Origin of the sequence: Nocardia sp. 852002-20019_SCH5090214 (assembly GCF_001665865.1) — a bacterium.
GTDB lineage: Bacteria > Actinomycetota > Actinomycetes > Mycobacteriales > Mycobacteriaceae > Nocardia > Nocardia nova.
Genome location: NZ_LZMK01000037.1, coordinates 57,672 through 110,024 on the forward strand (window position 1 = coordinate 57,672; position 52,353 = coordinate 110,024).

Consider the following 52,353-nt stretch of genomic DNA (forward strand, 5'->3'; position numbering starts at 1 on the left):
GGCCTGCGGGTATCGCGGATGGGGCTGGCCACCCACACCTGGGGCCGGGAAACCGATGCCGAGGACGCGGCGGCGCAGCTGGTGGCCTTCGTGGAGGCCGGCGGAACGCTGGTCGACACCTCGCCGGTGTATCAGGGCGGCGCCGCGCAACGCATGCTCGGCGAGCTCGTGGGTGAGCTGGTGCCGCGCGACGATCTGGTGATCAGCGGGTGTGCGGGCCTGGTGCCGGTGCCCGGGGTCACCGATCCCGACGGCGGACCCGCGGCCGGCATCCACTGGAGTGTGGACGCGTCGCGGCGCACCCTGATGCGTCAACTCGACCGCACCCTCGCCGAACTGGGCACCGACTATCTCGACATCTGGAGTGTGGCGGCCTGGGACCGGCACACCCCGCTCGACGAGATCGCGGCCACCCTCGACCACGCCGTGCGCTCGGGCAAGGTGCGCTACGCGGGGGCGCGCGGCCTGAGCGCCTGGCAGCTGGCCACCCTGGCCTCGGCGGCCCCGATCGTGGCCGCGCAGTCGCCCTATTCGCTGTTGGCACGCGGTGCCGAAGCCGAACTGCTACCGGCGGCCGGGCACCACGGGGTCGGGTTGATCGCGGCCTCACCGCTGGCCGGTGGCATCCTCACCGGCAAATATCGCGACGGTGTGCCCGCCGACTCGCGTGGCGCCGACGAGGCGACCGCAGCCGAAATCCGCGAACGTCTCGACGAACACGCCACCCGGGTGGTGGACGCGGTGGTCACCGCGGCCGACGGGCTGGGCACCTCGCCCCTGGCAGTGGCGGCGGCCTGGCTGCGCGACCGGCCGGGCGTCGCGTCGATGATCGTCGGCGCCCGCGATATCGGTCAGCTCACCGGCGTTCTCGCCGCGGAAACGCTGGAACTTCCGCGGGCGATCGCGGCCGCTCTCGACGACGTCAGCGGTATCTGAGCGGCCGGGCCGGCGGGACGTGCGCGCACAGGGCGGTGACAACCGGTCCGCGCGACCACTTAGGCTTGCCTACATGAGGTGTCTCGACGTCCGATCGGCCCGCATCGCCTCCGCCGCACCGGCGGGGCCCACCGAGCCGGGCGCGCCGGCGCTGAGGTTCGCGACGACCGCACGGAACCGTTCGGCATCGACCGAGCCGGGTGGACGGCAGCGGCCGGCCCGGGGCGGCACCCGGTGGCTGCTCACGGTGCTCGCGGTCGTGCTGCTCGCCGGAGTCACCACCGCGTGCGGGGGCAGCGGCGCCTCGGGCGAGCAGCAGGGCGCGACCACCGCGACGCTGGCGAATCCGGATCCGACGCCGATCGGCCCCGAGCCGGTACCCGCGCTACCGGTCACCGTGCGCTCGTTCGACGGCGCCGAGGTCACCGTCACCTCCGCGGACCGGATCGTGGCCGTGGACCGCTACGGCACCCTGGCCCAGACCGTGTGGGCGCTGGGCCTGGGCTCCAAACTGGTGGGCCGCTCGACCTCGGCGGCCTTCCCCGCGGTGCGCGACGTGCCCAACGTGGCGGGCGGCAACGGCAGCATCAACATCGAAGCCGTTGCCGCGCAACGGCCCACGGTGTTTCTCACCGACACCACCAGCGCCACCCCCACCATGCGTGATCAGCTGCGCGCGCTCGGCATCACGGTCGTGTACTTCGACCCGCAGCGCACCATCGACGGTGTCGGCCCGCAGATCCGGTCGGTCGCCGACGCCTTGGGCGTCCACGATCAAGGAGTGAAGCTGGCCGAGCGCACGCACGCCGAGATCGCCGCGGCCACCGCCGCGATGCCGAAACGCCAGCCGCCGTTGAAGATCGGATTCGTCTACCTGCGCAGCACCGCGATCACCATGCTCGCCGGGCCCGGCTCGGGCGCCGATTCGCTGGTGACGGCACTGGGCGGCGTCGACGCCGGAACCGCGGCGGGACTGACCGAGCCGTTCACCACCATCACCAGCGAGGCGATGATCAGCGCCGCACCGGACGTGCTGCTGGTGATGTCGGACGGGCTGAAATCGGTCGGCGGCGTCGACGGCCTGGAGAAGGTGCCCGGGGTCGCCCAGACGCCGGCCGGGCGCGATCACCGCGTCGTCGACATGTCCGATGCGGTGCTGCTCAGCTTCGGACCCGAAACCGGGCATGTGCTCGAAGCGCTGTCGAAGGCCGTCTACGGCACCCAGCCCGCATGAGTCCCGGCGATTCGCCCGGTGAGGACTCGGCCGCCGATCCCGGTCTGCGACCGTCCGGACCGAATGTGGCACCTTCTGCTGGATCCGTTGCTGCGCAACATATCTCGGACCTGTCGGGTGCCGAGTCGAGCGCGAACGGCGCATCCGAGCCGGAGAACGGTGCGGGCGCAGGCACTTCCGGGCCCGATGCGCTCAGCGGCCGGAGCGCCGAACGGTCGACGGTCGCACCTTCGGCCGGGACCGGTGGCGGTGCGGCTTCCGGCACGCAGCGGGCAGAACCGCATCCGAGGTCCAACTCGGACCCTTCCGCTCCGGGCGACGCCGTCGTCGGTCCGCGCACACCGCGCCGCTGGTCCCGCATCACCGTCGTCTTCGCGATGTCGATCGCACTGCTGGTGATCCTGGCGCTGATCTCGGCCGCTGTGGGGCAGGTCCCCACGACCCCGCTCGAGGTGGCCGGCAGTGTGCTGCACCGGATCGGGCTCGACTGGGGGCCGATGCCGCACCACCCCGCCGGTGAGGTCACGCTGTGGGAGGTCCGGTTCCCGCGGGTGGTGCTGGCGATGCTGGTCGGGGCTGCGCTGGCGACCGCCGGAGCGCTGCTGCAGGGTGTGTTCGCCAATCCTCTGGCCGAACCCGGCGTGATCGGTGTGTCCGCGGGCGCGGCCGTCGGGGCGGGTGTGGTGATCGTGGTCGGTGGCGCGTTCGTGGCGGCCTGGTCGGTCGCCGGAGGCGCGTTCGTCGCCGGACTGGGGACCACACTCGCGGTGTATCTGCTGTCGCGTTCGGGCGGGCGCACCGAAACCGTCACGCTGGTGCTGACCGGTGTCGCGGTCAACGCCTTCGCCGGCGGTCTGATGTCGTTTCTGCTGTTCACCGCCTCCCCCGCGGCGCGCGATCAGATCGTCTTCTGGCAGATGGGCAGCCTGAACGGCGCCACCTGGCAGGCGGTGGCCGTGGTGGCGCCGCTGGCCGCGCTGGGTGTGGCGGCGGCGGTCGTGATGGCGCCGCGCCTGGATCTGCTCGCCCTCGGCGAATCGGCGGCGCGGCACCTCGGTGTCGACGTGGAACGCTTGCGGCGCAACGTGATCGTCGTCGTCGCGATCCTCGCCACCGCCGGGGTGGCCTTCACCGGCATCATCCTGTTCGTCGGATTGATCGTCCCGCACGTGGTGCGCATGCTCGTCGGTCCCGCGCACCGGGTGCTGATCCCGCTGTCGGCGATCCTCGGCGCGGTGGTGCTACTGGCCGCCGACATCGGGGCCCGGACCCTGGTCCACAACGCCGATCTCCCCCTGGGCATGCTGACCTCGCTGGTCGGCGGGCCGTTCTTCTTCTGGCTGCTGCGGCGCACTCGCGCCCGATCGGGAGGCTGGGCATGAGCGGCGCCGGAACGGCACGCGTGCGCGCACTGATCCGCACACTTCGCCCTGCCCACGGTCTTCCGCAACCGACACCGCGCGGTGCGGTTACCCTGCGAGCGCGCGGCATCGATATCGCGCGCGGCGGGCGGCCGGTGCTCGAATCGGTCGACATCGACGTCGTCGCCGGGCAGATCCTGGCACTGGTGGGTCCCAACGGCGCGGGCAAGTCGACGCTGCTGGCCGCGCTGTCGGGCGAACTCGAACCGGCAAGCGGCACAGTCGAACTCGACGGCCGACCGGTCACCGATTGGACTCCCACCGATATGGCGCGCCGCCGCGCGGTGCTGCCGCAGAACCACACCGTCGGATTCCCGTTCACGGTGCGCGAGGTCGTCGCCATGGGCCGCTCTCCCTGGGCGCGAACCCCGCGCCAGGAATTCGACGACCGGGTAATCGCCGCCGCGCTGGCCGCCACCGATATGGAACATCTCGCCGCACGGCCGTTCCCGGCGCTTTCCGGTGGTGAGCGTGCCCGCGCGGCACTCGCCCGGGTGCTGGCTCAGGACACCGAGACGTTGCTGCTCGACGAGCCCACCGCCGCATTGGATCTCGGCCATCAGGAACAGGTGCTGCGTCTGGCCGCGGCCCGCGCCGGCGAGGGCGCGGCGGTCGTGGTCGTACTGCACGATCTGGGCCTGGCCGCCGCCTACGCCGACCGCGTCGCCGTGCTCGACGCGGGCCGCCTCGCCGCTGTCGGCCACCCGCGCGAGATCCTCACCACCGACCTGCTGACCCGCGTCTACCGTCACCCCGTCGAGGTCATCGACCACCCCGTCACCGGCGCCCAGCTGGTCCTGCCCGTGCGACGCTGAACCCCCGTTCAGTCCGCGAGCACGTCCGGGTGGCCGAACAGTGCGACCAGCGCCGGATCGTGGAACTTCACCACCCGCGATACTCCGCTGGGGGTCGCCGCCAGCACCACGATCCCGTCCGCACGCAGCAGGCCGTCCGCGGCCCGGTGATAGACGACGGCGGCGGGCTGTCCGTTGGCGGTGGTGGCGACCATCCGCCACTGGCCGGGCACACCCAGCACGTAGGTGTCGAGCATGCGGAGGCAGTGCGCCCGCCCGGCCTGCCAGTCGCGGAACGGGGTCGCCGCCAGCGTGGCATCGGTGCGCAGCACCTGTTCCAGCAGCGCGGCGTCGGACCGTTCGAAGGCCGCGATGTAGCCGTCGAGCAGCGCCCGTGCGCGCCGGTCGGTGGGTTCCAGTAGTTTCTCGGGTGCCGGGTCCAGTTCGTCGAGGCGGGCGCGGGCGCGTTGCAGTCCGCTTTTCACCGCCGCCGTCGTGGTTCCGAGAATCTCCGCGGTCTCGGCCGCGGAAAAAGCCAGCACCTCGCGCAGCAGGAGGATGGCACGCTGGCGTGCGGGCAGGTGCTGCAGACTCGCGACCAGCGCCAGCCGCAGCGATTCGCGCGCGACCACCACCGCTTCCGGATCGTCGGCCGTCGCGATCCAGCCGTCCGGAAGCGGTTCCAGCCATGAAACCTCGCCTGCCGCAACATATCTCGGTGGGCTGCCCGACTCGTTGTCCGGACCGCCGAGTCCCGAGGGCAGTACCCGCGTGTGATGCGAGGTCCTCGCGGTGAGGCAGACATTGGTAGCGATCGTGTACAGCCACGACCGCATTGACGCCCGGCCCTCGAACCCGGCGTAGGAACGCCAGGCCCGAAGGTAGGTCTCCTGCACCAGATCCTCGGCATCCTGTGCCGAACCGGCCATGCGATAGCAGTGCGCCAGCAACTCCCGGCGGTAGCGCCCGGAGTCGGCGGCGAACCGGTCCCGGTCGGCCGTGCGCGCATGCGCGGTCATATCGCCGAGTGTAGGAGCCGTGATCACGGCCGCAGCGCCAGTTTGCCGACGGTTGCGCGAGCCTCCAGTTCGGCCAGCACCTTCGGGCCCTCGGCCAAGTCGTAGACCGTGGGCCGGGCCGGTTCGACCACGCCGGCGGCGACGAGGGCGAACAACTCCGCCATGACCGCGCCGAAGATTTCGGGCGCCGCATGGATCAGCACGCCGATGTTGAGGCCGATGAGCTGAATCTGGTGTTCGTAGATCAGCTGCCGATTGCTGATCGTGGCATCGCCACCGGCCGCGCCGAAGACGACCACCCGGCCGGTGACTCGTCTGGTCGCGGCGAGGGTGTCCGCGAAACCCGAACCGCCCGCGGATTCGAGCACCAGATCGGCGCCGGCGCCGCCGGTCAGCTCCCGCACCTCGGCGGCCAGGCTCTCGCCGCGCGAGTCCAGAACGTGGTCGGCGCCCAGCTCGCGCACGAGGTCGTGTTTGCCGGGCGCTGCGGCGGCGATGACCGTCGCCCCGAAGTGTTCGGCGAGAGTCACCGCGGCCTGTCCGGTCGCGCCCGCCGCGGCCTGGATCAGCACGGTTTCACCGGCCACGAGGCGGCCCAGCGGTTTCAGCGCGGCGAGCGCGGTAGGGAGGTTGACGGTCAGGCCGAGGGCTTGTTCGGCGGTCCAGCCCTCCGGCACCGGCACGGCCGCCGCGGCCGGGAGGACCAGGTATTCGGCGAACGCGCCTTCCCCCACGCCGGCCACGCGCGCTCCCGGCCGCGGTTCGGATACGCCCTCGCCCGTTGCCACGACCTCGCCGGCGGCTTCGAAACCGGCCGGGTACGGCGGTTGCGGGCCGCCGAGGAACGTCCCCCGGCTTCTCGAGATGTCGGCGAAGTTGACCCCGGCCGCGGTCACCCGGATCAGGATCTCGCCGCGGCCCGGGTGCGGCACCGGCGCGTCGGTGATCAGGCACGTGTCCTGCGGGCCCCGCAGGGACGTCTGGTGCAGGGCTCGCATGGTCGCGGGAACGCTCACGGCACTCAACTCTCTTTCTCGGCTCGTCGCGGCCCACCGGTTCGGCGCCGCCGACCATGTAGACCTCGGGTGCCGCGAAAAGGAATCGGTGGGCCGGCGCGAGTTCGCGGAGCGAACGACCTTGACGAGCCCGGCCGGTCTCTGGTTCTCGCCCCGGTGACCCGCCGCTACCGGGTCAGCGCCGCCCGCGGAAGGTGCGGCGCAGGTCGTCGATCCACAGATCCGGGATCTCCCACGGGATGAAGTGGCCACCGCGGTCGTGGACGGTGAGCTCGACGTGGTTGTACCACTGGGCGCGGTCGCCGGTGCGGAAGTTCTCGACGCGGCCCTCGGTGTCGACACCGGGCGGGTTCTCGTAGCCGACGAAGGTGATGCCGGTGGGTGCCTGAACGACCGGAAGGCGGTCGTGTGAAGGCGTCCAGGGATAGCGATTGTTGTTGGCGTAGAGGCGGATCGAGGTGCCGATGGTGTTGGTGGCCCAATAGATCGTGGCGTGGGTGAGCAGATCGTCTCTGCTGAACACGGTTTCGACGTCACCGCCGTTGTCGCTCCACTTGCTCCACCGCTCCAGAATCCACGCCAGCATGCCCGCCGGAGAATCCGACAGGGCGTGGGCGAGGGTGCTGGGGGCGAGCAGGTGCGCGGCCAGGTGGACGGCGAAACGTCTGTCCAGCTCCACGAATCGTGCGTGCACCGCCGCGGGCAGGTCGTCGGGAATCGGCCGTCCACCGCTGAAGTCCCAGGCTCGATCGCCGTTGAACAGGGTCAGTTTCAGCCCGGATCCGATGTGGATGGCATACAACTCCTCGGCGTACTTGTGGCCGAGCTGCGCGGTGACCAGCGCGCCGACGTCGCAACCCGCGGCGGCGTATTTCTCGTACCCCAGCACCTCGGTCATCAGTGTGTGCCAGAGGTCGGCGACCTTCCAGAAGTTCAGATCGGGGCGGTCGAGCAGCGGACTGGAGAATCCGAAGCCCGGAAACGACGGCACGATCACGTCGAACGCCTCGGCCGGGTCGCCGCCGTGCGCACCCGGATCGGCCAAGGGGCCGGCGACCTTGGACCAGTGCCAGAACGTCCAGGGCCAGCCGTGCGTCAGGATCAGCGGTGTCGGATTCGGGCCGACTCCGGGTTTGCGCATGATATGGATCGGCACTCCGTCGATGTCGACCTTGTAATGCTGAAAGGTGTTGATCTCGGCTTCGGCTGCGCGCCAGTCGTATCCGCTGCGCCAGTAGTCGACGAGCTCCCGCAGATAACCGGCGGGCACGCCGTAATACCCGTCGTCGTTGCCCACGTCGTCGGGCAGGCGGGTCCGCTCCAGGCGCTGCCGCAGGTCGGCGAGCACACCGTCGGGGACGTGAATCGTCGTGGGAGTCAAGGGGAACGGTCGGGCATCGTCGGTGGTGTCGTTCATATGGCCTCCTGCGCCGTGTGATCGCCACAATTACATAAGCAACTTATTTAAGCAACTTGTATAAGTTCCGGATATAGTTGCTCGTGTGGACGACATCGATGATTTCGACGTGGACGGGTTCGCCGCGGTGATCGAGGACTTCAACCGCGTCTACATCCGCATACCGGTCCGGGAGAAGCTGCCGTTCACCACGCTGTCGGTGCTCGACACCCTGGCGCAGCGGGGCCCGATGCGACTGACGGAGCTGACCGATACCGAACAGATGACCCAGCCGGGCATCACGCAACTCGTCGCGCGCCTGGAGCGCGACGGCCTGGTGCTGCGTCGCCGCGACCCCGGTGACGGGCGGGCCGTGCTCGTGCACCTCACCGAGGCCGGCCGGCAGATCCGGCGCAGCCGCCACGACGACCGGGTGCGCTATCTGGTTCCGCTGATCGGCGAACTGAGCCTCGCGCAGCGCCGGGCCTTGGCGGCCGCCCTACCCGCGCTCACCCGGCTGGCGCAGTTGGAACGGGAGCGCTGACACCGCGCATCCGTCCCGGCCCGCTGTTGCCTGCGGAAGGCTCACCGCCACACCAATTTCAGCACCGCGGGGGTCAGCAGCATGCGGATCACCGTGGCATCCAGGATCAGGGCCGCGATCATGCCGTAGGCGATGTATTTCATCAGCACCAGATCGGAGAAGCCGAACGCACCGGTCACCACGATCAGAATCGCCGCCGCCGAGGTGATCACCCCGCCGGTGTGGGCGATGCCGTAGCGGATCGCCTCCGCCGGCGGCGCCCCGCCCGCCCGTGCCTCGGCCATGCGCGATTGCAGGAACACTTCATAGTCGGTGGACAATCCGAACAGCACCGTCACGATCAGCACCAGCACCGCGAACATCAGCGGCCCCGGGGTGAAGCCGAGCAGGCCCGCGCCGTGCCCTTCGACGAACAACCACGTCAGAATGCCCAGTGCGGCACCGAGACTCAGCGCGCTCATCAGCACGGCCTTCAACGCCAGCACGATCGAGCGGAAGGCGATGTACATCAGCACCAGGGCCGCGGTCGCCAGAATCGTTGCCAGCAAGGGTAATCCGTCGATGAGGCCGTGAATGGCGTCGCGTTCCAGGGCCGGCACCCCGGCCACCATCACCTGCACCCCGGACGGATGCGGAATCGCACGCAGCGCCGCGATGGCGGCGTCGGCGTCGGTCTTGTGCACCAGACCGGTGGACAGCACATTGATCCCGTTGGTCGTCGGCGCCGCCGCCTCGAACGGTCCCGTCAGCCCCGGTGCGAAATTGGCTTGGAACCGGATATCGGACAACTGCTGCGGATCCGCCCCCACGACCACCAATTTCAGTGGCTCCGTGCGGAATTCGGGAAACAGCGCGTCGAATTTCTCCTGTGCCACGCGGGCCGGGTTGTCGGCGGCCAGGTATCGCTCCGACAGGCCGCCGAATTCGATGTTGCGGAACGGGATCAGCAGGAAGAGCAGTCCGGCCACCACCGGCACGATCACCCGCGCGGGATGACGCATCGCGAACAGGGCCAGCTTGGAGAAGAACCCGTTGTCGATCTCCTGGGCGCTGCGGATCCCGGCGAACCGGTGCCAGCCCCACAGATCGATGCGCCGCCCGACGATACTCAGCGCCGCCGGCAGCGCGGTCACCGACAGCAGCGCCGCCAGCAGTACCGAACTGATGCCGCCGTAGGGCACCGAGCGCAGCACCCCGTTCGGGTAGATGAACAGCGCCGCCAGGCTCACCGCGATGATCGCGGCGGAGAACAGCACCGTGCGCCCGGCCGTGGCGACCGTGCGCGCGGTCGCCTCCTCCACACTGCGCCCGGCCGCCAGCTCCTCCCGGAACCGCGTCACCGCGAACAGGCCGTAGTCGATCGCCAGCCCCAGGCTCACCAGGGTGACCACGGCGCTGGCGAAGACGTTGACGTCGATGTGGTCGGTGAGCAGGCGCATCATGCCCTGACTGCCCAGGATCGTCATCCCGCCGATGAGTACCGGCAGCAGCGCGCCGACCACGCCGCCGAACACGAAATACAGCAGCACGGCCACCACCGGCAGCGCGATCAGCTCGGCGCGGTGGATATCGTCCTGCATCCCGATGTTTATGCCCTCGACCACCGGTTGCAGACCCGCCAGCTGTACCGTCGTGCCGCCCGGTCCGCGCCCGGAACCGCCTGCGCCCAAATCCTTTTGGATGGCGAGGTAGTTGTCGACGGTGGCGGTGTCGGAGCCGTGCAGGCCGATGCTGGCGAAGGCGTGGGTGCGGGAGGCGTCGGCGAACTGCCCCATCATCGAGCCGTCGAAGTAGCTGTCGATCTTCTTGATCCGGTCCGGATACCGGTCGTGCAGATCCTTCAGGGCCGAGGCGATCGCCGTGCGGATCGGCGGATCGTCGACGGTGTGGCCGGGTGGTGCGGTGTAGAGCACGATCACGTCGGCATCGGTGTCGCGGCCGAAGGTCTGGTCGGCGAGTTTGGAGGCGACCACCGATTCGCTGTGTTCGTCGAACCACCCGCCCTGGGTCAGCCGGGAGCCCAGATCACGGCCGTAGAACCCCGAGACGGCCACGATCAGCACGAAGATCGCGAACACCAGGTAGCGATGGCGATGAACGAATCGACCCCAGCGCAGCAGAAACCCCTCGAGCATGCCGGGGGTCAGCCGCAGGCCGCGGTGCGGTAGTCGGCCGAACGCAGGATCCCGCACAGATCGTTGCGCGAGATCTTCCACTTCCCGTCGATATCGACGAAATGCACGATGGTGGTGCGCACGTTCTCGCCGCTGCCGTCCTTGTCCAGCCGCATCGTGGCGGTGAGGGTGCCGTCGTGGTTGTCGAATACCGGATCGACCACGCCGTAGACGGCGCGCGGATTGTCGTGCAGCGCCTTGTACATGTCGGGAATGGCGTCCTTGAACGCGGCGCCGTCCTCGATCAGGTCGGTGCGTTCACTGTCGGGCAGCGAGGGATCCAGTGCGCGTTTGATCTGTGAATCCAGCTGTGCGGCGGTCGGCAACGGCGGCCGGTTGGCGCTGCTGACGGCGGCCGCCTCCGAGGAGGAGGTGAGCGCGGCGTAGGCCGACGAGCGCGCCGCCGCCACCGAAGCCTCGTCGGGACCGCTGTCGCAGGCGGCGATCACCAGCGCGAGCATCGTGATTCCGAATGCGCCGTGGACCGTGCGTCGCAATGCCATTACGTCCTCGAATGTGTCGAAAGTAACCGGTGGTTCCTACAGTCTGGCACGTGTGATCAGCGGCCCTCGATGACCGCGCTCAACCGGTTCAGCAACGCGCGCACCGTCGTGGTCGCCCCGCGCTGCGCCGGGACCGGCACGGCGGTCGGCACCAGATCACGCACCAGGGCGCGCACGCTGCGGGCGTCGTCGAGGTCGATATCGGTGACGGCGGCCTCGACCACGGCCACCACATCCTCGGGGCCGGGCACGTCGGTGGGGGTGTCGGCGCGGTAGATCTCGAGGGTGAGGGTGGAACGCACCGTGCGGAAGGCGAACGGCTGCCCCTCGGCCGTTCGGCCGAACCCGTGGGCGAACGGACCAACGGTTAAATCTTCAAGTGTGAATTCAGACGTGCGGTCTGTTTCCAACCGAGACTCCCCTGGTTCGACGTCCGATATGAGGTATCCACGGTAACGGGTGAGGCGCGTGCCACGCCGGAACCACCCCGGTGACCGGGCCGCGTGTCCGATCATGGTCAGATGAAACAGTACGCATGAGTCACACGAAGGAGTTCGGAGCATGCGGGGTTATCGGTCGGCACTGGGTGCCGTCCTCGCGGCCGCCGGCGCCGTCGTGCTCGTCGCGGGCTGTTCCTCCCACAGCGACGACACCACTGCCCCCGCGGCCGGTGCTCCCGGACGCGCCGCCGCCGCGCCGGCGGCGACCGCCACGCCCGCCGGAGCCGTCACCGCCTTCGGGCCGGTCGCGACACTGCTCGCCGAACCCGCCACCGGCCGGGTGGTCGCCCTCGACCCCAACGGCCTCGGGTTACGCCTGGTCGACCCCGCGAATCCCGCGGCCGCGCGGGCGCTCACCCTGCCCGCGCAGGCCACCGGCCTCGCCCTCGGCGCCCCGGGCGAGGTGCTCGTCGCGGCCGGGCGGGAGGTGTTGCGCGTCGATATCGCCACCGCCGCGATTCGCCCGGTGCCCGTCGACGGCGACGTGCGCGCGATTGCGCGGCGCGGGGACGGCCGTCTGGTGGCCGGACTCGACGGTGGCCGCGTGCAGATCCTCGACGCGGACGGACATCCGAACAAGACCATCAGCGGCCTGGGCACCGTCGACGCGGTGGCCGCCACGGCGAACGCGGTCGCCACGCTGGATCTGGACCAGACCACTCTCACCGAACTCGACCTCGATCGCGACCGCGCGGGGCTGGCCCTGCGCGCGGGCCTGGGCGCCACCCATGTGATCAGCGACCATTACGGCCGCCTGCTGGCCACCGATACCTCCGGCGGAGCCCTGCTGGTCTACACGACCGATCCGCTGCTGCTGCGCCAGCGCTTCCCGGTCGGGCCCTCCCCCTACGCCCTGGCCTACGATGAACGGTCCGACACCGTGTGGCTCACGCTCAGCGGAAGCAACGAGGTGGTCGGTTTCGATCTGTCGACCGGTATACCGGAAGAAGTGGGTCGCTTCGCAACGGTGCGCCAGCCCAATTCGCTGACGATCGACAGCCGCACCGGCGACATGTTCGTCGGGTCGGCAACCGGAGACGGTCTGCAACGCATCGGCGCGGACCAGAGGAAGAGAGGTCAGTGATGGCTCGAGCGCCTCGATACGAGTCGGCGTCCGGCGCCGCACACCACGACCGGCGCAGACGGTCGATTCCCGCGGGATGGGAGGAGACCAGCGAAGAAGGAGAATACGAGTACGTGCCGCTACGACTACCCCCGGACGTGAATCGGGTCACCGCGTCCATGCGCCTGGCCATCCAGGCCGAATTCGGCGGCTGGGAGCTCTCGCGAGTACGCGCCTACACCGACGGCAGCCGGCGAGTGTTGTTGCGGCGGCGCAAAACCAGCTTCCCCGTGACCGAAACGGGGATGTGAGGGATGTATTCCTTATTCCTGCGGTTGCTGTTCCTGGTGCCGCCCGAGCGTATCCATCACCTCGTGTTCACCGTCATCCGGCTCACGACCGCTTTCCCGCCCACACGATGGCTGGCCCGAAAACTCACCGCGGCCGGCGATCCGATCCTCTCCACCACCGTCTTCGGCGTCCACTTCCCGGCGCCGCTCGGGTTGGCGGCCGGGTTCGACAAGAACGCCGCCGGTGTGAACGCTTGGGGTGCACTGGGTTTCGGGTTCGCCGAGATCGGCACCGTCACCGCGCAGGCGCAGCCGGGTAATCCGGCGCCGCGACTGTTCCGGTTGCCTGCCGACCACGCGCTGATCAACCGGATGGGCTTCAACAATCACGGGGCCGCCGCAGCCGCGGGACGGCTGGCCGCACGCCGGAGCGGTGGCGTGCCGATCGGCGCCAACATCGGCAAGACCAAGGTCGTGGAGCCCGAACACGCCGCCGAGGACTACGCGCTCAGCGCGCGGCTGCTGGGCCCGCTCGCGGACTTCGTCGTGGTCAACGTCAGCTCACCCAACACCCCGGGGCTGCGCGATCTGCAGGCCGTGGAATCACTGCGCCCGCTGCTGCGCGCGGTGCTCGACAGCGTCGCGGCCGGCGCCGAACCCAAACCGGTCCTGGTCAAGATCGCCCCCGACCTGTCCGACGAGGACATCGACGCGGTCGCCGACCTGGCCGTCGAACTCGGGCTCGCCGGAATCGTGGCCACCAACACCACCATTCGCCGCGACGGACTGGCCACTCCGGCCGCCGAGGTCGCCGCGATGGGCGCGGGTGGGTTGTCCGGACCGCCGGTCGCCGGCCGCTCGCTCGAGGTGCTGCGCCGCCTCTACGCCCGCGTCGGAGACCGGCTGGTACTGATCTCGGTCGGCGGCATCGAGAACGCCGATCAGGCCTACGAGCGCATTCTCGCGGGAGCCTCGCTGCTGCAGGGCTACACCGGGTTCATCTACGGCGGGCTGTTCTGGACACGCTCGGTGCACCGCGGCATCGCCGCGCGCCTGCGCGCGGACGGATACCGCAGCCTCGCAGAGGCCGTGGGCGCCGCCCACACCGCCCGCGCCTGAGCGCGGCCGGCCCCACCCGCTCGCCGATCCCTCTGCTGCGGCCGGTTTCCGGTGCGCGGAGCCGGTTGCTACCGGCCGGAACAGCCCCCCGAATGTCCGATTTCACGTTTAGGATGGGTGATCCGCATCACGTCCCCGACGTGATGTTCGTGCACCGACCGGGAACAAGGGATATGACCACAGCAGAGATCGGCTACACCCACCACACCGGCGCCACGGTCCGCACCGTGCCCGAGGCCTTCCAGCAGACGGCGACACTACGCCCGAATCAGGTCGCGTTGCGGACCGTCGGCGGTACCCAGCAGATCACCTGGGCCGACTACGCGCGCCGGGTGCGCGCGATCGCGGCCGGGCTGGCGAAACTCGGTGTCGCGCACGGTGACACGGTCGGGATCATGCTCACCAACCGGCCGGAGTTCAATCTGGTCGACACCGCGATCCTGCATCTGGGCGCCACCCCGTTCTCGGTGTACAACACCAGCTCTCCCGAACAGATCGCGCACGTGTTCGGCAACGCCGAGAACGGCGTGGTCGTCACCGAACAGGCGTTCCTGGCGCCGATCACCGGCTCCGGGGTGAAACTCGAGCATGTGATCGTCGTCGACGGCGCCGCACCCGAGGGCGGGCTGACCCTCGATCAGGTCGAGAACGATCCGGCCGAGGATTTCGATTTCGACGCCGCCTGGCAGGCGGTGCGGCCCGACGATCTGGCCACCCTGATCTACACCTCCGGCACTACCGGGCCGTCGAAGGGCGTGGAGATCACCCACGCCAATGTCGTCGCCCAGATCGTCGCGCTCACCAACGGCGCCCTCGTCGCCGATATCGAAGCGCGGGCGGTGTCGTACCTGCCGGCCGCCCATGTCGCCGACCGCATCTCCGGACACTGCCTGAACCTGTTCACCGGCGTCACCATCACCTGCGTGCCGGATCCGCGCGAGATCGCCGCCGCCCTGCCCGATGCCCGGCCGACCTTCTTCTTCGGCGTGCCGCGGGTGTGGCAGAAGATCAAGGCCGGTGTCGACGCGGCGATCGCCACCGAATCCAGCGCGGTCAAGAAGGCGCTGGCGCAGTGGGCGATCGGCGTCGGCGTGGCCACCGCCCGGGCGCGATTGGCCGGCGGCAACGGCGGCCCGCTGCTGGCCGTCCAGCACAAACTCGCCGATGCGCTGGTGTTGTCGAAGTTGCGCGCCACCCTCGGCCTGGACGAGTTGAAGGTCGCCTCCTCGGGCGCGGCCGCGATCCCGCCCGAGACGCTGGAATTCCTGCTCGGGCTGGGCTTCACGGTCAGCGAGGTGTGGGGCATGTCGGAGACCACCGGCGTCGGCACCTTCACCGAACTCGAGAAGCCGCGACCCGGTTCGGTGGGCCGGGCCGTCGACGGGGTGGAGATCCGCCTCGACAGCGACGGCGAACTGCTCATCCGCGGCGGCATCGTCAGCCACGGCTACCGCAAGATGCCCGAGAAGACCAGTGAGGCCATCGATTCCGACGGCTGGCTGCACACCGGCGATATCGCGACCATCGACGGCGACGGCTATGTCACCATCGTGGACCGCAAGAAGGAATTGATCATCACCGAGGCGGGAAAGAACATCTCCCCCACCAACATCGAGAATTCGGTGAAGGCCGCCTCGTCGCTGATCGGCCAGATCGTCGCCATCGGCGACTCCCGCCCGTACATCGCCGCGCTGGTCGTGCTCGACCCCGACACCGCCGCCGTGCGCGCGAAGGCGCTGGGCATCCCCGACGCCGATCTCGACGCCCTCGCCGCCCATCCGCAGATCCTCGAGGAGGTGCGCGCCGCGATCGTCGCCGGTAACGCCAAGCTGTCGCGGGTGGAGCAGATCAAGCGTTTCCGCATCCTGGCGCGGGCCTGGGAACCCGGCGGCGTGGAACTCACTCCCACGCTGAAGTTGAAGCGCTCGCCGATCGCCGCCGAGTACGCGGCCGACATCGCCGAGCTCTACACCGATCCGGTCCCCGAGGGAGTGCACAACCTCTAGTCGAATCGGTTCGGACACAGTCTGTTTCGCGTCGGGACTACTTCTGTTCGTAGGTGCCGACGAGCGTCGCACGCGCGATGGCGTGGGAGAACAGATTGAAACCCAGATAGGCCGGGGTCGCGTCCGCGCCGACGCCCAGCGATTCGACGTCCACGGCGTGCACCACGATGAAGTAGCGGTGGTAGCCGTGTCCGGGCGGCGGACCGGCGCCGACGAATCCGGCGAAGCCGCCGTCGTTGCGCAACTGGATCGCCCCGCTCGGCAGGGCGCCGCCTTCGCTGCCCTCTCCGGCGCTGCCCGCACCCGATTCCAGCGAGGTCACCGACGCCGGGATGTCGGCGACGGCCCAGTGCCAGAAGCCGGAGCCGGTCGGTGCGTCCGGGTCGTACATGGTGACCGCGAAACTCTTGGTCTCGGCCGGGAATCCGCTCCACGACAACTGCGGCGAGATATCTCTGCCGCCCGCCCCGAACACCCCGCTGACCTGTTCGTTACCCAGCGGCTGTCCGTCGGTGACATCGGTGGAGGTGAGGGTGAACTCGGGCAGCTGCGGCAACGCCGCATAGGGATTGTAGGAATAGTCGGGCACGAGGACCGTCCTTTCTGCTAGTCGAGCGGATCGTCAGCTGTGCAACAGGAAATGCTCCATGACGCGAGCGCCGAATTCCAGCGCCGAGACCGGCACCCGTTCGTCCACGCCGTGGAACAGCGCGGAGAAATCCAGCTCCGGCGGCAATTGCAGCGGCGCGAAGCCGAAACACCGAATTCCCAAGCGCGCGAACGCTTTCGCGTCCGTGCCGCCGGACAGCATGTAGGGCACGGTGCGGCCGTTCGGGTCGTGGGCCAAGATCGCGTCGTTCATGGCGTCGACCAGATGCCCGTCGAACGTTGTCTCGTAGGAGTCGAGTCTGGTGATCCACTCGCGCTCCACGTCCGGGCCGATCAGCTCGTCGACCTCCCGTTCGAAGGCCGCCTGCCGGCCCGGCACCACCCGGCAGTCCACCGTCGCCTCGGCGGTCTGCGGAATCACATTCGCCTTGTACCCGGCGCGCAGCATGGTCGGGTTGACGGTATCGCGCAAGGTCGCGCCGATGATGCGCGAGATGGTGCCCAGTTTCGCGAGCTGACCCTCGATATCCGGGCTGTCCGGATCGAAGTCGATGCCGGTCTCCTCGCTGACCGCGGCCAGGAATTCGGCCACCGAATCCGACAGCACCAGCGGGAACGTGTGCTTACCCAGCCGCGCCACCGCCTCGGCCAGAATCGTGACCGCGTTGTCGTCGTGCAGGAACGAGCCGTGGCCCGCGCGGGCCTTGGCGCGCAATCGCATCCAGCCCAGGCCCTTTTCGGCGGTCTCCACCAGATACAGTCGCCGCTCGGTGCCGTCACGGCGCGGCACGGTCAGCGAGAAGCCGCCGACCTCGCCGACCGCCTCGGTGACCCCTTCGAACAGATCCGGCCGGTTGTCGGCCAGCCACTGCGAACCCCACTTGCCGCCGTTCTCCTCGTCGGCGAGGAACGCGAACACCAGATCGCGCGGCGGCACCGTGCCCTCGATCTTGAACTGGCGGGCCACCGCCAGCATCATGCCGACCATATCCTTCATGTCGATCGCGCCGCGACCCCACACGTAGCCGTCGCGGATCGCGCCCGAGAACGGATGCACACTCCAGTCCGCGGCCTCGGCCGGCACCACGTCCAGATGGCCGTGGATCATCAGCGCGCCACGACCGCGATCGGCTCCGGGCAAGCGCGCGAACACATTTCCGCGTCCGGGGGCTCCCGACTCCACGTATTCGGTGGTGTAACCGGCCTGCTGCAACTGGTCGGCCACCCACTGCGCACATTCGCGTTCACCCTTGGTGGTTTCCAGCACCCCGGTATTGGAGGTGTCGAAGCGAATCAGCGTGCTGACCAATTCGACCACTTCGGCTTCCGCCCGGGAGCGGGACTCGCGCTGTACACCTGTCACGCCCCTTTCCTACCACGCGTCGCGCCGGGGCGAATGACGCCCGACCCGGCCGGGCCCGTGGAACCCCGCATCGACGTGCGTCTCGGCACGCTCACATCGCAGCGGGCTCCCCGCGCCTGCTCGGGCAATGTCGACCGCGTTGTGATCTCGCTGATCGAATTGTCCGGCCGGGGCGTCGCCGGAGATCGGCGGCGTGCCCCGACGGTGCCGTCGGCTCGGCGAGATTCTTCGCATATCGGGCGCGCGGATTCCGGTAGTGACACTTATCATTCCGGCATGCGCCGTCGTAGGTGGCTTCGGGCCGCGGTGTGCTCGATCGTGTTGATCGCCTGTGGCTGCGTCGGCGCGGTGGAACGCGACGCCTTCGAGCGGCAGATCCGCGCTCGCGGGGGTGGCCTGGTGGACGCCCTGCCGGCCGCGGCATTCGAGGCGGTGCGAAACCGGCTGGGCACCGGCGACATTCAGGCCGGCGTCGTGATGTTCGTCGCTCCCGAGTCGACGCAGTTCCGCCTGGTCCTGGCTGATCAGCCCGAGCAGGTGACCCGATTTCTTGCCGACCACGACGATCTGAGCACCCGCGAACCGGCGGTCCACCTGCGCGTCCGGAGTCCGCAGCGCCCAAGCGAACTCGACGACTACTCGTATCGCCTGGGCGCCGTGAGCGCACCGCGGCCGGTGCGCGTCTCGGCCTTCGACGACCTGGACGGCGAATGCTTCTCCCTCGGCGATGTACCCGGCCTCACCCGGCTCGAGTCGATCGTCGAGACCGCCCGCGCCCGCAGTGGTCTCGCCGACGGTGTCGTGCCGGTGATCGTCGTGAGCCGATTCGGGCGCGACATCCGTATCGTTGCCGACGTGACCTCCGCGCGGTCGGACATGATCGCCGAATTCGATTCCGCCGGTTCGTTTCTCCGTATCCGGCGGGTGTGAACAGTGGCCAGAGCGATCGTTTCCGCACTCGGCGCCGGCGTCAGCGCCGGAAGTCTCGTCAGCTTCGTCCTGCCGCTGGCGATCTGGCCCAGGGAGGCGCGGCTCACGGCGCCGCTGTTCTGCCGGGCCCCCTACCTGGATCCGATGGTGGTGTCGGACACGGTCCAGGATTCCGAGGGCACGTCGGTGAACTACACGCTCTACTGCGTGAGCGAGCGCGGCGCTCTGACCGACGAAGGTTTCGCGCTGCCGTTCCTCACGCTGTTCGCGGCGCATATCGCCCTGGTCACCGCCGTCGTCTTGGTGGCGGTGCTGTGGACGCGCAAGCCGTCGGCGGACACTCCGGCGGCGACCGGCGCCGTGGAGCTATGACGCCCAGCGGCGCGGTCCACGCCGACGCGCTAACCCGTCGTAACGGCGGCGCCGGCCGGTTCGGGCAGCTGTCCGATCGGTGTCTCCGTCGCGTTCTCCCGCCAGCCCGGCGGGCCGAAGACATAGCCCAGTCGCCCCCGCCAGGTGCGGGCGTGGCGCACGTCGCGCAAAAGCGCCGCGAATTCGTGGTAATTGACCTTCAGCGGATTCCCGGTGCCGATGTCGTGGGTGAGCCCGTAGCGGATGGGTTCGGATTCGGCGGCGAAACTACCGAACATGCGATCCCACACGATGAACACACCGCCGTAGTTGGTATCGAGGTAGGGCTGGTTGGAACCGTGGTGCACGCGGTGATGGGCCGGGGTGTTGAAGACGAATTCGACCGGCCGCCACAGGGTTCGGACGCGCTGGGTGTGGATCGGGAATTGATAGAGCAGCCCGAGGGTGTTGAGCAGGAAGATCATCCACGCGGGGAAGCCCAGCAGTGCGGCCGGCACCCATGCCAGGCTGCGCGTCATCGAGGCGATCGGGTTGAGCCAGGGCAACCGGATCGCGGTCGTGAGATTGAAGTGGGTGCTGGAGTGGTGCACCGAATGAGCCGTCCACAGCAACCGGATTCGATGATCGGCCCGATGCGCCCAGTAGTAGCAGAAATCGGTGACCACCAGTCCCAGCAGCCACACCCACCAGTCGCGCGGTGACAGGTGCAGGGGTGTCCACGAGGCCGCCAGCACGATGGTGGAGAACGGCAGCACGTATTGCAGCAGCGGCTTGGTGAGCTGGCCGATCGCATAGGTGGCCCAGTTGGTGGCCGCCTCGCGTCCGTATCGCCCGCTGGGTGCGCGGTCGGGATCGCGGCGCGCGTCCCACCACTCCACGGCCATCATGGCGATGAAGGCGGGCACCGCGTACAGCGCCAGGTCCGCATTGTTCATCCGAACTCCTGTCCGATCCGTGATCCGGCCGCACGCTGGAACCGAGGTGTCGTCGCGCGCGGCGTGCCACAGCGACGGTAATGCCGCCGACCAGCCGGAACATCGGGCCCGAGAGGGATTGCCGATCCCCCGGCCGAGGGACTCGCCGTCACGGTCCGCGCCGGTATCGTCGCGGTGTGTTGTGGGAGCGAGCGGTGTCGCCGAGCCCGTGGGCGCTGCTGCGGCGCACTCCACGGCGGCCGGGGGCAGAGAGCGCGGCGGAGCCGCCGGGCGGTGAACTGCATGCGGTTCGCCGGTCGCTGACCAGGCAGTCGGTGGCGGTCGCGGTGGTCGCGGCCGTGGTGGACGCGGTCGTCTTCACGCTCTCCGGCATCTTCGCCGTAGCGCCCGGCCCGGCCGCCGCGGTCCTGGTGGCCATCGTGGCGGCCGATCTGGCCTTCGCGGCGCCACCGGCGACGGCTGCGGTCGTCGCGGTCGTCCAGGTCGGGATCCGGCTGGCGGTCACCGTGTTGCTGCACCGGCACGGGCTGCCCGTCCGGGTGGCCGACGTCGGCTTCCTCGTGGCCGGCTATCGGGCGGGTGCCTGGTTGTCGGGCCGGGCCTCACTGGTCACGGTGCCCGTCCTGGTGCTGGGGGCGTGCGGTGCGCCGCTGATCGCCGGCGGGGCGCCTGCGGCGGACTGGCGGCTGCTGCTCACATCATCGATCTCCGGTGGCGTCGTGCCGTGGCTGGTCGGCCGCTACACCGCAGGTCGCGGCGCCTACATCGCGGAACTGGAGCAGCGCGAACGGCTCGCCCGCCAGCAGCAGCGGACCGCGCTGGAACGGGCGCTGACCGACGAACGCGAAGCGATCGCCCGCGACCTGCACGACGTCATCTCCCATCACGTGAGCGCGATCGGCATCCATGCGGGCGCGGCGCGTCTGGCGCTGCACGGAAGCGGCGCCGCCGCCGCCGCGGCGACGCGCTCGCTGTCGGCGGTGGAATCGGAGAGCCGCGCCGCGATGGTGGATCTGCGCCGTCAGCTGGATCTGCTGCACGGCCGCGAGGACGCCGCCCGCCAGCCCGGTATGGCCGATATCGACGATCTGGCCGACCGCGTGCGCGGCGCCGGGCTGGACCTGACCGTCACCACCACCGGCGCCGAACTACCCCGTTCGCTCGACATCACCGTCTACCGGATCGTCCAGGAACTGCTCACCAACGCCCTGCGCCACGGCGCCGGCAGCGCGCGGCTGACGGTCCGCAACGACGGTACCGGGGTCGAGATCGAGCAGTCCAATCCGCTTGCCGGCGAAGAGGATTCGAACGTGTCCGCACCTTGCGCACCGGCGCGACCGCTCGGTTCGGCAGCGACTCCGCACGGGCCCGATGCGGTCCGCTTCCCGGCCGCTGAGCGTGCGACCGTCCGCGCCACCGCACCGGCCGGGGCCAGGTTCCGTTCCGGTCGGCGAACGCCGGCGCGAGAACGCGCGACCGTCGCCCGGCCGGGTGGTGCCGCGCCGGAAGAGACCACGGGCGTGCACCGGGGACTCGACGGCATCCGCCGGCGCGCGGAGTTGTTCGGCGGCAGCGTGGACCACGACGTCGCCGACGGTCACTGGCGGGTTCTCGTCCGGCTCCCAGGCGGGCGGTCGTGACGGGCACGGTCCGGGTCCTCATCGCCGACGACCACGCGATGTTCCGATCCGGACTGCGGGCCGTCCTCGATGCGGCCCCGGACCTCGAATGCGTCGGCGAGGCGGGCGACGGTCGCACCGCCGTCGCCGACACCGCACGGCTGCGGCCCGATGTGGCGATCCTCGACATCCGGATGCCGAAACTCGACGGTCTGGCAGCCACGGAGGCCATCGTGGCCGCCGGCGGTACCCGGGTGCTGGTCCTGACCACCTACGACAGCGAGGCGAGCCTCGCGCGCGCCCTGCAGGCCGGTGCCAGCGGCTTCCTGCTCAAGACGCTGCCTCCGGAGGAGCTGATCGCGGCGATCCGCGTGGCGGTGCGCGGTGACGCGATCATCGACCCGTCGATGACCCGCCGGCTGGCCACTCGGCTGGCCGACACGCTGGCCCCGGCGCCACCGCCGGATCACGCCCTGACCGCCCGGGAACAGCAGGTGCTCCTCCTGCTCGCCGACGCCCGCAGCAACAGCGAAATCGCCGCCGCCCTGGGGGTCGGCGAGGAGACCGTGAAGACCCACGTCTCCCGGATTCTGGCGAAACTGCAAGTGCGCGACCGCATTCAGGCCGTCGTGTACGCCTACCGGCACGGCCTGGTGCGATCGCCCGGCCGCTAGCCGTCCGCCGGGCACCCCGACGACGTGGGCGAATCGTGGCAAATTTCCCGCATCTCGGGTATCCGAACCCCCGCCACCACCGCCGAACCGGGATTATCCTCGCGGTGTGTCGACCCATCACCGGGCTGCCGGTGATGTTCAATCGGTGCCGTTGAGGTTCCAGCGAACGAGTGAAAGGTTAGAGACATGGCACTTCCCACCATGACCGCCGAGCAACGCTCCGAAGCGCTGGCCAAGGCGGCCGCGGTCCGTAAGGCGCGGTCGGAACTGATCGAGCAGATTCGCAAGGGCTCGGTCTCGTTGGCCCAGGTGCTCGAGCGTGCCGACAAAGAGGACCTGGTCAAGAAGACGAAGGTCGCCGCGGTCATCAAGGCTCTGCCCGGCATCGGGCCGGTCAAGGCGGCAAAGCTGATGGACGAAGCCGATATTCCGGTCGACCGCCGTATCGGCGGCCTGGGGTCCCGTCAGCGTGCCGCACTGCTCGAGGCGTTGACGAACTAGCCCTCCCGAAGGCGGCGCTCAGCAGTCACCCGCGAGTCCGGGACCTGCACGGACACCCGTGATTTGGACCTCGCGGAGAGATCCGTTAACCTTGCTGAGCACCACCGGTCCGGGTGGCGGAATGGCAGACGCGCTAGCTTGAGGTGCTAGTGCCCTATTAACGGGCGTGGGGGTTCAAGTCCCCCTCCGGACACTGTGTGTAACTCGGAGTTACAGATAACCCCCGGCTTCGGCCGGGGGTTATCTGTTTCCCGAAATTCTATCGCGTCGGCTCCGCGCCGTCGGAGTGTTCGCCCACATGGGCTCCCCCGAATATGGCACGAGCCTGCTGTGAGTTCAGTTTCCGCTGGTCGCAGCTGCTGATTTGGGCGGGCTCAGCCGGCTCCCGATGTGGCCCGGTCGTGGTCTCGGAGTAGCCTGCGGTCCCGCGCCTATGCGGGCCGACCATCACGCGCGGCCGGAAAGCGGCGTGACGCCACCGATACAACTGCGCCGAGTGCGCGACGTTCGTCCGCGACTCTCGAGGCTAGCGGTTTGTCACCGGCTAGTGCAGTTCTCCGATGGGGTAATCGGGCACTGTAACCCCCGCGCTGTTGAAACAGAACCAATACCAGTCGCCACCGAGGTGACGGGATGCGCCTGCCGCGGGCCGGTGGCCGGAATGATCGGCAAAGCCACTCCCCATCGAGCAATAGTTCGCCATAGGGCCAGTCCTGAAGTAGATGCCGTCGTCGCGGCGTTCCACACCGCGTATGCGATAAAGGCCGAGGCGGCCACCTTCGAACGTCCGTGGATCGACCCCAGCAGTCACCTGCTGTGCCGCATCGTCGAAGGCGTGCGCCGAGAGGTACCAGCGTGCAGCCATTGGCAGGTGTGCGCTCCATGAAATGGCCGTGAGCGCGATTATCAGTACGGGAGCAGCCAGGGGGCCGAGCTCAGGTACCCGAAGCCGCCGGGATCGGATTGCCAGGATCGGGTAGGTGATGACCACGGTCCACACCACAACCGCCACGAATGCCCCGCCGAGGATCTCCGACGGGGACAACGACATGATCTCGGTGCCGGCCGGCTCGCTCGCCGGGACGAGTATCCCAAGGCAGGCCACGACAGTGCAGACGAGCAGAAGAAGCCTGCGAAGCAGTGACCGGTGTCGTCGGTTCCATGGTGTGCTTTTCTTGGTCGGGGCCGTACTCACGGCAGGAGCCTAAGCTCCTGGCCGCGATCGTGGGTGTCGGTGTGTCGCCGCCGATGAAAGGTTGCCGCTGCGCCGTCACTCCTGTCGAGTGTGTCTGTAATACAACCAAATTCGCCGTGGCCATCGCGCACAGCCTCGCGGGTGATCGGTGACAGGCCGGTTCGGAGGAACAACTGCCCCGCACAGTCGTTGTCGCGCGCGGGGAGATGCTGCAACTGGTTGTTGTCAGCTCCGGATTCGAGTTCGGTCACCGACCGACCACACCGACACCGGCTCTCGCGCCAGCCATTACATCCACGGCGTCCCTGACATCAGCGGTTACGCCACAGAACGTGGAACTGTCCGCGACGGCCTCTATCGCGGCGATTCGGCGCCGTCGGAGTCGGAGTGTTCGCCCACATCGGGCAGATCCGCGACTGCCGCTGTCACGGTCGGGTACAGCCCGACCGGCGTCGAGCCTGCTTCGGCGGTGCCCAACGCGTCACCGAACTGGCCGATCGAGCGGGCGATCCGGAAATCGATGTGGCGCCGGCCCAGATCGTCGCGCAGATCCGCCAGCATCGCCGCGGCGGTGACGTCGATACTCGGCGAGGTCTCGGCATCGAGCACCACCAGCCGGGTGGCGTCGGTGCACAGCTGCTCGATACGACCGCGCACATAGTCGGCGTTGGCGAAGAACAGGCCCGATTCGACGCGCACGACCACCAGATCCGGCCGCTGGGTCAACTCGGGATGCCGGTCCGCGTCCAGCCACAGCGTGCCCGACCGCACCACCGGCGCCACATGCGGGCGCGACGAGCGGTACACCAGCAGCAGCATGGAGATGCCGATGCCGATCAGCAGGCCGGGCAGCGTATCGAACAGCAGGACGCCGATCATCGCCGCGACGGCGGCGGTGAAGTCGGCACGGGCGGCCTTGCCGTAGATTCCGCCCAGCCGCTGCGTCCACACCCGATACAGCCGCCGCAGCGCCGCGAAGTCGACCAGCTCGATCACCGCCGCGATCACCACACCCGCCAGCGTCGCCTCGGGCAGGTTCTCGAACAGGCCGGTGAGGAACAGCAGGGTCAGCACCGTCAGCGCCGCCACCACCAATCCGCTGCCCTGTGATTTGGCCCCTGCCGAGCCGTTGACGGCGGTTTTGGACAGGCTTCCGTTCACGACCATGCCCGACGCCAGCCCGGCGCCCAGATTCGCCGCTCCCAGGCCGAGCAGTTCGCGGTTGGCGTCGATCTGGTAACCCGCTTCGGCCGCATAGGTTTTCGCCGCACCGAGGCCCTCGGCGAAGCCGATCAGCAGGACGCCGACCGCGGGGCCCAGCAGATCGATGTAGTCGCTGACATCGAGGCCGTCCGGAAGTCCCAGCGCCGGCAGACCGGAATCGATATGGCCGACGATGGCGACTCCGCGCTCGTCCAGATCGAACACCGCGACCGCGCCGATCCCGGCCAGCACGGCCAGTAACGAACCGGGTACCAGCGGCAGCCATCGCTTCACCACCAGCACGATCGCCAGACTCACGAAGCCGACCACCACGGTCCGCCACTGTGCATCGCCGAGGTGGCGCAGCACTCCCCACGCCTGTTCGAAGAAATTGCCCGCGTGCTTGGGGATGCCGAGCAGTTTCGGCACCTGGCCGATGATGATGGTCAAGGCCAGCCCGATGATGAAACCCTTCAGGACCGGTTCGGAGATGAACGCCGCGACGAAGCCGAGCCGGATCGCTCCCGCGATCAGGCCCACGATTCCGGTGGCGATGGCCAGCCCCGCCGAAAGCGCGATGTAGCGGCCGCCATCGGCACCCGCCATCGGTGTCACGATCGCCGCCGACAGTGCCGCGGTCGCCGACATGGGTCCCACGACCAGATGGCGGGAACTGCCCGCCAGCGCGTAGAGCACGAGCGACGGTACGGCCGCGTAGAGGCCCACGACCGGCGGCACACCCGCGATCGTGGCGTAGGCCAGTGCCTCGGGCACCAGCACAGCCCACACGGTAAGTCCGGCGACGACATCGGCGCGCAACCACTGCGGGCGATATCCCGCCAAGGACTGGAGTATCACCCAGCGTGCCGCCACCTGTCCTCCACACGTCCGCGGGACCGGTCTTCTCGATCACCGACCGTCGTTGCCGCTCGGCAGGGACGCTAACGGCGGTGGCGGCGGGCGCGCGTCACACGTTGCGGGTGAATTCGTGGTCGGCGCTCACACCTTCTTGCCGACCGCGCCGTAGAGCGAGACCTTCTTGTCGTGGTCGGCGGGATGTTCGATGCCCTCCTGCCGCCACCGGTGAATGACCTCCACACCCGGCTCGACGAGTTCGAGGCCGTCGAAGAAGCGGGCGACCTCGTCACGGCTGCGCGGGCGCACCGGAATGCCCTGATCCGAATACACCTGCAGCAGGCGGCCCATCCCGTCGGGATCGTTGTCACCGTTGTCGAAATCCGTGGTGACATGGCTCATCGCGAGATACGAACCGGGGGCCAGCGCATCCATCAGCGTGTTCACCATGGCGTAGACGTCACCGGGCACGAAGTGGACCACCGCCATCAGCGAAATCGCCACCGGCTGCGACAGATCCAGCGTGTCGCGCAGCTCGCGAGAAGCGAGGATCGCCTCGGGATCCGCGGCGTCGGCCTGCACATAGGTGGTACGGCCTTCGGGGGCGCTCACCAGCAACGCCCGTGCGTGCGCGAGCACGATCGGATCGTTGTCGACGTACACCACCCGCGACTCGCATGCGTGTTCCTGCGCGACCTGGTGCAGATTGGGTTCGGTCGGAATCCCGGTGCCGATGTCGAGGAACTGGCGCACGCCCTGCTCGGCGAGATAGCGCGTCGCGGTGCGCATGAATTCGCGGTTGGTGCGCGCGGTCAGGCGGACCGCGGGAAAGTTCGCGAGAGCGGTCTCGGCGGCGCGGCGGTCGGCCTCGTAGTGGTCCTTGCCGCCGAGAAAGTAGTCGTACATGCGGGCTGGGTGTGCCACATCGGTGCGCAGGTCGACCGGATGATCGGACACGGGAAGGCTCCTCGCGGGTCGGGAATGTATCGCCGATATATAGCGCATACGATCCAATTCGGCAGGGGGACGGCGTAATTCGCGATCAGGCCGGGGCGGAGTTGTCTGGCGGGTGCCGGGGCGACCGGGGATCGGGATCGGCGTCGTGCGCGGGGCCGATACGCGGATCGGCGAAGATCTCGGCCGCATCCGAGACCGCCGCCGCCCGCGTCGCGGCCGCATCGCTCACCCGCAGGGCATACAGGTGTTGGTCCGGGTCCACCGCGACGAGGCCGTAATCGAGGTCGACCTCGGCCTCGGTGAGGTGCAATTCACGCAGCGCCGCCGCCAGGGTGGCGTCGCTGGAGAGCCGGACGGTGAGCAGCGGCATGGTTCCACGCTACGCGCGGATCTCGGTGTTCTTCAGCTCCGCCAGCAGCGCGGCGGCGTTCACCACACCGAATCCGTAGTCGTAGTCGAACCCGCCGGGCTGCGCGGTTGCGGTGCGCCGCAACAGGTCTCGCAGCTGGGCCGGTGCCAGCTTGCTCGCCGGATAGACCGTGCGGATCGCCGCGACCAGTCCGGCGGCGACCGGGCAGGCCGCCGACGTTCCGGTGTCGGGCTCTTTCGCGCCGAATACCGTCGACCCGAGGAAGTGGGTGTAGCTGCAGATGTCGGGTTTGCGGTCGGACAACCGGCCCGGCCCCTGCGAGGAGTAGCCGACGCGCTGTCCCTTGCTGTCGACTCCGCCGATGCTCAGCACGCTCGGATGCGAATTGGCGCCGCCGATCGGCCGATCCTGGTACGCGCACCGCGAATCGGGACAGTCGCGACCGCAATTGCCCGCGGCGAACAGGATGTCGGCGCCGGCCGCTTCCAGCGAACCGACGATCACGTTGAACGGATGCGACGGGTTGTCGGAGTAGTTGCCGGGCTGCCCCACCGGGAAGTCCCAGTCCGGTGAGAAGGCGCCCCAGCTGTTGCTGATCACCAGCGTGCGGGTGGCCTCCGGCTGGTCGGTGAGCACGGTGCGCAGATGGGCGTAGGCGGCCAGCGCGTCCGACAGCAGCCCGTCCATCGTGGAGCCGCCGCGAGTCTTGCTCTGCAGCACCGGAATATCGAGCAGCGTGGCGTTCGGCGCACCGATCAGGGTGTCGAACGCGCACATCGATCCGTGGTCGACCGGGAACTGTCCGGCCGTGCCGCTCACCCCCGGCGGATTCCAGCTGCGCGCGGCGTCGACGGTCACCGGGCCGCCGCGGGCCTGCTCGACGCGGGCGGCGTTGACGCCGGTGTCGACGATCGCGACCGCGACCGATTTTCCGTCCATCCCACCGGCGGCCAGATCGCCGGTGTGCAACAGGGTTTGCACGTCGTGCCAGGTGCCGACCGCTGGATCGCCGCCGCAGGTGAGGTTCGTCTCGATCCGCGGGTCGGCGAAAACGCCTGCCACGTCGCGGGTTCCGGTCAGTCGTGCCACCGTGGCGTCGAGGTCGTCGTCGGGGATCTGCCCGCGCACCACCACCGAACGCGCGCCCGCTCGGTCGGCGGCGACAGTATCCGGGACGGACAGTGGGGCGAAGTCGTGGTCGAGGTCGAACCCGGGCAAATCGCCGGCGACATCCGCCGGGGCCACCGAGACGGCCGGATCGGCAACTGCGGCAATCAGATCGGCGGAGGGACGGAGTTGGATGAGTGCGCGCATATCTGCCATCCTGCCGCCAATTGCCGCGAATTTCCCCCTATTGCGCGAACGGAGTGCTCACCCGGTCAGCGCGCGGCCGACACCACGTCCACGAGGGCTCGGACTGCGCGCCGGCAGTCGTCGCGGCTGTAGCCCAACAGGCGCACTTCGTCGGGATCCGGTTCGTAGGCCAGGGTGTTGCCGCGGCCCTGGATGATCGAGGCATCCGGCTGCAATCGGTGCGGCTCGTCGCGCTCGGTGATGACCCGCCCGCCGCCCGCGGCGTCGACGAGCATCTGGAAGAACTCCCGATACGACAGGTTCTGGTCGCCGACGAGGTAGGCCGCACCGGGCTCACCCCGCACCAGTGCGCCCCGAATCGCCTGTGCGAGTGAGGCAGCGGACATGTAGTTGGTGCCGCCGGCGGGTGCGAAGTCGGGGATGTCGGGTTCGTTCCCCGCCGCCCAGGAGATCATCCGCCGATAGCGGCGAGCCGACGTTCCCGGCACCGCACCGATGATCGACGGTGGATTGAGGGTGCACGCGGCGAACGAATCGTCGGCGAGCGCGCGGGCGCCCTCGTCGGCGGCTTTGCGCGCCGCGATATACGGGTTGCGCTCGGCGAGGTCGGGGCGTAGCTGGTGGTAGTAGCTGCCGACCTGCACGAAGCGCGGCACGCCGGCCTGCTTGGCCAGGGCCGCGAAACGGGGTACGCCGACGCTCTGGGTGGTCTCCCAGAATCGCCGGGTGTCGTCCTCGGGAGTCATGTGCCGCACGTCCTGCCCTGCGGCGAACACGATGCCGTCGAAGCGTTCCAGTTGTGCCGGGGTGAAGGTGGGCACCGTGTAATCGCCCAGCAGCAGCGGAAAATCGGCAACCGGTGAATCGGCCGATATCGGGCCGCGGCCCGCGACGGTGACCTCGTCACCGTGCTCGCGCAGGTGCAGCGCGGCGTGCACGCCGATCATGCCGGTGCCACCGACGATCAGAATCTTCATCTGCGGACATCTCTCGCTGAGTGGGAACAGGGGCGTGGCCGGTCGGTTCCGGTCGCTCGTCAGCGCGGCCGGGGAACCCGTTTGTCGATGAACAGACCCTCCACCGACACGCAGAGGGTGCCGTCGGCGCTGTGGATCGCGCCGGCCGAGTTGATCTTGCGGCCGTCCTCGGACACCATCCGGCCGCTGACCGTGAGCGGCTCGAACAAGGGGGTCGGACGGTGATACCGCACATTCAGTTGCGCCGTCGCGCCGCTGCGGCCCGACCAGGCGTTCGCCACCCCGAGCGTGTGGTCGAGCAGCAGCGCGGCCACTCCCCCGTGCACATGTCCCGGCGGTCCCTGATACGGAAGCGTCAGGGTCACGACACCGTCCACCGACCCGTCCGCACGGCCGGTGAGTGCGAGGGGCGGTGCGATCGCGTTCTCCGGACCGGTGACCGGATCGTGCCGGGTTACACCTTCACCGCGCCACATGTCGATCAGCCGTTCCGCGACCACCGGGGCATGCTGCTCGAGGTGGTCGGCGATGTTGTCGAGTTCCTCGGCCACCCGGTCCAGATTCGCGTTGGTCCGGTCGGTGCGCAGCAGGGCGTCGATCACCCGCCGCGCCGCGGCTGTCGCGCGGTCGACCGGGACGTCCTGCAGTTGCGAGGTCAGGACGATGTCGGCAGGTGAATTGCTCACTGTGGGAACGCTTTCCGGTTCCGGATCGGCCGACGTCATCGCATCCATCGTGGTTTCTCCTCTGCCGTTCGCGGTTGTCGCGATACGTCAATCGCACGTTAGCGTTGTCGACCGGTCGGATGTCCGGCGAGGTCCCACCCACTGGAAAGCTCTGTTCCGGCGTAGGGCCGAGCGGCGAGGATGGGACCGTGGAACCCGCGGACCGACTTGCCATCACCACACTCGCGGCGAGATATGCGCGCGCCGCCGACCGACGGGACAGTGCGGCGCTCACAGCGCTGTTCACTCCGGATGCGGTCCTCGTATTACCACCCGTGCTGAACGGGACGGAGCAAGCCGTGGAGGTGATGGGAAGGCAGCGCGTGGTTGCCTCGGTGGTGGACGCGGTGTCACGGTTCGTGCTCACCCGCCATGTCGTGGAACAGCATGTGCTCGAGCCGGTTTCGCGCGATCGCGTGCACGGTGAGGTCTACTGCACGGCACACCACATCTCGCGGCGCGCGGACGGCTACCGGGACCGGCGGGTCGCCATCCGCTATCAGGACACCTTCGCCCGCATCGGCGAGAGCTGGTTGTTCTCCCGTCGGGAACTGGTGGTCGACTTCATCGAGGACGTCGCGGTTCGCGTTCCGGACGTTTCCAGCGCCGAGAACGCGGGTCCGGCCTAGCCGCGGCCGGCGTTGCGGGCCGTGCCGCGGTGGGCGGGCACGGTGGTGGGGTCTTCCGGCCAGGCGTGTTTGGGATAGCGGCCGCGCAGGTCCGCGCGCACGCGAGGCCAGCCGGTGCGCCAGAACGAGGCGAGATCCGTGGTGACCGCGACCGGGCGCTGAGCGGGTGAGAGCAGATGCAGCACGATCGGGACGCGGCCGTCGGCGAGGCGCGGTGCGTCGGTCCAGCCGAAGACCTCCTGGACCTTGATCGCGAGCACCGGCGGATCGGCGGAATAGTCGATGCGGGCGCGGCTGCCGGAGGGAACCTGCACGCGTTCCGGTGCCAGTTCGTCGATGCGCGCCGCGGCCGGCCAGGGCAGCAAGCGGCGCAGGGCCTGTGCGGTATCGATGCGTTCGAGATCGGCGCGGCGGCGTGCGGCGGCGAGTTCGGGTCCGAGCCAGGTGTCGGCGGCGGCGAGCAGCGCTTTGTCGTCGACCGCCGGCCACGGGTCGCCCAGGGTTCGGTGCAGGAAGTCGAGGCGCTGACGCAGGGCGGTCGCCTCGGCGGGCCAGGTCAGCAGGCCGAGCCCCGACGAGGTCAGCCCGCGGCGCACGGCGGCGCCGACCAAATCCGGATCCGGATCGCGAATGGGCTTCTCCGACAAGGTGATCGCACCCAGTCGTTCGACCCGTCGCGCCACCACATCGCCGTCGACCCACTCGACCTGGTCGGTGGTCGTCAGCAGTTCCGAGGCTGCGCGGCGGGCCAGGCGCTCGTCCGCGACCGCGGCCAGCCGGATGTAACCCTCGGAACGGCCGGGGTCGCGGGTGGCGACACCGACCGCCAGCCATTCCGGATCACCGGTTCCCGAGCCGGGCGCAAGCGCGACCGCGGTTCCGCCGGCCATGAGATAGCTCGCCGAGCCGGGGGCGCGTCGGCGCGCCAACCGTTCCGGATATGCCAGCGCCACAATATAAGCGGGATCGTCGGCCCCCTCCGGCCCGTCGACCGTTCGGGCCAGCCGCTCGGCCTCGCGTCGCCAGCGCACCGGCTGCTCCCGCCGGAGCCGGCGCAGGCCGGCGGTGAGATCGGCACCCGAGATGAGGGTGTCGTCGTCGAGGACGGCGACGACTTCCGCGGCCGGTCGCGCCCCCACCTCGGCCGCTCCGTCGAGTAACGCGCGGGCCAGCCGCGGATGCAGCCCGATGCGGGCCATGCGCCGCCCGCGGTCGGTCACCGCACCGCCGGAGTCCACGGCTCCCAAGGCGTGCAGCACATTCCGGCCGGCGGTCAGCCCACCGGCGGGCGGCGGATCCCACCAGCTGAGACCGTGACCGTCCGCCGTGCCCCAGCAGGCCAGTTCCAGTGCGAGCCGGGTCAGGTCGGCGGTGCGGATCTCCGGCTCGGGATAGGCGGGCAAGGTGGCGTGCTCGTGCTCCGGCCAGCATCGCCACACCCGGCCCGGCGCCTCGCGCCCGGCCCGCCCGGCACGCTGGTCGGCGACGGCCGCCGAGACGCGAACCGTGGCGAGTCCGGACAGCCCCCGCGCCCGATCGATGCGTGGCACGCGCGCAAGGCCCGAATCCACCACGGCACGCACGCCCGGCACCGTCAGGCTCGACTCCGCCACCGCCGTGGCGAGCACCACGCGCCGCCGAGGTCCGGGACGCAAGGCCGTGTCCTGGCTCGCCGCGGATAATCTGCCGTGCAGCGGAACGATATCCACGCCGTCGTGGCCGTCCAGAAGTGCGGCGACTCTTCGGATTTCGGCCGCACCGGGAAGGAAGACCAGCACGTCGCCGTCGATTTCGGCCAGTGCGGTGCGGGTGGCGCGTGCGACCTGTGCGTCGATTCGCTCCCGGGGCAAGGGCGGGACGTAGGTTGTGGCCACGGGAAAGGTCTGCGCCTCGACCCGCACCACCGGCGCCGCGTCGTCCTCGCCCAGCAGCGTCGAAAGGCGTTCGGCGGCAACGGTGGCCGAGGTGGCGAGGACCTGCAGGTCCGGCCGCAATCCGGCCCGGGCGTCCAGCAGCAGCGCCAGCAGCAGATCCGCGTCCAGATGGCGCTCGTGACATTCGTCGAGGACAACCACGTCGACCCCCGCCAGCTCCGGATCGTCCTGCAGGCGGCGCACCAGCAAGCCGGAGGTCACGACCTCGATGCGGGTACGCCGCCCGACCCGTCGATCCCCGCGGACCGAGTAGCCGACGGTTTCGCCCACCTGCTCGCCGAGCAGCGTAGCCATCCGCGCGGCCGCGGCCCGTGCCGCCAGCCGCCGCGGCTCGGCTACGAGCACCCGGCCGGAGTTGTTCGCCGCCAGCGCCAACGGCACCAACGTGGTCTTTCCGGTGCCCGGCGGCGCGACCAGTACGGCGGTCTCGCGGTCGGCCAACGTCGCGACGAGATGATCGAGAACTGCCCGGACGGGCAGATCGGGAAGTTCGAGTGCGATCACCGCAGCCCCAGCATGCGCATCGCGGTGTCGCGTGCGGCCGCGCGGTCGGTCTTGCCGCCCGGGCCGAGGTCGAGCCGGTCCACCACCACGACATATTCGGGCGTGTATTCCTTGGTCACCCCGCGCGATGCGAGCCGGTTCGACAGCCCGGGCGCGTCCAGGGTCGCGCCGTCGGCGAGCACGACCACGGCGCAGACGCGTTCGCCGTAGACGTCGTCGGGAACACCGACGACAGCGACATCGGTGACCGACTCGTGCTCGCGCACCAGCTCCTCGATTTCGGTGATCGAGACGTTCTTTCCGCCCCGGATGACGAAATCCGATGTCCGCCCGACCACCCGCACCCGGCCGGTCTCGTCGATCTCGACGATATCGCCGAGCAGTGTCCACCCGTCGGGTGTGTAGAGCTCGGCGTCGGCGGCCGGGTCGTCCCAGTACCCGGCCGACACCAGTGGCCCGCGCACCGCCGGCCGGCCGCGGCGGACCGCACCGACCACGTCGGTGCCGGCATCGTCGAGCACGCGCACGTTCATCGCGGCGAGAGTCCGCCCGCAGGTGCGCAGTCTGGTGTCGATGTCGTCGTCGAGGGTGGTCCGGCTCACCGCGCCGCTCTCGTTGGAGCCGTAGAACTGCAGGACCTTCGCGCCGGTCCGTTCCTCGAACGCGCGGGCATCGCGATAGGGAACGGGCTCACCGCCGGTGTACAGCACCCGCAGGCTGGACAGGTCATGGCGTTCCAGCGCCCCGGAACGCAACAGCATCTTGAATTGCGTACTGACGCAGCATAATACGGTGACCCGCTCGCGCTCGATGAGCATCGCGGTCTCCTCGGCGTCGAAGCGCGTGCCGACGACGACCGGTATGCCCAGCAGGGCGGGCAGGAAATGCGCCGACCACAGGCCGAATCCGTACGGCGCCGGGACCACCGAGCAGACGATGTCCCGCGATCCGATCCGAGCGCCCAGCATCGCCTCGCGCGCGAAGGCCGTCCATCGTCGCTCGGTGTGCGCGACGATCTTCGGTGTCCCGGTCGTCCCCGACGTCGAGTTGAGGATGGTCACCCGCGATGGTGTGAAAGACGCTGTGGCGGAATATGTTTCGGTCGTCGACGTCGTGCCGGAACGGTGGCGCGCGACGGCTCCGGACTGCTCGTCGACGACGAGAACGTCGCCGGGCATCACACCCTCGGCCTCGAGTTCGCGGACCAGCGCCTGCCAGGATCTGCCCCGGATTTCGGGCACGGTGACCAGCGTCGACGCCTCGGTCCGGCGCATCACGTGCGCGATCTCGCGCACGCCGGATCGCATCCCGACGGCCGCGGCGATGCGTCCCGCGCGGTAGCACCCGCACAGCGCCGCGTGAACGGCCGCGGTATCCGGGAGCAGCAGCGCGACCCGCGAACGGGGACCGCCGGAAGTAGAACGCAACGCCGCACAGATCGCGTCCGCCGACCGGTCGTATTCGCTCCAACCGGTCGGCCCACCGGTAGTGACGAATGCGGCACGGTGCGGAATCCGCTGCGCCCAGATGCGAACGATGTCGCTGATCGCGTGGTCCGTATACGACTCCGGCGTGGTCGCGAAACTGCCCGGAACGATCGACTCCGCAGCGCGGTTCGTCATGATCACCTCACTCACCTACCGCCACCGATGTCGCATCCTCAACCGTAGCCACCGCGCCCCGGTGCGCTGCGCAGCGGTCAGAAGATCGCGACCGGGGCGACCGGACTGCCGGTGGCACCGACGAACGGTTCCGGCATCGCCGACAGCAGGAAGTCGTAGCGGCCTTCCTCGGCACACACCCGGGAGAGGTCCTCGAGATTCCAGTTCTGGCCCTGCAGCATGCCCATCTCGACCAGGTGCAGGGCATGCACCGCCAGCCAAGGGCCGTCGGCTTCGGGCGGGCAGATCTCGAAGGTGAGGGTGTCGGTGGCGACGGCGGCGACGTCGCGGGCATGGAACCATTCCGGGCAGCGCACCGACAACCCCGGTGACGGCGTCCCGTAGCCCTCGCGGTCGCCCGCCAGATAGAGCCGCATCTGCCCGGTGCGCACCAGCACCACATCCCCGGCCCGCACCCGCACCTGCCCCATCGCCGCGGCGGCGTCGAGATCCTCCGGTGAAACGGCGTGATCGCCGGCCAGCCGGTCGACCCCGCGGGCGCGGGCGACGTCGAGCAGCACCCCGCGCGACACCAGATGCGGCACCTTCTCGATACCGCTGAATCGGGCACCGCGGTGAGCGGTGATCGAGTCGGCGGGACGGCCGTTGTAGAGACGCCCGGCATAGGAGACATGTCCGAGGCCGTCCCAGTGCGTGCCCGCCTGCAACCCCATGGTGATCGAATCGTCGCTGGTCGCAATCGTGCTGGGCCCGAACATCTCCCAGTTCAGGGCCACCATGGTGTGCAGCGGATTCACTCGTCCCGGCACGAGTCCGGTCTGCACGCCACGCTGATGCAGCGGCAGTGCCAGCCCCACTCGCCGTCCCGTGCGCACGGTCGCCGCGGCGGCCCGGACCACTTCGTCGGTGACGAAGTTCAGGGTGCCGATGTCGTCGTCGGCGCCCCAGCGTCCCCAGTTGTTCACGCGCGCCGCGATCTCACGAAAGACAGACATGTCCGGCATGTGCGCACGGTACCGGCGGTCCCGTAGGTTGCCAATCCTTCACTCCCACTGAGCGAAACGACCGTTCGGGGCGTCCGACGGTCAGCCGACGGGCGGCCGGACGGGGGCGGTGCGCCACGGGCGTGCCTGCTCGAGTTGTGCCGCGACCTGCAGCAGCAGATCTTCGCGGCCGAAGGCGGCGACCAGTTGAATGCCGACCGGCATTCCGGCACTGTCGGTGCCCAGCGGGAGCGAGATCGCCGGCTGCCCGGTCACATTGAACGGGCTCGTCATGCCGCTGAACGACAGCGCGTGCTCCCACAGCGACGCCGGGTCCGTGGTGTCGAGCAGGCCGAGCGGCGCGACGACCGTCCCCAGCGTCGGCGTGAGCAGCAGGTCGTGGTCCGCGAAATAGCCGCCCAGCGTGATGGCCGCCGTCTCGAGGTCGCGCAGTGCGCGGACGTAATCGCCCGCGCTGTCCTGATTCGCGGCGTCGTACATCATCCGGGTCATCGGTTCGAGGTCGTCGTCGCGCACGTCGCGGCCGAGCGCTGCCAGCCGCGCCTTCACATCCACCGCGACCGGCACTGCCATCAGATACTGCAACCCGCTCATGATTTCCTCGAAGGGAAAGTCGGGCGCCTCGTCCACGACGTCGTGGCCGAGATCGGTGAGGACGCCGGCGATATCTCGCGTCGCCGCAACACAATCGGGATGTATGGCGGCGCCCGAAGGCAGCGTCGTCGCGATCCCGATGCGCAGGTGCCCCGGGTCGATGCGCATGGCGTCGACGTAGCGCATCGACGGCGCGGCGATGACGTACGGATCGCCGGGGACGGCGCCGGCGCCGATATCGAGCAACATCGCCGTATCGCGCACACTGCGGGTGACGGCGTGGTTGACGCTCATCGGCGCGGCCAGCAGATTCCGTGCCGGATACGCGGGCACCCGGCCGCGGCTGGGTTTGAGACCCACCAGCCCACACGACGATGCCGGGATACGGATGGAACCGCCGCCGTCACTGGCCTGACCCGCGGGCACGATTCCGGCGGCCACCGCCGCCGCCGAGCCGCCCGAGGAGCCCCCGGCGGAGTGATCGAGGCGGTGCGGATTGCGCGTCGGCCCGAACAGCAGCGGTTCCGTGCTCGCGTTCAACCCGAATTCCGGTGAATTCGTCTTGCCGATGATCACCATGCCGGCGCGCCGATACCGTTGCACCAGTTCGGAATCCGCGGCGGCGACAGCGTCGGCGAACAGCCGGGAACCGTTGGTCGTGGGCAGCCCCGCGACGTCCATGTGCAGATCCTTGATCACGAACGGGATCCCGCGCAGTGGACCGTCGGGTAGCCCCGCGGCCACCTCACGACGCGCCTCGTCACCGCGCTCGCTCACCACCGCGTTGATCGCGGGATTGCGCTCCGCGAGCCGGCTCAGGCTGAATTCGAGCACCTCCTCGGCCGACACGTCGCCGGCCTCGATCGCCGCGGCCAGTCCTGTCATGTCGGTGGTGTCGAACAGATCCCGCATCGAAGTCCCTATCAGTCGTGCCGTCCCGAGAATCGCGAGTCTCGTCCTACCAACCGCCGGGTCCTGGACGGACCGGTATTCCGCCTACCGGGATCTGCCGCTTCCCGCGCGTCGAGGATTTGACGGCGGCGCGGCGCGGTGAGCTACGGTGTGAGGCGATGACTACCGGGACGGCTTCACGCCACACACGGATGGGTTACCCGGTGCTCTGCTGAGCGCCCTGCGAGCCGATACGGGCTCGCATATCGACTCCTGCGGTATCGCGCGGGCTCCGCCTTCGTCGTGTTGATCACAAACCTCAACGACGACAGAAGGATTCGACAATGACCGTGACCGAAACACACGGCATCTCGGTAGACGTGCGGACGCCCGACGGTGTCGCCGACGCCTACCTCACCTCCCCTGCCGACGGCGCCGCCCATCCGGGAGTGCTGGTGGTCCAGGACGGTTTCGGGCTACGCCCCAGCCTGCGGGCGCTGGCCGACCGGATCGCCGCCCACAGCTATACCGTCCTGCTTCCCAACGCCTACTACCGTCACGGGCGTGCACCGGTGGTCGAGCTGCCGGACTACATCGACCCGGTGCGGCGACCCGAGATCTTCCAGCAGGTCTTCCCGATGATCCGCGACCTCACAGCGGAGTTCTGGCGCTCCGATGCCGCCGCCTACCTCGACTGGCTCGCGGCCTCGCCGAAGGTCGCCGCGGGTAAGGCCGGCGTCACCGGCTATTGCATGGGCGCCCGCCTGGCGGTGTTGACCGCCGGCATGTTCCCCGACCGGATCGCGGCGGTGGCCGGATTCCACGGCGGACCGCTCGTCACCGACGCCGCCGACAGTCCGCACCGCAGCGCCGGAAACATCACGGGCGAACTGTATTTCGCCCACGCCGGCGAGGACGACCACATGACCCCCGAACACATCAGTGCCTTCGACAAGGCACTCGCCGACGCCGGCGTCCGCCACCGCACCGAGGTCTACGAAGGAGCCCACCACGGGTTCACACAGGCCGACACCTCCGCCTACGACGCCGAAGCCGCCGAACGCCACTACCGCGAACTCCTGGCCCTGTTCGACCGCAACCTGCGCCGGTAGGTCGAGAACACGGACCCGCGACTGGGTGCGACGCCGGATCGCTGCAAGCCGAGCGTCCGGGCTCGGCGGCAACGCCGAGCCCGGATATCGCCCTACCGACGCCGCAGTCCCCTCACCCGGCGACTACTTGGGCGCGACCAGTTCCAGCGCGATGTTGTCCGGATCCCGAAACTCGAGTATGTAACTGACACCGATGTCCTTGATGTCCTCATGCGCTATCCCGCAAGCGTCCAGATGCGCTGCGGCGGCTTCCAATTCGGCGAGCGACGCGACAGTGAAAGCGAGATGGTCGAGACCGACACGATTCTCGTCGAAACGGTCGGAACCGACCGGCCGCAGCCCGATCAAACCGTGTTCCATCCGGTAGATCACCCCGCCGAAGAGAAAACCGAGACGCTCACGCGTCTCCTCATCCGCATCGGCCGGAACCTCCAGCGCCACAGGCCAGCCGAATACCTGCTCATAGAAGGCCCGCGACCGGCCGATATCGCACACCGTGAGACGGACGTGAGCAACAGATCCCGTAGCAATCGCCATAACGATCATGCTCGCACGCCGCCTCCCTACCCGCAGGTTCCCGGCCGTTAACTACCTGCCGCGCGCCTCGAACGTGGTCAGACCGGGGCTTCGGTGGGCCGACCGTGCAGCAGGGCCTGCAGTTGTTCGGTGTGGCCTGGTAGCTCCACGTCGGTCAGGCCGGTGATCAGATCCCGCAGAGGTAGTGGCTGATCGACCAGCACGGTGTCGTTGGAGAGCAGACGAGTGGGAACCACGGTGTCGAGTTCGGTTTCGCTGAGGGCCGGGCCGGAGAGGCCGCAGAGGACCTCGGCTTGCCGGCGCAGGCGGTCCCGCAGGCCGGTGCTGCCGCCGGCAAGCTCTACGACACGGTCGATGGTCCAGATGTCGAGGGCAATGCGGTTGTCGTAGGTGGTGTGCTCGCCCGCGGCGACGGCCGACGCGGCAGCGATGGTGGCGGCGGTGATCAGGCAGACGTGTCCGAGGATCCGGTCGGCATTCCATTCGCCTGGTGCGGGGACGATCGTCGGGGTCGAATCGGCTACGGCGTCGGCGGCTTCCAGAAGCGTGCGGTAGGCGTCGCTCAACGCGGTGGTGTCCAACATGGAGAAATTATGCAGGCATTCGCCTGCGTAATTCAATCTGGGGTTGTCCCAGAAGTGCATGCCAACCAATGGCGACTCTGTTCGCCGAGCGTGATCGCGGCGAGCATGCGGCGGTCACGCCTGGGCCAGGAAGCGAATAGCACTCGACTTACGGCTCGAGGGAGATTCGGCGGACTGCCGGACCGGCTGGGTGGAAACCGGCATCCACGACGTGCTGCTCGGACTGCGGAGCTACCCCGCGGGTTCGGACTCGCGCAGAGTCACGGTGCGGTCGACGGTTTTCAACGTCAATGTCGCGCCGTCGAGACTCCATGTCGGGCTCGCTTGCAGGAGTGAGATCGCCCATTCGTCGGCTCCGGCGCGGTCGCCTCCGCACGCCATGCGAGTTGCGGCGAGGGGGCCGGTGTGGAGGGTGTTGCCGGTCAGGTCGGCGGAGCCCATGAGGGTGTTGCAGCCGGCGGTGGCACTGAGGTGACCCGCGGTGAAGGTCAGGCGGAGCGGGCCGTCGCCGGGGATTCGCGGGCCTTGGACGCCGGTGGAGACGTAGGTGTGGCCGACGGGAGTGGCGGGTGTGGAATCCGTTGGGGTGGAATCGTTTCCGGAGGAGCAGGCGGCGCCTGCCGCCAGCACGGCCAGGACCGGAGCGATTCGCAGGATATTCGCCGACATGCTCCGATGGTAGCCGCCGGGTGGGGCGGATCAGCTGTTCGCGTTACCGGCCTGCCACGTGGTCCACGGGACCTCCCAGTCGCCGTAGGTGTCCCATACGGGCAGCGGCTGCCCGCCCGAGTTGGTGATCTCCACGACGTCGCCGACGCCGAAGTGGTCGAAGAACCACTGGGCGTTGTCGGGTGAGAGGTTCACACAGCCGTGCGACACGTTGCTGGCCCCCTGCTGCCCCACCGACCAGGGCGCCGAATGGACGAATTCGCCGTCGTTGGAGATCCTTTCGTCCAGGTCCACCTTCTCGCGGTAGTACCCGGGCTGGCCGGCGCAGACCCCGTAACTGCAGGAGTCCATGATGATCGACGGCGATTTCTCCGAAATGACATGCGGCCCTTCGTGCGACGGGAACCCGGGCGAGCCGAGACTCATCGGCATCTGGTTCACCTGCGCGCCGTTGTGCAGGATCGTCAGCTGTTCGGTGTTGCCGTCGGCCTGCGCGATCCAGGAGTCGTGCACCGTGTAGTCGGCGCTGTTGTTCTCGGCGCCGAACACCCCGTCGCCGAGGTCGAGACCGAAGACGTCGGCTTCGATATGGATCTTGGTGCCCGGCTGCCAGTACTGCGCGGCGCGGTAGTGCACATCCTTGTCGTCGACCCAGTACCAGGCGCCCGGCTGCGGCGGCGTGACGGTGACCTTCAGATGCTTCTGCACCTCGGCCTTGTTCGCCACCGGCGCGGTGAACTGGAACACCATCGGCTGCCCGACCCCGATCCCGGTCTGGGCGACCAGATCGGGCGCGGGCACCACATTCGCGTACGCCTTGTGACCGGCGTCGATCGTGGCCACGGTGAATGTCTTGTTCGTGGCGACCTGGGCGAGGTTCACCGCTTGGGCGTCGACGCGGTAGGTGGTCCCGTAGCTCAACGGATCCTTCGAGGTCCAACTGCGATGGTCGGCACCGAAATCGCCGGCGACCGCTTTACCGTCCCCATCGGTGACGGTGACCTTGGTCAGCATGCCGTCGGCGGAGTTCACCACGAGGGGCGTCGCCGGATTGAGCGGTCCGTGGTCGGCCGCGGGCACATCGATCGTCGCGGGCGCGGTGATATCGGGCCCCTTGGACACCGGCGCCGACGACGTGCCGCCATGCGAGCCGCCACATCCGCCGACGAGCACGACGATCGCCGTCAGCACCGCCGACACCACCAGTAGAGATCGACGCCTGCGCACGTCCTCACCGCCTCTGTCTCGCACCCTCGCATGCACAGCGCCCACCCGGGACACAGCACCCTCCAGTCCACACCATCAATCCGGTGTCGCACCGCAGCAGCAGAGTACGTGTCGTCGCCGCCCGGCGCGCGTCCGGCATGGTCGGACCAGGCGTTTTGCCGCATTCGTGGCATTCGGCGACGGATGATGCGGGCTCACCCGCTACGGGTGATTGCGCGCGGACAGTGCGGCCGCATAGTGGAGCGATCTTCGCGATTCGTCGAGGAAGGTGACCGATGCCCAGGCGAGAGCGCTTCCGGTGGCGGACCGCCGCGGGCGCGGTCGGCGACTACATCCGGCATGCGCCCGGCACCTACATCTGGCTGGCCATCCTGCTGGTGTCCACACTCGTGGTCCGGCACCTGTCTCCCGATCAGGCCGAGATCCTGCTGGGCAACCGCTCGACCAATCTGCATCATCTGCGCGAGGATCCGGTGCACGTGCTGATCTCCAGCGCGTTCTGGCTCGCGGGCGGTGGCTGGTTCGGCTACGCGGTCAGCTACACCCTCTTCCACGCCCAGGCCGAACGTTGGCTGGGAACGCTGCGCTGGCTGGCGGTGGTGGTGATCGCGCACGTCGGCGCGACCTATATCAGCGAGGGCGTGCTGTATTGGGCTATTCATCACGGTTACGCGCCCGAATCCGCGGTGAACACCCTCGATTACGGCGTGAGCTACGCCTTGGCGGGTGTGATCGCCGTGCTGGTGTATCGGATCGCGAAGCCGTGGCGGTACGTGTACCTGCTCGGAGTGGTGGTGTTCTACGCGATTCCGGTCTTCGCGAACCGAACCTTCACCGACATAGGACATTTCAGTGCGATGGTCCTCGGCCTTGCCTGCTACCCGCTGACCCTCGGGCGTCCGGGTGTGTGGGATCCGGAGGTGGCGGTGCGTGGGCTCGCCGGGTCCGTGCGACACCGGTAATCACACCGCCGGGCCGTCGTCGCGACAAGGATTGGATTCAGCGCGATCCAGAGTGCTGACCCCGCATCGGAATTCCCCTAGCGTGACGTTTCGCCCATCCAGAGCGATCGAGAGACCCGGCTCCACGACATCGCAGCAACCCGCCGACCGGGTGTGGGTGCTACCGCCGGGACCGGCCGACCACTTCCAGCCGTCCACCCGGCACCTACCGCATCGATCCACCCGGAGTCACCGAATGAAACGAATTCTCTCGCCGGCGCTCGCACTCACCGCGACGCTGGCGATCGCCGCCTGCGCGAACATCACCGATGGTGGCGGCGACGCCGGTCCGCCGCAGTCGGGCGGAACCCTGCGCTACGGCCTGTCGCAGGCGCCGACCTGCTCGGATCCGGCCCAGGCCGGCACCAACCAAACCCTCTACGTGGCACGCCAGATCGTGGATTCGCTCACCGACCAGGATCCCGCGAGCGGGGAAATCAAGCCGTGGCTGGCGACCTCCTGGCAGGTGAGCCCGGACGCGAAGACCTTCACCTTCCATCTGCGGCCCGACGTCACGTTCAGCGACGGCACACCGCTGACCGCCGCGTCGGTGCAGAAGAACTTCGACGCCGTCGTGCACACCCTCACCGCGGCGAAAGCGCCGCTGGGCGCGAGCTATCTGTCCGGCTACGCGGGCACCACGGCGATCGATCCACTCATCGCCGAGGTGCGATTCGACACGCCCAACGCGCAGTTCCTGCAGGCCTCCTCGACACCGCAGCTGGGCATCCTCGCCGACGCGACCACCGCGAAACCGGCCGAGCAGCGCTGCCTCGGTGACAACATCGGCAGCGGTCCGTTCGTCTATGCCGGCTATCGCCAGGACGCCTCCGCCACACTGGTCAAGCGCCCCGGATACCGGTGGGGTTCGGCGGTGTTCGCCCACTCCGGCGAGGCGTATCTGGATCGCATCGAATTCACGGTCGTCCCCGAGGCAGGAGTGCGGACCGGCAGCCTGTCGTCGAATCAGCTCGACGCCGTCAGTGACGCACTGCCACAGGATGTCGCGCAACTCGAGGCCGCCGGCGCCAAGGTGCAGTTCGACTCGAATCCGGGCGTTCCCTTCGGACTGCAGCCGAATGTGAGCCGTGCGCCGCTGTCGGATTCCACCGTGCGCCAGGCCCTGTTGCACGCCATCGACCGCAAGCAGCTGGTGGATACGGTGCTGGGACCGCAGTTCCTGCCCGCCACCGGCCCGCTGGCCTCGAAAACGCCTGAGTACGTCGATCTTTCGAAGTCGATAACCTTCGACCCCGACCAGGCGCGCCGCATTCTGGACCAGGCCGGGTGGGTGCCCGGCGGCGACGGAATCCGCGTCAAGGACGGGCGGCGACTGTCGTTCGGTGTGCTGTTCGGTGCGCAGTTCGCCGCGAATCAGGCGACCTTGGAACTGGTGCAGCAGCAACTACGCAAGGTCGGGGTGGACATCCGGCTGGAGTTGACGCCCGTCGCCGAGTACACCGCGCGGCAGAACTCCGGTGACTTCGACGCCACCTACTTCAACACCACCCGCGCCGACGGCGACATCCTGCGCACCACCGTCGGCCGCGGACAGCGAAACCTCAACCAGCGCGGACCGATTCCGGCGCTGGACCAGGCGCTCGCCGACCAGCTCTCGACCACCGACCCGGCGGCGCGGGCGGGGATCATCGGGCAGGCACAGCGATCGGTGATCGAGAACGGACTGTGGTTGCCGACCATCGAATTGTCGCAGGCGATCGGTGTGTCGGGCGCGGTGCACGATCTGAAGTTCGAGGCCTCGGCCCGTCTGCAGTTCTACGACACCTGGTTGAGCAAGCGATGAATCCGATGACCCGGTATGTGATCGTGCGCGTGCTGCAGGCGATCGGCGTGCTCTGGGCGGCGTTCACCATCTCCTTCGCCGTACTGTTCCTGCTGCCGTCGGATCCGGTGCAGATGGCCGTCGACGCGGATCCGGGCGTGCCTCCCGATCCGGCCGCCATCGCGGAACTGCGGGCCAGATACGGCCTGGATCGCTCGGTGCCGGAACAATATTGGACCGCGCTCACCCATGCCGTCCGGGGCGATCTCGGGCGCTCGCTGAACACCGGGCAAACCGTCACCGGCGCCCTGGCGCAGTCGATTCCCTCGACTCTCGCGCTGGCCGGCCTCGCGCTGCTGCTGGCGATCGTCTTCGGCGCCGCGCTGGCCGTGGCCGCGTCCTACACCCGGCGGCCGTGGTTGCGGAATCTGCTCACCGCGCTCCCGCCGATCGGCGCGGCGATGCCCACGTTCTGGGTGGGACTGCTTCTGCTGCAACTGTTCTCGTTCCGGCTTCGTCTCGTGCCCGCATTCGGCGGGACGGGTTTCAGCGGCACGATCCTGCCCGCGATCACCCTGGCCGTGCCGGTCGGCGCCGTCATAGCGCAGGTGCTCCACAGCGGTCTGGCCACCACCTGGCGGCAGCCGTTCGTCGAGGTGGCCTTCGCCAAGGGCGCCTCGCGGCTGTGGGTGCAGTGGCGGCACGTGCTGCGCGCCGCGGCCGGGCCGGCGCTCACCGTCGCCGGACTGTGGGTCGGCACGGTACTGGCAGGTTCCGTGGTGGTCGAAACCGTGTTCTCCCGCGGCGGACTGGGCCGGCTCACCCAGAACGCGGTGCTGCATCAAGACATTCCGGTGGTGCAGGGCATCGTGTTGATCGCCGCCCTGGCATTCGTGGTGGTGAACCTGGCGGTGGATCTGATCTATCCGGTGCTCGATCCCCGCGTCGCCGTCGCTCGCGAGAAGGTGCGCGCTCATGTCTGACACACTGCTCATCGCCGACCCCCCGTCCGTCCGGACGGCGGAACTGCGGCGCGCGTTGGCGCCGAAACGGCTGCGTGCCAACGCAGGACTCGCGGTGTCGATCCTCGTGCTGATCGTGGTTCTCGGCTGGGCGGTCGCGCCCTCGCTTCTCGCCGGCGACGATCCACGCGCGGGCGTGCCGGAGCAGAAATTCCGTGGCCCGAGCCTGCAGCACTGGTTCGGTACCGACAATCTCGGCCGCGATCTGTACACCAGAGTGGCGCACGGGGCGGCGCTGACGCTGTCGGCGACCGTCTGTGCCGTGTTGCTCGGGCTGGTGGTCGGGTCGGCGATCGGTCTCGTCTCCGGCACCCTCGGCGGCACCGTCGATGCCTTCGTCATGCGCGGAGTCGATGTGCTGCTGGCGATTCCCGAACTGTTGTCGGCGCTGGTACTCATCACGGTGCTCGGGCTGGGCACCCGGAACGTGGCCATCGCGGTGGGAGTGGCGCTGATCGCCCGGTTCGCGCGGGTGATGCGTGCGGAAGTGCTGCGAGTGCGCCGCGCGCCCTACGTGGAGGCGGCGTTCGCGTCCGGAGTGCGCTGGCACACCGTGCTGCTGCGTCACATCCTGCGGACGGCCTACGCGCCGGTCGCCGCCCTGGCCGCGGTCGAATTCGGTGTTGCGGTGCTGGCGATCTCGTCGCTCAGTTTCCTCGGCTACGGCGCCGCGCCACCCACCCCGGAATGGGGTTCGCTGATCTCGGAAGGCCGCAACTACCTCGTGCTCGCCTGGTGGATGACCACCCTGCCCGGCCTGGTGATCGTCGCGGTGGTGCTCGCCGCCCAGCGCATCGGCCGCTCGATCGGGAGCACGGACGACCGATGAGACATACTCGCGCGGCTTCTGATCGGTCCGACCGGGTGCGGGTGTCCCGCGAAAATACAGGAGGACCGATGAGCGACGATACATTGTTGCGGGTCGACGACCTGCGCGTCCGCTACGGCGGCGCATCGGTGGAGGCGGTGTCCGGTGCGACGCTGGAGATCGCTCGCGGAGAGACCGTCGCGCTGGTCGGCGAATCCGGTTCGGGCAAATCCACACTCGCCCATGCGGTCATCGGCCTGTTGCCCGATTCCGCGGAAGTCTCCGGCGGCGGAATCGTTTTCGACGGTCACCGGCTCGACACCGCGTCCGACCGCACCCTGCGCGGCCTGCGGGGTGCGCGCATCGGACTTGTCCCGCAGGATCCCGGGACGTCGCTGAATCCGGTGCAGCGCATCGGCGATCAGGTGGCCGAGGTGTTGCGCATCCATCGGCGGGCCGATCGCCGCACGGCACGGCTGGAGGCGGTGCGGTTGCTCACCGAGGCGGGCTTGGACCGGCCGGAGGTGCGGGCCAGGCAATATCCGCAGGATCTGTCCGGAGGGCAGCGCCAGCGGGTACTGATCGCGATCGCACTGGCCTGCGAACCGGAGCTGGTGATCGCCGACGAACCGACCAGCGCCCTGGACGTCACCGTACAGCGCCGCATCCTCGATCACCTCGCCGACCGCACCACGCAGCTCGGCACGGCCGCCCTGCTCATCACCCACGACCTGGCGGTGGCCGCCGACCGCGCCGATCGGATCGTGGTCATGCGGCACGGCGGGATCGTCGAAACCGGAACCACCGCAGCCGTTCTCACCGATCCGCAGCACGAATACACTGCCGAACTGCTCGCCGCCGCGCCGAGCGCGGAGTCACCGGTGCGCCGAGCGCGCCCGCGTGCCGAACGATCCTTGCTGGTGGCGACCGGTTTGCGCAAGAGTTACCGGATCGCGCGGGGCGTGCGCACGGATGCGGTCGACGACGTCTCACTGGATCTCGATCGCGGCGAGACACTCGCCCTGGTCGGCGAATCCGGCTCCGGCAAGACCACCACCGCTCGCATCCTCGCACGGCTGTCCGCGCCCGATGCGGGCAGCATCCGCTTCGACGGGCGCGATGTCGCCGGTCTGCGCGGCGCCGCGCTGCGGGAATTTCGCCGGCGCGTCCAGGTGGTGTATCAAAATCCCTACACATCGCTGAATCCCACCCTGAGTGTGGCGAAGATCGTGGGAGAACCGTTGCAAGCCTTCGGGATCGGCGATCGCCGCGCCCGAGTCGCCGAACTGCTCGAGCAGGTAGCCTTGCCCGGAGAAGTCGCCGACCGGCGCCCGGAGCGGCTGTCGGGCGGGCAGCGGCAGCGCGTCGCGATCGCGCGGGCGCTGGCACTGCGGCCGGATGTGCTGGTGCTGGACGAACCGGTGTCGGCGCTCGATGTCGGAGTGCAGGCACAGATTCTGGCGTTGCTGGAGCGATTGCAGTCCGAGCTGGACCTGAGCTATCTGTTCATCTCCCACGATCTGGCCGTGGTGCGTCGCATCAGCGACCGCGTCGCGGTGATGCGGCAGGGCACGATCGTCGAAACAGCCGACACCGCAACGCTGTTCGACGACCCGAGGCACGAATACACGCGCGAGTTGCTGGCCGCGGTACCGGGCGGGTTCGTCCGGCCCGCGATCGAACGGTCCGCCTGAGACGGGAACTATTCGTCGTGGCCGGCCGGCTCGTCGGGGTCGTTCGCATCGGTCTGCCGGTCCCGCCACACCCAGAAAACCGCTGAGGCGACCAGCGCCCACCCGGCGAGCACCAGATACGGGAAGAGGTGCTGGTGGCCGGAGAAGTACACCGCGGTGTGCTGGGCGTTCACCGACGCGCCCGGTGGTAGCCAGCGGCCGATCGCCCCGAGTACCGATGGCAGCAGCGGCCACGACACCGCGCCCCCGGAGGACGGGTTGCCCAGCAGCACCATCACACCCCAGGTCGGGATCATCGCCCAGCGCCCGAACAGCGCGCTGAACATCGAGAAGATCATGCCCGAGGTGAACATCGTGAACGCCAGGATTCCCCACGACTGCACGAACGGCAGCGTCAGCGCGCCCAGCCACCAGTCCACCAGGGCGGCGATCGCGAACCCGCCCAGCAGGGAGTAGGCGACGGTGAACCCGATCCGCTGCACCGCGGTCAACGCCCCGGCGTGCACGCTGAGCTGGATGGCGCCGACGAAGCCGATGATCACCGCCGCCAGCGTGATGTAGAAGATCGCCAATCCGCGCGGATCGCCCGGCTGGAGTGGGTTGATATCGGTCACCACGATCGGTATCCCGGTCCGGCGGCTCGCCTCGGCGGCCGCGGTGGTGACCACCTGGGCTACCGACGAACCGGACGCACCCGACACATCGACGGGGATCCGCGCGGCGGTGCGCACGTCCAGGATGGCGAACACCCGCTGCGATTCGACGGCCTCACGCGCCGCCTCCGGGGTGTCGTAGTGCAGCGGATGCAGCGAGCCGTTCAGTTCTCGGTCCATGGTGTCGAGGAAGCGCTGGTCGGGCTCCGGTACCGCGGTCCCCGCGTCGACGACGGCGACCGGGATCCGGTGCGGTGTCGGATTGGCGAGGATATAGGTGTAGGAGCCGGCGAACAGTCCGGCCGCGATCGCCAGGATGAACACCAGCACCGTTGCCGGCAGATACGGCGAGTGCCGGAAGCGATGCCAACGGCCGCGCCATCCGCTCGGGGCCACCGGCACCGCGGCCGCGGTATTCCGCTCGTGGTCGGACATGCCGCCACCTTAGGAGCCCCCGGCACCCGAATCCGGGAAGCCGGTAGGAACGGCGGCCCCCGCAGGAAGGCCGCTTCGAGTCCGCGCCGATGCCGCCGCCGCAAGAATAGAATTCAGCGCGATCGAGAGTGCTGACGCCGCAGGTGATTTCTCCTAGTTTGAGCTTCTGCCCATCCGGCGATCGCGGGACATCTCCGCTTCCCTCCTACCGCGATGCGGCCGTGTTGTCTGGTGTCGATCGAAAGGACGCCTTCGCATGTCGTCGTTGCCGCCCCTGCTCGGGGTGGAATTGTCCGGCACGGGTACCCACCCGGCGTCGTGGCGGCGGGCCGACTCCCGCGCCGAAGAGCTGTTCACACCCGGCTACTGGCTCGACGCGATCACCACCGCCGACCGGGCCGGATTCGACTTCGTCTTCCTCCCGGACTCCTTCGGTGTGGGCGCCGGCGGTTACGGGCCGTTCGACGCGCTCGCGCTCGCGGCCCGTGCCGCCGCCGCGACCCGGACCATCGGCCTGATCCCGCAGGCCACGGTCACCCACACCGAACCGTTCCACGTGTCCAAGGCGATCGCCTCCCTCGACTACGCCACCTACGGCCGGGCGGGGTGGGAGGTCGCCGTCTCGGCCGAGGCCGAGCAGACGACGCTGTTCGGCCGCAAGCAGCCGCAGGACGACACCTCGCTGTGGCGGGAGGCCGACGAGGCGATCGAGGTGGTGACCCGGCTGTGGGACAGCTGGGAGGACGACGCCGAGATCCGCGATCTCGCGACCGGCCGGTTCATCGACCGCGACCGGTTGCACTACATCGATTTCGAGGGCGAGAACTTTTCCGTCAAGGGCCCCTCGATCACACCCCGGCCGCCGCAGGGCCGGCCGCCGATCGCGGTGCGCGCCGCGTCGGCGGCGAGCACCCGCCTCGCGGTCAACCGTGCCGATCTGATCCGGATCAGCGCCGCCGGCCTCGACGAGGCCGCCGCCCTGCGCTCGCGGCTGCGCTCCGCGGTCGCCGCGGCCGGCCGGACGCCCGACGAGGTGCGGATCCTGCTCGACGTCGAGGTGCATCTCGCCGCGACGAAGGACCGGGCCCACGCGGAGCTCGACCAGCTCGACGCCTGGGGGCCTGCGGCCCCGGCCGCGACCGTGCGCCACCTCGGCACCGCCGACGGACTGCGCGCGCTGCTCGACCGGACTCGGCGCGAATGCGCCGCCGACGGTCTGGTGTTGCGGCCACTGGCGATACCCGCGTTCAGCGCCGCACTCGTCCGTCCGGCACGGAGCCTGCGCGGCCGCATCGGCCTGACGCGCCCCGCCAACCGCTACGCACTCGCCCGAGGATGAGGATGCCGAAACAACAGGTACGCAAGCAGATTCACCTGGCCGCCCACTTCCCCGGGGTGAACAACACCACGGTGTGGAGCGTGCCGGAATCGGGCAGCCAGATCGAGTTCGACTCCTTCGTGCACCTGGCGCGCACCGCCGAGCGCGGCCTGTTCGACTTCTTCTTCCTCGCCGAGGGGCTGCGGCTGCGCGAACACCGCGGCCGCATCTTCGACCTCGACGTGGTCGGTCGTCCCGACACCTTCACCGTGCTCAACGCGCTCGCCGGGGTCACGACCCGCCTCGGCCTGGCCGGCACGATCAACACCACGTTCAACGAACCCTACGAACTCGCACGGCAATTCGGCAGCCTGGACCACCTCTCGGGCGGACGGGCCGCCTGGAACGCGGTCACCTCCTCCGACGCGTTCACCGGCGAGAATTTCCGCCGCGGCGGCTATCTGGACCACTCGCAGCGCTACGTGCGCGCGGCGGAGGTGGTCGACGCGACCCGCGCGATCTGGGACAGTCGCGCCGGCGGGGCGCCGGTCGTCGACCGCGAACGCGGGGTATTCGGCGGCCCGGCGTCCCGATTCGCCTATCGCGGAACGCAATTCGATATCGAAGGCGTCTACGGGTTGCCGGCGAGCCCGCAGGGATATCCGGTGCAGATTCAGGCCGGTGATTCCGAGGAAGGCCGGGACTTCGCCGCCGCGAAGGCCGATGCGATCTTCAGCCGCCACGGCGAACTCGAGGACGGGCGCCGGTTCTACACCGACATCAAAACCCGGCTCGCGAAGTACGGCCGCCGCCGCGACGATCTGAAGATCCTTCCCGCCGCCACTTTCGTGCTCGGTGACAGCGACGCCGACGCGCAGGAGCGGGCCCGGGAGATCCGCCTGCAGCAGGTGGGGCCGCAGACCGCGATCGCCTTCCTCGAACAGGTCTGGGGCCGTGACCTTTCCGGCTACGACCCCGACGGGCCGCTGCCCGAGATCGATTCGGTCGACAACGCGAACATCACCCGCGGACGCGTCCGGCACGCCAAGGATCCGCGCGCGATCGCCGAGGACTGGCGCGCCAAGGCCGCCGCGGAGAAGCTGAGCATCCGCGAATTGATCATCGAGGTGACCGCGCGCCAGCAGTTCGTCGGCACGCCCGCTCGGGTCGCCGCGGAGATCGATCGGTACGTGCAGTCCGACGCCGCCGACGGATTCGTGCTTGTCCCGCATCTCACGCCCGCCGGCCTCGACGAATTCGTCGACAAGGTCGTTCCCGAACTTCAGGAGCTGGGCAGTTTCCGAACCGAGTACACCGGTGTGACCCTGCGCGAACATCTGGGTCTGTGCCATCCGCATCGCGGCAGCGAAGGAGTGCGAGCGTCATGACCGTGCCGTTGTCGATTCTGGATCTCTCCCCCGTCAGCGCCGGATCCACACCGCGGCAGGCGCTGCGCAACACCATCGATCTGGCCCGTCACGCCGAGGCGTGGGGGTATCGCCGATTCTGGGTCGCCGAACATCATTTCGTCGCGGTGGCCTCCTCGGCGCCGACCACCCTCATCGCGTTGATCGCGGCCGCCACCGACAGCATCCGCGTCGGCTCGGCCGCCGTGCAGGCCGGTCAATACACCTCCGCGGCGGTGGTCGAGGCGTTCGGCACCATCGACGCGCTGTATCCGGGACGGCTGGATCTGGGCCTCGGGCGCTCGGCGCATC

Annotated in this window: 50 protein-coding genes and 1 tRNA gene (1 of these 51 cut by a window edge); 25 read left to right on the top strand and 26 right to left on the bottom strand. The window is 69.1% G+C overall.

All coding sequences use genetic code 11. The annotated features are described in order from the left end of the window. The 4 genes from A5780_RS04405 to A5780_RS04420 form a co-directional block, all read left to right on the top strand. Window positions 1–936, top strand: the 3' portion of a protein-coding gene (locus tag A5780_RS04405; protein WP_063016805.1) for an aldo/keto reductase. Its footprint begins 27 nt before the window's first position; only the last 936 of its 963 coding nucleotides appear in the window; the start codon falls outside the window, past its left edge; it ends in the stop codon at window positions 934–936. A gap of 73 nt (window positions 937–1,009) precedes the next feature. Next, window positions 1,010–2,170, top strand: a complete 1,161-nt coding sequence (locus tag A5780_RS04410) for a hemin ABC transporter substrate-binding protein (RefSeq protein WP_082976278.1) — start codon at window positions 1,010–1,012, stop codon at window positions 2,168–2,170. Between the two features lie 377 nt (window positions 2,171–2,547). Beyond that, complete coding sequence (locus A5780_RS04415) at window positions 2,548–3,552, top strand: iron ABC transporter permease (protein ID WP_082976284.1); 1,005 nt, start codon at window positions 2,548–2,550, stop codon at window positions 3,550–3,552. Beyond that, the gene (locus A5780_RS04420) at window positions 3,549–4,406 is read left to right on the top strand and encodes a heme ABC transporter ATP-binding protein (RefSeq protein ID WP_064903563.1); all 858 of its coding nucleotides are present in this window, start codon (window positions 3,549–3,551) and stop codon (window positions 4,404–4,406) included. The genes A5780_RS04415 and A5780_RS04420 overlap by 4 nt, the downstream gene beginning before the upstream one ends. A gap of 8 nt (window positions 4,407–4,414) precedes the next feature. On the opposite strand, the gene A5780_RS04425 is transcribed toward A5780_RS04420, so the two are convergent. From A5780_RS04425 to A5780_RS04435, 3 genes are all read right to left on the bottom strand, one after another. Next, window positions 4,415–5,404: an RNA polymerase subunit sigma-70 gene (locus tag A5780_RS04425; RefSeq protein ID WP_064907802.1), complete on the bottom strand. Its 990-nt coding sequence runs from the start codon at window positions 5,402–5,404 to the stop codon at window positions 4,415–4,417. A 23-nt stretch (window positions 5,405–5,427) separates the two neighbouring features. Then, window positions 5,428–6,420, bottom strand: coding sequence for a zinc-binding dehydrogenase (locus tag A5780_RS04430; protein WP_064907779.1), 993 nt, complete (start codon window positions 6,418–6,420; stop codon window positions 5,428–5,430). Between the two features lie 175 nt (window positions 6,421–6,595). Continuing rightward, window positions 6,596–7,837, bottom strand: a complete 1,242-nt coding sequence (locus A5780_RS04435; protein ID WP_064907780.1) for an epoxide hydrolase family protein — start codon at window positions 7,835–7,837, stop codon at window positions 6,596–6,598. A gap of 85 nt (window positions 7,838–7,922) precedes the next feature. On the opposite strand from A5780_RS04435, the gene A5780_RS04440 reads away from it, so the two are divergent. After that, window positions 7,923–8,360: a MarR family winged helix-turn-helix transcriptional regulator gene (locus tag A5780_RS04440; protein WP_063016793.1), complete on the top strand. Its 438-nt coding sequence runs from the start codon at window positions 7,923–7,925 to the stop codon at window positions 8,358–8,360. 41 nt (window positions 8,361–8,401) lie between these two features. Here the strand turns inward: A5780_RS04440 and A5780_RS04445 are convergent, their stop codons facing one another. The 3 genes from A5780_RS04445 to A5780_RS04455 are packed head-to-tail and all read right to left on the bottom strand — an operon-like array spanning window position 8,402 to window position 11,339. After that, entirely contained in the window at window positions 8,402–10,552 is a 2,151-nt protein-coding gene (locus A5780_RS04445) for an MMPL family transporter (RefSeq protein ID WP_227463156.1), read from the bottom strand. Continuing rightward, entirely contained in the window at window positions 10,504–11,037 is a 534-nt protein-coding gene (locus tag A5780_RS04450) for a hypothetical protein (RefSeq protein WP_030516907.1), read from the bottom strand. Before A5780_RS04450 ends, A5780_RS04445 begins: the two co-directional genes overlap by 49 nt. 56 nt (window positions 11,038–11,093) lie before the next feature. Then, a complete protein-coding gene (locus A5780_RS04455) occupies window positions 11,094–11,339 on the bottom strand; it encodes a hypothetical protein (protein WP_227463155.1) in 246 nt (81 codons plus the stop codon). 259 nt (window positions 11,340–11,598) lie between these two features. On the opposite strand from A5780_RS04455, the gene A5780_RS04460 reads away from it, so the two are divergent. The 4 genes from A5780_RS04460 (at window position 11,599) to A5780_RS04475 (ending at window position 16,015) form a co-directional block, all read left to right on the top strand. Beyond that, window positions 11,599–12,621, top strand: a complete 1,023-nt coding sequence (locus A5780_RS04460) for a YncE family protein (RefSeq protein WP_064903556.1) — start codon at window positions 11,599–11,601, stop codon at window positions 12,619–12,621. Then, window positions 12,621–12,911 (top strand): DUF5703 family protein, encoded by a 291-nt coding sequence (locus tag A5780_RS04465; RefSeq protein WP_051024622.1) that lies wholly within the window; start codon window positions 12,621–12,623, stop codon window positions 12,909–12,911. Before A5780_RS04460 ends, A5780_RS04465 begins: the two co-directional genes overlap by 1 nt. Before the next feature lie 3 nt (window positions 12,912–12,914). Then, complete coding sequence (locus A5780_RS04470) at window positions 12,915–14,009, top strand: quinone-dependent dihydroorotate dehydrogenase (RefSeq protein WP_064907781.1); 1,095 nt, start codon at window positions 12,915–12,917, stop codon at window positions 14,007–14,009. Window positions 14,010–14,182: 173 nt separating this feature from the next. Further along, window positions 14,183–16,015, top strand: coding sequence for a long-chain fatty acid--CoA ligase (locus tag A5780_RS04475; protein ID WP_064907782.1), 1,833 nt, complete (start codon window positions 14,183–14,185; stop codon window positions 16,013–16,015). 37 nt (window positions 16,016–16,052) lie between these two features. Here the strand turns inward: A5780_RS04475 and A5780_RS04480 are convergent, their stop codons facing one another. Then, window positions 16,053–16,604 (bottom strand): YbhB/YbcL family Raf kinase inhibitor-like protein, encoded by a 552-nt coding sequence (locus A5780_RS04480; RefSeq protein WP_063017762.1) that lies wholly within the window; start codon window positions 16,602–16,604, stop codon window positions 16,053–16,055. 33 nt (window positions 16,605–16,637) lie between these two features. Continuing rightward, complete coding sequence (locus A5780_RS04485; RefSeq protein ID WP_064907783.1) at window positions 16,638–17,987, bottom strand: M20/M25/M40 family metallo-hydrolase; 1,350 nt, start codon at window positions 17,985–17,987, stop codon at window positions 16,638–16,640. 276 nt (window positions 17,988–18,263) lie between these two features. On the opposite strand from A5780_RS04485, the gene A5780_RS38845 reads away from it, so the two are divergent. Further along, entirely contained in the window at window positions 18,264–18,917 is a 654-nt protein-coding gene (locus A5780_RS38845; protein WP_146102180.1) for a hypothetical protein, read from the top strand. Window positions 18,918–18,920: 3 nt separating this feature from the next. Then, window positions 18,921–19,289 carry a hypothetical protein gene (locus tag A5780_RS04490; RefSeq protein WP_082976280.1) on the top strand — a complete coding sequence of 123 codons (369 nt, stop codon included), beginning with the start codon at window positions 18,921–18,923 and terminating at the stop codon, window positions 19,287–19,289. Between the two features lie 29 nt (window positions 19,290–19,318). Here A5780_RS04490 and A5780_RS04495 read toward each other — a convergent pair whose 3' ends face one another. Beyond that, window positions 19,319–20,224: a sterol desaturase family protein gene (locus A5780_RS04495; RefSeq protein ID WP_064907784.1), complete on the bottom strand. Its 906-nt coding sequence runs from the start codon at window positions 20,222–20,224 to the stop codon at window positions 19,319–19,321. 176 nt (window positions 20,225–20,400) lie between these two features. On the opposite strand from A5780_RS04495, the gene A5780_RS04500 reads away from it, so the two are divergent. The 4 genes from A5780_RS04500 to A5780_RS04515 all read left to right on the top strand — a co-directional run bounded on the left by A5780_RS04500 (window position 20,401) and on the right by A5780_RS04515 (window position 23,211). Continuing rightward, a complete protein-coding gene (locus A5780_RS04500; RefSeq protein ID WP_231982848.1) occupies window positions 20,401–21,864 on the top strand; it encodes a sensor histidine kinase in 1,464 nt (487 codons plus the stop codon). Further along, the gene (locus A5780_RS04505; protein ID WP_082857365.1) at window positions 21,861–22,517 is read left to right on the top strand and encodes a response regulator transcription factor; all 657 of its coding nucleotides are present in this window, start codon (window positions 21,861–21,863) and stop codon (window positions 22,515–22,517) included. Before A5780_RS04500 ends, A5780_RS04505 begins: the two co-directional genes overlap by 4 nt. Before the next feature lie 186 nt (window positions 22,518–22,703). After that, a complete protein-coding gene (gene mihF / locus A5780_RS04510) occupies window positions 22,704–23,018 on the top strand; it encodes an integration host factor, actinobacterial type (protein WP_030516894.1) in 315 nt (104 codons plus the stop codon). Window positions 23,019–23,125: 107 nt separating this feature from the next. Then, window positions 23,126–23,211: transfer RNA gene (locus tag A5780_RS04515), tRNA-Leu, on the top strand. Window positions 23,212–23,562: 351 nt separating this feature from the next. On the opposite strand, the gene A5780_RS04520 is transcribed toward A5780_RS04515, so the two are convergent. The 8 genes from A5780_RS04520 to A5780_RS04550 form a co-directional block, all read right to left on the bottom strand. Next, on the bottom strand, window positions 23,563–24,213 hold the full coding sequence (locus A5780_RS04520; protein WP_146098561.1) for a hypothetical protein: 651 nt from the start codon (window positions 24,211–24,213) through the stop codon (window positions 23,563–23,565). Further along, window positions 24,210–24,464: a hypothetical protein gene (locus A5780_RS39760; RefSeq protein WP_156769359.1), complete on the bottom strand. Its 255-nt coding sequence runs from the start codon at window positions 24,462–24,464 to the stop codon at window positions 24,210–24,212. Before A5780_RS39760 ends, A5780_RS04520 begins: the two co-directional genes overlap by 4 nt. Before the next feature lie 103 nt (window positions 24,465–24,567). Further along, window positions 24,568–26,289, bottom strand: a complete 1,722-nt coding sequence (locus tag A5780_RS04525) for a SulP family inorganic anion transporter (RefSeq protein WP_064907785.1) — start codon at window positions 26,287–26,289, stop codon at window positions 24,568–24,570. Between the two features lie 126 nt (window positions 26,290–26,415). After that, window positions 26,416–27,228, bottom strand: coding sequence for an SAM-dependent methyltransferase (locus tag A5780_RS04530; protein ID WP_231982849.1), 813 nt, complete (start codon window positions 27,226–27,228; stop codon window positions 26,416–26,418). A gap of 85 nt (window positions 27,229–27,313) precedes the next feature. Continuing rightward, entirely contained in the window at window positions 27,314–27,598 is a 285-nt protein-coding gene (locus tag A5780_RS04535; protein ID WP_063910908.1) for a hypothetical protein, read from the bottom strand. 9 nt (window positions 27,599–27,607) lie between these two features. Beyond that, a complete protein-coding gene (locus A5780_RS04540) occupies window positions 27,608–28,912 on the bottom strand; it encodes a S8 family serine peptidase (protein ID WP_064907787.1) in 1,305 nt (434 codons plus the stop codon). 65 nt (window positions 28,913–28,977) lie between these two features. After that, the gene (locus A5780_RS04545) at window positions 28,978–29,889 is read right to left on the bottom strand and encodes an NAD(P)-dependent oxidoreductase (protein WP_063017742.1); all 912 of its coding nucleotides are present in this window, start codon (window positions 29,887–29,889) and stop codon (window positions 28,978–28,980) included. Between the two features lie 59 nt (window positions 29,890–29,948). Then, window positions 29,949–30,614: a PaaI family thioesterase gene (locus A5780_RS04550; RefSeq protein WP_064907803.1), complete on the bottom strand. Its 666-nt coding sequence runs from the start codon at window positions 30,612–30,614 to the stop codon at window positions 29,949–29,951. 149 nt (window positions 30,615–30,763) lie between these two features. On the opposite strand from A5780_RS04550, the gene A5780_RS04555 reads away from it, so the two are divergent. Further along, window positions 30,764–31,243 (top strand): nuclear transport factor 2 family protein, encoded by a 480-nt coding sequence (locus A5780_RS04555; RefSeq protein WP_064903540.1) that lies wholly within the window; start codon window positions 30,764–30,766, stop codon window positions 31,241–31,243. Here the strand turns inward: A5780_RS04555 and hrpB are convergent. From hrpB to A5780_RS04575, 4 genes are all read right to left on the bottom strand, one after another. Continuing rightward, entirely contained in the window at window positions 31,240–33,681 is a 2,442-nt protein-coding gene (hrpB, locus tag A5780_RS04560) for an ATP-dependent helicase HrpB (RefSeq protein WP_156769360.1), read from the bottom strand. The genes A5780_RS04555 and hrpB overlap by 4 nt on opposite strands. Then, complete coding sequence (locus A5780_RS04565; protein WP_064907805.1) at window positions 33,678–35,303, bottom strand: class I adenylate-forming enzyme family protein; 1,626 nt, start codon at window positions 35,301–35,303, stop codon at window positions 33,678–33,680. Before A5780_RS04565 ends, hrpB begins: the two co-directional genes overlap by 4 nt. 77 nt (window positions 35,304–35,380) lie before the next feature. After that, the gene (locus A5780_RS04570; RefSeq protein ID WP_064907788.1) at window positions 35,381–36,307 is read right to left on the bottom strand and encodes a cyclase family protein; all 927 of its coding nucleotides are present in this window, start codon (window positions 36,305–36,307) and stop codon (window positions 35,381–35,383) included. 81 nt (window positions 36,308–36,388) lie between these two features. Beyond that, window positions 36,389–37,813, bottom strand: coding sequence for an amidase (locus A5780_RS04575; protein ID WP_064907789.1), 1,425 nt, complete (start codon window positions 37,811–37,813; stop codon window positions 36,389–36,391). A 323-nt stretch (window positions 37,814–38,136) separates the two neighbouring features. Between A5780_RS04575 and A5780_RS04580 the strand changes: the two genes are divergently transcribed. Further along, on the top strand, window positions 38,137–38,904 hold the full coding sequence (locus A5780_RS04580; protein ID WP_181068526.1) for a dienelactone hydrolase family protein: 768 nt from the start codon (window positions 38,137–38,139) through the stop codon (window positions 38,902–38,904). A gap of 123 nt (window positions 38,905–39,027) precedes the next feature. Here A5780_RS04580 and A5780_RS04585 read toward each other — a convergent pair whose 3' ends face one another. From A5780_RS04585 to A5780_RS04600, 4 genes are all read right to left on the bottom strand, one after another. Continuing rightward, the gene (locus tag A5780_RS04585; protein WP_063017731.1) at window positions 39,028–39,441 is read right to left on the bottom strand and encodes a VOC family protein; all 414 of its coding nucleotides are present in this window, start codon (window positions 39,439–39,441) and stop codon (window positions 39,028–39,030) included. A gap of 77 nt (window positions 39,442–39,518) precedes the next feature. Next, a complete protein-coding gene (locus A5780_RS04590) occupies window positions 39,519–40,025 on the bottom strand; it encodes a hypothetical protein (protein ID WP_104363858.1) in 507 nt (168 codons plus the stop codon). A 231-nt stretch (window positions 40,026–40,256) separates the two neighbouring features. After that, window positions 40,257–40,694 (bottom strand): META domain-containing protein, encoded by a 438-nt coding sequence (locus tag A5780_RS04595; protein WP_064907791.1) that lies wholly within the window; start codon window positions 40,692–40,694, stop codon window positions 40,257–40,259. A 30-nt stretch (window positions 40,695–40,724) separates the two neighbouring features. Then, window positions 40,725–41,921 carry an Ig-like domain-containing protein gene (locus A5780_RS04600; RefSeq protein WP_063017725.1) on the bottom strand — a complete coding sequence of 399 codons (1,197 nt, stop codon included), beginning with the start codon at window positions 41,919–41,921 and terminating at the stop codon, window positions 40,725–40,727. Window positions 41,922–42,196: 275 nt separating this feature from the next. Here A5780_RS04600 and A5780_RS04605 point away from each other — a divergent pair, with 275 nt between their 5' ends. From A5780_RS04605 to A5780_RS04625, 5 genes are all read left to right on the top strand, one after another. Continuing rightward, a complete protein-coding gene (locus tag A5780_RS04605; RefSeq protein WP_030514341.1) occupies window positions 42,197–42,883 on the top strand; it encodes a rhomboid-like protein in 687 nt (228 codons plus the stop codon). A 235-nt stretch (window positions 42,884–43,118) separates the two neighbouring features. Then, the gene (locus A5780_RS04610) at window positions 43,119–44,726 is read left to right on the top strand and encodes an ABC transporter substrate-binding protein (RefSeq protein ID WP_064907792.1); all 1,608 of its coding nucleotides are present in this window, start codon (window positions 43,119–43,121) and stop codon (window positions 44,724–44,726) included. Between the two features lie 5 nt (window positions 44,727–44,731). Beyond that, the gene (locus tag A5780_RS04615) at window positions 44,732–45,688 is read left to right on the top strand and encodes an ABC transporter permease (RefSeq protein ID WP_063017770.1); all 957 of its coding nucleotides are present in this window, start codon (window positions 44,732–44,734) and stop codon (window positions 45,686–45,688) included. After that, a complete protein-coding gene (locus A5780_RS04620; protein WP_082976282.1) occupies window positions 45,681–46,556 on the top strand; it encodes an ABC transporter permease in 876 nt (291 codons plus the stop codon). Before A5780_RS04615 ends, A5780_RS04620 begins: the two co-directional genes overlap by 8 nt. A 68-nt stretch (window positions 46,557–46,624) precedes the next feature. Next, window positions 46,625–48,229: an ABC transporter ATP-binding protein gene (locus A5780_RS04625; protein WP_064907793.1), complete on the top strand. Its 1,605-nt coding sequence runs from the start codon at window positions 46,625–46,627 to the stop codon at window positions 48,227–48,229. A gap of 8 nt (window positions 48,230–48,237) precedes the next feature. Here A5780_RS04625 and A5780_RS04630 read toward each other — a convergent pair whose 3' ends face one another. Beyond that, a complete protein-coding gene (locus tag A5780_RS04630) occupies window positions 48,238–49,317 on the bottom strand; it encodes a hypothetical protein (RefSeq protein WP_064907794.1) in 1,080 nt (359 codons plus the stop codon). 256 nt (window positions 49,318–49,573) lie between these two features. On the opposite strand from A5780_RS04630, the gene A5780_RS04635 reads away from it, so the two are divergent. The 3 genes from A5780_RS04635 to A5780_RS04645 form a co-directional block, all read left to right on the top strand. Continuing rightward, entirely contained in the window at window positions 49,574–50,656 is a 1,083-nt protein-coding gene (locus A5780_RS04635; RefSeq protein ID WP_104363859.1) for an LLM class flavin-dependent oxidoreductase, read from the top strand. Between the two features lie 2 nt (window positions 50,657–50,658). Next, entirely contained in the window at window positions 50,659–52,023 is a 1,365-nt protein-coding gene (locus A5780_RS04640; RefSeq protein ID WP_064907795.1) for an NtaA/DmoA family FMN-dependent monooxygenase, read from the top strand. Further along, the coding region (locus A5780_RS04645; protein ID WP_156769361.1) for an LLM class flavin-dependent oxidoreductase at window positions 52,020–52,353 on the top strand (334 nt) is incomplete at its 3' end. The genes A5780_RS04640 and A5780_RS04645, both read left to right, overlap by 4 nt.

Coding starts and splice junctions, on each gene's coding strand:
- A5780_RS04435 (WP_064907780.1), bottom strand. CDS start 7,837: ATGAACGACACCACCGACGATGCCCGACCGTTCCCCTTGACTCCCACG.
- A5780_RS04465 (WP_051024622.1), top strand. CDS start 12,621: ATGGCTCGAGCGCCTCGATACGAGTCGGCGTCCGGCGCCGCACACCAC.
- A5780_RS04635 (WP_104363859.1), top strand. CDS start 49,574: ATGTCGTCGTTGCCGCCCCTGCTCGGGGTGGAATTGTCCGGCACGGGT.
- A5780_RS04420 (WP_064903563.1), top strand. CDS start 3,549: ATGAGCGGCGCCGGAACGGCACGCGTGCGCGCACTGATCCGCACACTT.
- A5780_RS04640 (WP_064907795.1), top strand. CDS start 50,659: ATGCCGAAACAACAGGTACGCAAGCAGATTCACCTGGCCGCCCACTTC.
- A5780_RS04585 (WP_063017731.1), bottom strand. CDS start 39,441: ATGGCGATTGCTACGGGATCTGTTGCTCACGTCCGTCTCACGGTGTGC.
- A5780_RS04590 (WP_104363858.1), bottom strand. CDS start 40,025: ATGTTGGACACCACCGCGTTGAGCGACGCCTACCGCACGCTTCTGGAA.
- A5780_RS04540 (WP_064907787.1), bottom strand. CDS start 28,912: ATGCGCGCACTCATCCAACTCCGTCCCTCCGCCGATCTGATTGCCGCA.
- A5780_RS04410 (WP_082976278.1), top strand. CDS start 1,010: ATGAGGTGTCTCGACGTCCGATCGGCCCGCATCGCCTCCGCCGCACCG.
- A5780_RS04610 (WP_064907792.1), top strand. CDS start 43,119: ATGAAACGAATTCTCTCGCCGGCGCTCGCACTCACCGCGACGCTGGCG.
- A5780_RS04450 (WP_030516907.1), bottom strand. CDS start 11,037: ATGGCATTGCGACGCACGGTCCACGGCGCATTCGGAATCACGATGCTC.
- A5780_RS04580 (WP_181068526.1), top strand. CDS start 38,137: ATGACCGTGACCGAAACACACGGCATCTCGGTAGACGTGCGGACGCCC.
- A5780_RS04575 (WP_064907789.1), bottom strand. CDS start 37,813: ATGCGGGATCTGTTCGACACCACCGACATGACAGGACTGGCCGCGGCG.
- A5780_RS04460 (WP_064903556.1), top strand. CDS start 11,599: ATGCGGGGTTATCGGTCGGCACTGGGTGCCGTCCTCGCGGCCGCCGGC.
- A5780_RS04535 (WP_063910908.1), bottom strand. CDS start 27,598: ATGCCGCTGCTCACCGTCCGGCTCTCCAGCGACGCCACCCTGGCGGCG.
- A5780_RS04495 (WP_064907784.1), bottom strand. CDS start 20,224: ATGAACAATGCGGACCTGGCGCTGTACGCGGTGCCCGCCTTCATCGCC.
- A5780_RS04550 (WP_064907803.1), bottom strand. CDS start 30,614: ATGACGTCGGCCGATCCGGAACCGGAAAGCGTTCCCACAGTGAGCAAT.
- A5780_RS04605 (WP_030514341.1), top strand. CDS start 42,197: ATGCCCAGGCGAGAGCGCTTCCGGTGGCGGACCGCCGCGGGCGCGGTC.
- A5780_RS04625 (WP_064907793.1), top strand. CDS start 46,625: ATGAGCGACGATACATTGTTGCGGGTCGACGACCTGCGCGTCCGCTAC.
- A5780_RS04545 (WP_063017742.1), bottom strand. CDS start 29,889: ATGAAGATTCTGATCGTCGGTGGCACCGGCATGATCGGCGTGCACGCC.
- A5780_RS04565 (WP_064907805.1), bottom strand. CDS start 35,303: ATGACGAACCGCGCTGCGGAGTCGATCGTTCCGGGCAGTTTCGCGACC.
- A5780_RS04475 (WP_064907782.1), top strand. CDS start 14,183: ATGACCACAGCAGAGATCGGCTACACCCACCACACCGGCGCCACGGTC.
- A5780_RS04630 (WP_064907794.1), bottom strand. CDS start 49,317: ATGTCCGACCACGAGCGGAATACCGCGGCCGCGGTGCCGGTGGCCCCG.
- A5780_RS04570 (WP_064907788.1), bottom strand. CDS start 36,307: ATGCCGGACATGTCTGTCTTTCGTGAGATCGCGGCGCGCGTGAACAAC.
- A5780_RS38845 (WP_146102180.1), top strand. CDS start 18,264: ATGCGCCGTCGTAGGTGGCTTCGGGCCGCGGTGTGCTCGATCGTGTTG.
- mihF (WP_030516894.1), top strand. CDS start 22,704: ATGGCACTTCCCACCATGACCGCCGAGCAACGCTCCGAAGCGCTGGCC.
- A5780_RS04615 (WP_063017770.1), top strand. CDS start 44,732: ATGACCCGGTATGTGATCGTGCGCGTGCTGCAGGCGATCGGCGTGCTC.
- A5780_RS04595 (WP_064907791.1), bottom strand. CDS start 40,694: ATGTCGGCGAATATCCTGCGAATCGCTCCGGTCCTGGCCGTGCTGGCG.
- A5780_RS04415 (WP_082976284.1), top strand. CDS start 2,548: ATGTCGATCGCACTGCTGGTGATCCTGGCGCTGATCTCGGCCGCTGTG.
- A5780_RS04425 (WP_064907802.1), bottom strand. CDS start 5,404: ATGACCGCGCATGCGCGCACGGCCGACCGGGACCGGTTCGCCGCCGAC.
- A5780_RS04620 (WP_082976282.1), top strand. CDS start 45,681: ATGTCTGACACACTGCTCATCGCCGACCCCCCGTCCGTCCGGACGGCG.
- A5780_RS04470 (WP_064907781.1), top strand. CDS start 12,915: ATGTATTCCTTATTCCTGCGGTTGCTGTTCCTGGTGCCGCCCGAGCGT.